The organism is Delftia sp. JD2 (assembly GCF_001682645.1).
GTDB lineage: Bacteria > Pseudomonadota > Gammaproteobacteria > Burkholderiales > Burkholderiaceae_C > Comamonas > Comamonas acidovorans.
In genome coordinates this window covers 1-56,049 of record NZ_LFJT01000019.1, presented here as the reverse complement: position 1 = coordinate 56,049, position 56,049 = coordinate 1, and the positions used below count along the sequence as shown (strand labels likewise).

50 protein-coding genes, 1 tRNA gene and 1 pseudogene (1 of these 52 only partly in view) are annotated in these 56,049 nt (G+C 67.4%); 21 read left to right on the top strand and 31 right to left on the bottom strand.

Features of this window, described 5'->3' with window-relative positions; all coding sequences use genetic code 11:
- The 3 genes from ACM14_RS12670 to ACM14_RS32055 all read left to right on the top strand — a co-directional run.
- On the top strand, window positions 1–326 hold the 3' portion of the coding sequence (locus tag ACM14_RS12670) for a translocation/assembly module TamB domain-containing protein (protein ID WP_065346317.1). The gene continues 4,033 nt to the left of window position 1, outside the view; only the last 326 of its 4,359 coding nucleotides appear in the window; its start codon lies beyond the left edge, outside the window; its stop codon occupies window positions 324–326.
- 78 nt (window positions 327–404) lie between these two features.
- Window positions 405–479: transfer RNA gene (locus tag ACM14_RS12665), tRNA-Arg, on the top strand.
- Between the two features lie 598 nt (window positions 480–1,077).
- Window positions 1,078–3,150 (top strand): IPTL-CTERM sorting domain-containing protein, encoded by a 2,073-nt coding sequence (locus ACM14_RS32055; RefSeq protein WP_254662045.1) that lies wholly within the window; start codon window positions 1,078–1,080, stop codon window positions 3,148–3,150.
- Between the two features lie 235 nt (window positions 3,151–3,385).
- Here ACM14_RS32055 and ACM14_RS31520 read toward each other — a convergent pair whose 3' ends face one another.
- Window positions 3,386–3,655 (bottom strand): hypothetical protein, encoded by a 270-nt coding sequence (locus ACM14_RS31520; protein WP_139093415.1) that lies wholly within the window; start codon window positions 3,653–3,655, stop codon window positions 3,386–3,388.
- A 209-nt stretch (window positions 3,656–3,864) separates the two neighbouring features.
- Between ACM14_RS31520 and ACM14_RS12655 the strand changes: the two genes are divergently transcribed.
- On the top strand, window positions 3,865–4,179 hold the full coding sequence (locus tag ACM14_RS12655) for a hypothetical protein (protein WP_254662044.1): 315 nt from the start codon (window positions 3,865–3,867) through the stop codon (window positions 4,177–4,179).
- Between the two features lie 12 nt (window positions 4,180–4,191).
- Here ACM14_RS12655 and ACM14_RS12650 read toward each other — a convergent pair whose 3' ends face one another.
- A complete protein-coding gene (locus ACM14_RS12650) occupies window positions 4,192–5,529 on the bottom strand; it encodes a methyl-accepting chemotaxis protein (protein ID WP_065346316.1) in 1,338 nt (445 codons plus the stop codon).
- A 789-nt stretch (window positions 5,530–6,318) separates the two neighbouring features.
- Between ACM14_RS12650 and ACM14_RS32415 the strand changes: the two genes are divergently transcribed.
- The 3 genes from ACM14_RS32415 to ACM14_RS12635 all read left to right on the top strand — a co-directional run bounded on the left by ACM14_RS32415 (window position 6,319) and on the right by ACM14_RS12635 (window position 7,660).
- On the top strand, window positions 6,319–6,681 hold the full coding sequence (locus ACM14_RS32415; RefSeq protein WP_026062393.1) for a hypothetical protein: 363 nt from the start codon (window positions 6,319–6,321) through the stop codon (window positions 6,679–6,681).
- Window positions 6,682–6,790: 109 nt separating this feature from the next.
- Window positions 6,791–7,414, top strand: coding sequence for a glutathione transferase (yfcF, locus tag ACM14_RS12640; RefSeq protein ID WP_065346342.1), 624 nt, complete (start codon window positions 6,791–6,793; stop codon window positions 7,412–7,414).
- Between the two features lie 21 nt (window positions 7,415–7,435).
- A complete protein-coding gene (locus ACM14_RS12635; RefSeq protein ID WP_012203534.1) occupies window positions 7,436–7,660 on the top strand; it encodes a hypothetical protein in 225 nt (74 codons plus the stop codon).
- Between the two features lie 32 nt (window positions 7,661–7,692).
- Here the strand turns inward: ACM14_RS12635 and ACM14_RS12630 are convergent, their stop codons facing one another.
- Window positions 7,693–8,226 carry a DUF2939 domain-containing protein gene (locus tag ACM14_RS12630; protein WP_065346315.1) on the bottom strand — a complete coding sequence of 178 codons (534 nt, stop codon included), beginning with the start codon at window positions 8,224–8,226 and terminating at the stop codon, window positions 7,693–7,695.
- Between the two features lie 486 nt (window positions 8,227–8,712).
- Between ACM14_RS12630 and ACM14_RS12625 the strand changes: the two genes are divergently transcribed.
- Complete coding sequence (locus ACM14_RS12625) at window positions 8,713–10,320, top strand: methyl-accepting chemotaxis protein (RefSeq protein WP_065346314.1); 1,608 nt, start codon at window positions 8,713–8,715, stop codon at window positions 10,318–10,320.
- A gap of 95 nt (window positions 10,321–10,415) precedes the next feature.
- Here ACM14_RS12625 and ACM14_RS12620 read toward each other — a convergent pair whose 3' ends face one another.
- From ACM14_RS12620 to ACM14_RS12590, 7 genes are all read right to left on the bottom strand, one after another.
- Window positions 10,416–11,447 (bottom strand): diguanylate cyclase, encoded by a 1,032-nt coding sequence (locus tag ACM14_RS12620; protein WP_065346313.1) that lies wholly within the window; start codon window positions 11,445–11,447, stop codon window positions 10,416–10,418.
- Between the two features lie 170 nt (window positions 11,448–11,617).
- Window positions 11,618–13,090, bottom strand: coding sequence for an ATP-binding protein (locus tag ACM14_RS12615; RefSeq protein ID WP_065346312.1), 1,473 nt, complete (start codon window positions 13,088–13,090; stop codon window positions 11,618–11,620).
- Entirely contained in the window at window positions 13,087–13,761 is a 675-nt protein-coding gene (locus tag ACM14_RS12610) for a response regulator transcription factor (RefSeq protein WP_065346311.1), read from the bottom strand. Before ACM14_RS12610 ends, ACM14_RS12615 begins: the two co-directional genes overlap by 4 nt.
- A 182-nt stretch (window positions 13,762–13,943) precedes the next feature.
- A complete protein-coding gene (locus tag ACM14_RS12605; RefSeq protein WP_012203525.1) occupies window positions 13,944–14,348 on the bottom strand; it encodes a hypothetical protein in 405 nt (134 codons plus the stop codon).
- 36 nt (window positions 14,349–14,384) lie between these two features.
- Window positions 14,385–15,908 carry an ATP-binding cassette domain-containing protein gene (locus ACM14_RS12600; protein ID WP_065346310.1) on the bottom strand — a complete coding sequence of 508 codons (1,524 nt, stop codon included), beginning with the start codon at window positions 15,906–15,908 and terminating at the stop codon, window positions 14,385–14,387.
- A 308-nt stretch (window positions 15,909–16,216) separates the two neighbouring features.
- Window positions 16,217–17,770, bottom strand: a complete 1,554-nt coding sequence (locus tag ACM14_RS12595) for a Do family serine endopeptidase (RefSeq protein ID WP_065346309.1) — start codon at window positions 17,768–17,770, stop codon at window positions 16,217–16,219.
- Window positions 17,771–17,844: 74 nt separating this feature from the next.
- Window positions 17,845–18,768: a LysR family transcriptional regulator gene (locus ACM14_RS12590; protein ID WP_065346308.1), complete on the bottom strand. Its 924-nt coding sequence runs from the start codon at window positions 18,766–18,768 to the stop codon at window positions 17,845–17,847.
- 202 nt (window positions 18,769–18,970) lie between these two features.
- Between ACM14_RS12590 and ACM14_RS12585 the strand changes: the two genes are divergently transcribed.
- From ACM14_RS12585 to iaaH, 6 genes and pseudogenes are all read left to right on the top strand, one after another.
- A complete protein-coding gene (locus ACM14_RS12585; RefSeq protein WP_065346307.1) occupies window positions 18,971–20,287 on the top strand; it encodes an NAD(P)/FAD-dependent oxidoreductase in 1,317 nt (438 codons plus the stop codon).
- Window positions 20,287–20,736, top strand: coding sequence for a RidA family protein (locus tag ACM14_RS12580; RefSeq protein WP_063328004.1), 450 nt, complete (start codon window positions 20,287–20,289; stop codon window positions 20,734–20,736). The genes ACM14_RS12585 and ACM14_RS12580 overlap by 1 nt, the downstream gene beginning before the upstream one ends.
- 25 nt (window positions 20,737–20,761) lie before the next feature.
- Window positions 20,762–20,858, top strand: a pseudogene (locus ACM14_RS31515) (DUF1028 domain-containing protein); the annotation flags it as partial.
- Window positions 20,851–22,068, top strand: a complete 1,218-nt coding sequence (gene argE, locus ACM14_RS12575; RefSeq protein ID WP_065346341.1) for an acetylornithine deacetylase — start codon at window positions 20,851–20,853, stop codon at window positions 22,066–22,068. The pseudogene ACM14_RS31515 and the gene argE, both read left to right, overlap by 8 nt.
- Before the next feature lie 118 nt (window positions 22,069–22,186).
- On the top strand, window positions 22,187–23,578 hold the full coding sequence (locus tag ACM14_RS12570) for a cytosine permease (protein ID WP_065346306.1): 1,392 nt from the start codon (window positions 22,187–22,189) through the stop codon (window positions 23,576–23,578).
- A gap of 8 nt (window positions 23,579–23,586) precedes the next feature.
- Complete coding sequence (iaaH, locus tag ACM14_RS12565; RefSeq protein ID WP_065346340.1) at window positions 23,587–25,071, top strand: indoleacetamide hydrolase; 1,485 nt, start codon at window positions 23,587–23,589, stop codon at window positions 25,069–25,071.
- Between the two features lie 29 nt (window positions 25,072–25,100).
- Here the strand turns inward: iaaH and arsC are convergent, their stop codons facing one another.
- From arsC to ACM14_RS12540, 5 genes are all read right to left on the bottom strand, one after another.
- Window positions 25,101–25,469 (bottom strand): arsenate reductase (glutaredoxin), encoded by a 369-nt coding sequence (arsC, locus tag ACM14_RS12560; protein WP_065346305.1) that lies wholly within the window; start codon window positions 25,467–25,469, stop codon window positions 25,101–25,103.
- 31 nt (window positions 25,470–25,500) lie between these two features.
- Window positions 25,501–26,817: a nucleobase:cation symporter-2 family protein gene (locus tag ACM14_RS12555; protein ID WP_012203521.1), complete on the bottom strand. Its 1,317-nt coding sequence runs from the start codon at window positions 26,815–26,817 to the stop codon at window positions 25,501–25,503.
- A gap of 205 nt (window positions 26,818–27,022) precedes the next feature.
- Window positions 27,023–28,408: an 8-oxoguanine deaminase gene (locus ACM14_RS12550; protein WP_016447920.1), complete on the bottom strand. Its 1,386-nt coding sequence runs from the start codon at window positions 28,406–28,408 to the stop codon at window positions 27,023–27,025.
- Window positions 28,409–28,519: 111 nt separating this feature from the next.
- Window positions 28,520–29,428: a LysR family transcriptional regulator gene (locus tag ACM14_RS12545; protein ID WP_012203519.1), complete on the bottom strand. Its 909-nt coding sequence runs from the start codon at window positions 29,426–29,428 to the stop codon at window positions 28,520–28,522.
- A 57-nt stretch (window positions 29,429–29,485) separates the two neighbouring features.
- Window positions 29,486–31,132, bottom strand: coding sequence for an iron ABC transporter permease (locus ACM14_RS12540; RefSeq protein ID WP_065346304.1), 1,647 nt, complete (start codon window positions 31,130–31,132; stop codon window positions 29,486–29,488).
- 212 nt (window positions 31,133–31,344) lie between these two features.
- Here ACM14_RS12540 and ACM14_RS12535 point away from each other — a divergent pair, with 212 nt between their 5' ends.
- From ACM14_RS12535 to ACM14_RS12520, 4 genes are all read left to right on the top strand, one after another.
- Window positions 31,345–32,442, top strand: a complete 1,098-nt coding sequence (locus ACM14_RS12535) for an ABC transporter ATP-binding protein (protein WP_013804019.1) — start codon at window positions 31,345–31,347, stop codon at window positions 32,440–32,442.
- Window positions 32,443–32,538: 96 nt separating this feature from the next.
- A complete protein-coding gene (locus ACM14_RS12530; protein ID WP_065346303.1) occupies window positions 32,539–33,930 on the top strand; it encodes a SpoIIE family protein phosphatase in 1,392 nt (463 codons plus the stop codon).
- On the top strand, window positions 33,927–34,559 hold the full coding sequence (locus tag ACM14_RS12525; protein ID WP_034390625.1) for a DUF6272 family protein: 633 nt from the start codon (window positions 33,927–33,929) through the stop codon (window positions 34,557–34,559). The genes ACM14_RS12530 and ACM14_RS12525 overlap by 4 nt, the downstream gene beginning before the upstream one ends.
- 37 nt (window positions 34,560–34,596) lie before the next feature.
- On the top strand, window positions 34,597–34,983 hold the full coding sequence (locus ACM14_RS12520; RefSeq protein WP_012203514.1) for a DUF1987 domain-containing protein: 387 nt from the start codon (window positions 34,597–34,599) through the stop codon (window positions 34,981–34,983).
- Between the two features lie 12 nt (window positions 34,984–34,995).
- Here ACM14_RS12520 and ACM14_RS12515 read toward each other — a convergent pair whose 3' ends face one another.
- The 7 genes from ACM14_RS12515 to ACM14_RS12485 form a co-directional block, all read right to left on the bottom strand.
- Entirely contained in the window at window positions 34,996–35,472 is a 477-nt protein-coding gene (locus tag ACM14_RS12515) for a GNAT family N-acetyltransferase (protein WP_013804023.1), read from the bottom strand.
- 14 nt (window positions 35,473–35,486) lie between these two features.
- Window positions 35,487–36,236 (bottom strand): 1-acyl-sn-glycerol-3-phosphate acyltransferase, encoded by a 750-nt coding sequence (locus ACM14_RS12510; RefSeq protein ID WP_012203512.1) that lies wholly within the window; start codon window positions 36,234–36,236, stop codon window positions 35,487–35,489.
- Between the two features lie 2 nt (window positions 36,237–36,238).
- Entirely contained in the window at window positions 36,239–37,534 is a 1,296-nt protein-coding gene (locus ACM14_RS12505; RefSeq protein ID WP_034390617.1) for a dihydroorotase, read from the bottom strand.
- A 244-nt stretch (window positions 37,535–37,778) separates the two neighbouring features.
- Complete coding sequence (locus tag ACM14_RS12500) at window positions 37,779–38,741, bottom strand: aspartate carbamoyltransferase catalytic subunit (protein WP_012203510.1); 963 nt, start codon at window positions 38,739–38,741, stop codon at window positions 37,779–37,781.
- Window positions 38,742–38,743: 2 nt separating this feature from the next.
- Complete coding sequence (pyrR, locus tag ACM14_RS12495) at window positions 38,744–39,262, bottom strand: bifunctional pyr operon transcriptional regulator/uracil phosphoribosyltransferase PyrR (RefSeq protein WP_012203509.1); 519 nt, start codon at window positions 39,260–39,262, stop codon at window positions 38,744–38,746.
- The gene (gene ruvX / locus ACM14_RS12490; protein ID WP_012203508.1) at window positions 39,259–39,717 is read right to left on the bottom strand and encodes a Holliday junction resolvase RuvX; all 459 of its coding nucleotides are present in this window, start codon (window positions 39,715–39,717) and stop codon (window positions 39,259–39,261) included. Before ruvX ends, pyrR begins: the two co-directional genes overlap by 4 nt.
- The gene (locus ACM14_RS12485) at window positions 39,714–40,313 is read right to left on the bottom strand and encodes a YqgE/AlgH family protein (RefSeq protein ID WP_012203507.1); all 600 of its coding nucleotides are present in this window, start codon (window positions 40,311–40,313) and stop codon (window positions 39,714–39,716) included. Before ACM14_RS12485 ends, ruvX begins: the two co-directional genes overlap by 4 nt.
- Before the next feature lie 24 nt (window positions 40,314–40,337).
- Here ACM14_RS12485 and ACM14_RS12480 point away from each other — a divergent pair, with 24 nt between their 5' ends.
- Complete coding sequence (locus ACM14_RS12480; RefSeq protein WP_065346302.1) at window positions 40,338–41,831, top strand: deoxyribodipyrimidine photo-lyase; 1,494 nt, start codon at window positions 40,338–40,340, stop codon at window positions 41,829–41,831.
- 15 nt (window positions 41,832–41,846) lie between these two features.
- Here ACM14_RS12480 and ACM14_RS12475 read toward each other — a convergent pair whose 3' ends face one another.
- From ACM14_RS12475 to ACM14_RS30610, 8 genes are all read right to left on the bottom strand, one after another.
- Window positions 41,847–42,239 carry a type II toxin-antitoxin system RelE/ParE family toxin gene (locus ACM14_RS12475; protein WP_065346301.1) on the bottom strand — a complete coding sequence of 131 codons (393 nt, stop codon included), beginning with the start codon at window positions 42,237–42,239 and terminating at the stop codon, window positions 41,847–41,849.
- Window positions 42,240–42,271: 32 nt separating this feature from the next.
- A complete protein-coding gene (locus ACM14_RS12470) occupies window positions 42,272–42,574 on the bottom strand; it encodes a type II toxin-antitoxin system Phd/YefM family antitoxin (RefSeq protein ID WP_043824197.1) in 303 nt (100 codons plus the stop codon).
- A 129-nt stretch (window positions 42,575–42,703) separates the two neighbouring features.
- Entirely contained in the window at window positions 42,704–49,081 is a 6,378-nt protein-coding gene (locus ACM14_RS12465) for an Hpt domain-containing protein (protein ID WP_065346300.1), read from the bottom strand.
- A gap of 50 nt (window positions 49,082–49,131) precedes the next feature.
- Entirely contained in the window at window positions 49,132–51,381 is a 2,250-nt protein-coding gene (locus tag ACM14_RS12460) for a methyl-accepting chemotaxis protein (protein WP_012203504.1), read from the bottom strand.
- Between the two features lie 18 nt (window positions 51,382–51,399).
- A complete protein-coding gene (locus ACM14_RS12455) occupies window positions 51,400–51,927 on the bottom strand; it encodes a chemotaxis protein CheW (RefSeq protein WP_012203503.1) in 528 nt (175 codons plus the stop codon).
- A 15-nt stretch (window positions 51,928–51,942) separates the two neighbouring features.
- The gene (locus tag ACM14_RS12450) at window positions 51,943–52,308 is read right to left on the bottom strand and encodes a PleD family two-component system response regulator (protein WP_013804030.1); all 366 of its coding nucleotides are present in this window, start codon (window positions 52,306–52,308) and stop codon (window positions 51,943–51,945) included.
- A complete protein-coding gene (locus tag ACM14_RS12445; RefSeq protein ID WP_012203501.1) occupies window positions 52,308–52,706 on the bottom strand; it encodes a PleD family two-component system response regulator in 399 nt (132 codons plus the stop codon). Before ACM14_RS12445 ends, ACM14_RS12450 begins: the two co-directional genes overlap by 1 nt.
- A gap of 47 nt (window positions 52,707–52,753) precedes the next feature.
- A complete protein-coding gene (locus tag ACM14_RS30610; protein ID WP_084027357.1) occupies window positions 52,754–52,906 on the bottom strand; it encodes a rubredoxin in 153 nt (50 codons plus the stop codon).
- Between the two features lie 115 nt (window positions 52,907–53,021).
- Between ACM14_RS30610 and ACM14_RS12440 the strand changes: the two genes are divergently transcribed.
- Entirely contained in the window at window positions 53,022–53,978 is a 957-nt protein-coding gene (locus ACM14_RS12440; protein ID WP_012203499.1) for a bifunctional hydroxymethylpyrimidine kinase/phosphomethylpyrimidine kinase, read from the top strand.
- 78 nt (window positions 53,979–54,056) lie between these two features.
- A complete protein-coding gene (hemL, locus tag ACM14_RS12435) occupies window positions 54,057–55,355 on the top strand; it encodes a glutamate-1-semialdehyde 2,1-aminomutase (protein WP_013804032.1) in 1,299 nt (432 codons plus the stop codon).
- 71 nt (window positions 55,356–55,426) lie between these two features.
- On the opposite strand, the gene ACM14_RS12430 is transcribed toward hemL, so the two are convergent.
- Window positions 55,427–55,825 (bottom strand): hypothetical protein, encoded by a 399-nt coding sequence (locus ACM14_RS12430; protein ID WP_043824200.1) that lies wholly within the window; start codon window positions 55,823–55,825, stop codon window positions 55,427–55,429.
- Window positions 55,826–56,049: the final 224 nt, after the last annotated feature.

Genomic DNA, 56,049 nt, shown 5'->3' with positions numbered 1-56,049 from the left:
CCACGGGCGGCGCCGAAAGCGCCCTGCTCCAGCAGGCCGCGCTGTCCCTGCTCAGCGGCGGGCGCAACAACAGCGGCAAGATCGCCAGCAACCTGGGCCTGGACGAAATCGGCTTCAAGGGACCGGGCGGCGAAGGCTCCACCGGCGCCGCCCTCACCCTGGGCAAGCGCCTGTCCAGCGACCTCTATGTCACCTACGAGCAAAGCCTCTCGGGGGCCATGGGCACGCTGTACATCTTCTACGACCTCTCGCGCCGCCTCACCCTGCGCGGCCAGACCGGGGAAACCAGCGCGCTGGACCTGATCTACACCGTGCGCAAGGACTGACGCCCCAGCGCACCGCATGCCGCCCTCCCGGCGGTGCGCGGGGCGGGTCCGGCGTGGGTTTACAATCGCCGTTTGCTCCTCTCCGTAGTTCAATGGATAGAACGGGCGCCTCCTAAGCGCCAGATACAGGTTCGATTCCTGTCGGAGGGACCATCAGATGGTTTTTGCATCAATCATTTGCGCGCACTGTAAATCGTCCGGTGACATACCGGGGACATGAATCGTGCAGAAACGACAAGAGCCCCTCGACACCGGATAGGGTGTTGAGGGGCTTTTTGCATTGCGCACCGTCATAGATCGCGATTCGCCCCGCTCCCGTTCGGGGCGATCGTCCAGAGCCAGTCCTATGTACGGAACCGATAGCGCAGGCTGACGAGCTGCTGCAGCCTCGGCGCACCCATCAAGCACGCGGGCTGAGTCGCTTGCGGTTTGGCATGAATTGGATGGAGCCTTTGCCCGACTGCCGCAGCATGAAGACTCAATGGCCGCAGGACCCTGCACCTGTAGCACAAACACAACAACTGGGGGGACTCTCTCCTACCCCAGCACCCCCTGAAGACGCGCCTGGCAACGCGATCTGCTCAGATTTGCTCAGATTCAAAATGTTTCTGCTTGTTCTAATTTGTAGCAAAAGTCTCACTATGAGACCAGGGGCCAAACCTCCGGTCTAAGCAGGTCTTCTTTCCAGCCTCCCCAATCCTCAAGGCGTGCATTGCAAGCTCTCAGGGGTTTTCCTCAAAGGTGTCCACACATGATTCAGCGTCGTTCTTTGCAGCACGTCCTCGCCGCCGCTTCGCTCTCACTCATTGCCTGTGCCGTAAGCGCCGCCGATTACGCCTATATTCCCAATTCAAACAGCAGAACAATTTCGGTCATCAATACCGCGACTGGAGAACTCGCCACCACATTAAGTCCAGCAAGCATGGACGCAACGTTAAATGATAACATCTACACTCTTGCATTGCGACCAGGCGCCAACAATGAGTCATGGTTCGGGCAATACAGATCCAACAACAAACTGGGAGTTATTGACACAACAAACAACTCCCTAAAAGCAGTTATCGACAACACTGGAGCATCTGTCTCCATCACCTTTTCTGCAGATGGTGCCATCGCCTACGTCAGTGATTACGTCAATAGTAAGCTGCATATTATAGACGCCAACTCCAAACAAATAACTGCCAGCTTAAATACGGGATGCTGGGCAATCTCCTCTGCACTAAGCCAAGACGGTGCCTCACTTTATGTGCGGTGTGGAGACACTGGTGAGATCAAAAAACTGGATACTGCCACCAACACGTTATCCACACTGGAAAACGTCTCAAATTCGGGATTTGGCTTGGCTTATGACCCGACAGGAGCCGGAAAACTATATACGTCGAGCAATGCTGGCAACACGGTTGGCCTCATCGATTTGGCAGACAACACGGTTACTCAGATCACAATAAGCGGCATTGATGGCACCGCCAGGGCAGTAGCAGTTCGAAAGAATGGCAGCAAACTATATGTTGGCGGAAACAACAATGTACTGCACGTCGTTGACACTGCCAACACCTCAACACAGAAAACGCTCACACTGAGCGGTGCGGTCTCAGGTATCACGGGCCTTGGTATCTCGGCAAACGATGCGGCGCTGTATGCTGTAACAGCGAATGGCACAGTCCATGTCATTGATGTCGCCACCGATACGGAAACCAAGACGATATCTGCCGCAGCCGGCGCCTCTTCTTTCTGGATCTGGGGTGACTTCCTCGGCAACGTCGTCGCCAGTGCCACGCCGGGCGGACCCTCGGTGGCATCGATTGCCCCGCAGGGCACACCATCGGCCAGCGCCACAAGCATCGATTTCACAGTGACCTTCAGCGAAGAGGTCAACGGAGTTGACGCCACCGATTTCGCGCTGACCGCTACAGGCACCGCCAGCGGCACGCTGGGCACGCCATACAGCGCTGACGGCGGCATCACATGGACTGTGCCCGTCACCGCCATCAGCGGCACGGGCAGCGTGCGCCTGGACCTCAACAGCAGCGGCACCGGCATCGAGAGCACCGCAGCAGCCAAGCCCATTGCAGGGGGCTTCGCGACAGGAACCGTGCACAACGTTGATGTACAGGTGCCAGTCGCTGGCGCTTGTGGCACGGCGGCGGGCCAAGCCACGGCACTTGCCCCTGCAGCGGGCCTGTGCAGCGCGGGCACGGCTACGGCGATCTCCAGCGCCAGTGGCAAATACACCTGGCAGTGCCAGGGCTTGAACGGCGGCAACGCCAACAGCTGCGAAGCCCCCTGGTCCACCGCTGGAGGCAGCAAGGCAATGGTCGCACTGCAGCCAGCCAACGGCTGGCAGGTGAGCAACGCCAGCTTCAGCACCACGCCACCCGCGACCGCTCCGCAAGGCGTGACTTTCCCCTCCGGACTGCTCTCGCTGAATCTCAGCAGCGGCAACCTGGGCAGCGATGCAACCGTCACCCTGAACTTCAGCACACCGGTGCCTGCAGGCGCGGTATACATGAAGTACGGCCCCAGCCCTGATGGTTTCAACTGCCAAGGCACAGCATGTGCTCAACCACACTGGTACCAACTGCCTGCCAACCGTGCTGTGCTGGCATCGGACCGGCTGAGCGCCACGTTGACGCTGACCGACGGCGGGCTCGGCGACAACGACGGCATAGCCAACCAATCCATCCAGGATCCGGGTGGCTTTGCACTGCTGGCAGCACCCGCCAGCACTGCGGCGATTCCCACCCTGTCTGAATGGGGCATCATCGCGCTGTCGTCCCTTCTGGCCATGTTCGGCATCGCAAGAATGCGCCGCCGCCAGGGCTGAAAACACAAGCCACCTGTGAACTGCACCCCAAAAGTTGGACACCAGTCCAACCTTTGGGGTGTTTTTCATGGCGAAGTACGACGAGCGTTTGAAGCTAGAAGTTATTCAGAAGCATTTATTGGGGTCGGCCGGTCAGAGGGCGCCGGCGGGCCAGACGCAGGCAACGCTGATTGTCCTTGAGTGGCTTGCAGGTAGTTCGGCCTGAGCGGGCCAGGCAATGGTTCTCGAAAAGCCATCAATCAGCCTTCGGCGGCTTCCAGAAAGAACCACCCAGCACATAGCTGATTCCCATGAAGGTCACCGCCGTTGCCAATGACCAGATGGCACCCACGCCGTATCCCCAAAAAACCCAGGGCTCTTCGTGGTTCACCAGAACCTCGACAGCACCAAGGGCCATCCCAGTCAAGGCACCGCCGACTCCAACGACCACACCAAACCACCAAATAGCGATTGCCAGTCTTGCCACCACAGCCTGCCCCCAATGAAGTTGGGCGAGATGGTACACAAATGCATGTGGACTGAAGGTTGCGAGCGTTGTGAGAGGGAGCCACGCGCACACGCTTTCGAAAATATTCTTGAAATATAAAACCGGCCGCCTGCATCAATTCGGCGCGGCTGGTGCCCGGCGATGCGGAGTCCGGCCCACGCACTCGCCTGCTGGCAGAAGCGGCCCAGGCGCTGGTGCAGATATCAGAGAGCCCGGTGGACGGGATCGTGTTTCCACGCACCACGCTGTACGAATTGCAAGCGAGGCTGGACACCGGCGCAACACCATCGCAGTGGCGCGAACTGGCCCGCGAGGCCAACTACGAGGTCCAGCAGTTGGCGCAGGTGCTGATGCAAATGGGCGACCACCAGAACACGGAGAGCCAAATCGTGGCGCACGGCATGGCGGCACGCATCTCGCAGTTGTCGGAGATCGTTTACGTGGCAGCCGCCCTGCATGGCGAGCACCGTGATGGCTGGGGCTCGCCGGTCCTGCGCGACGTGCGCCATATCTTTGAAGGCGGCATGGGCCACCTGGGATGAACGGGGCGCGGCTCAGCTCTGGACGACGACGTTCTCCAGCCTCAGCACCGCTTCGCGCACCTCGCCCAGGCGCGTGTCCTGCGCCTGCGAGGCCTGGATGATGGTGTCCATGATGTCGCTGGCGTTCACGGCCGCTGCGCGCATCTGCTTCATCATGTCGCCCGATTCATTCACACGCTCGAAGCCCAGTTGCACACTGGCCGCAGACGCACCGATGACGGATTTGACCTCCCTGGCGGCCTCGGCGCAGCGCTGGGCCAGGCTGCGCACTTCGCCGGCCACGACACCGAACCCGCGCCCCTGCTCGCCCGCACGCGCGGCTTCGACGGCGGCGTTGAGCGCCAGCAGATTGGTCTGGAAGGCAATGCCATCGATCAGGCCCACCATCTCGCCAATGCGCCGGGAGTTGCTGGAGATGCTGGACATGGCGTCGACCGCGCTGTCCAGGGCCACGTCGCCGCGCTGGGCAATGCGCGTCACGTCCCGCGCCTGTGCATGCGCGTCATGCGCCTGGGCAGCGCTGTCGCGCACCAATTGCTGCAGTTGCTCGAAAGCCGATTGCACCAGGCGCGTGGCCTCGTAGCGCTGCGTGATGTCGGTGGCGTACTTCACCACCTTGAAGGGCTGGCCGGACTGGTTGAGCACGGGGCTGTAGTTGGCCTCGATCCAGACATCGTTGCCCAGGCGCCCTATGCGCCGGAACTGGCCCCGGTAGTGCTTGCCCTGCGACAGGTGCGCCCAGAAGGCCGCGTACTCGGCCGAACTGCGCTCCTGCGGGGCCACGAACATGCTGTGGTGCCGGCCGACCAGCTCGTCTTCGGACGCATAGCCCATGGCCTCCAGAAAATTGCGGTTGCAGCGCAGGATGCTGCCGTCCAGGCCGAACTCGATCACGGCCTGGGCCCTGCCTACCGCCGCCAGCTGGCTGCTGGCTTCGGCGTCGCGCAGCACTTCGGCCGAGATATCCATGGCGTACTTGACGACCCGCAGCACCTGCCCACGGCTGTCGAGCACAGGGCTGTAGTTGGCCTGCAGCCAGACCTCCCGCCCCTGGCGGTCGATTCGCCGGCACCGGCCCACAAAGGCCTGCCCACGCGCAAGCCGTGCCCAGAAGTCCCGATAGTCCCGAGCCTGCGCATCCGCCGGGTCCAGGAAGATGCGGTGGTGCTGCCCGCGCAGCTCGTCCAGCTCATAGCCCATGAGGTCCAGAAACTGCGCGTTGGCGAAGAGGATGTGGCCCTGGGGATCGAGCTCTATGACGGCCTGGGTGCTGTACAAGGCCTTCAGTTGGGAGCTTGGGGAATCGGAACGCAGGCCGAGCCTGGACAGGATGGAGCGGATGCCGCGCATGGGAGCCCTTGTTATTCAGCGCTGAATGGGTGATTGGCGCCCGACAATGGGCTGGTCTGGCAACGATTGTATCTGTTTGCTATTTTCCGCGTCCTTCGCATTGACGTGCACTTCCTGTCAGAAGACGCCTACAGAAATAAAAAAACTCCTCTTCAATTCACAATTGTTTGCATTTTCTCAAGGCATCCAATTCCCTTTTCTGACCCAAGTCTTTCAAGCAGTAAGAAACACATGTAACTAATTGATATAGAGTTCGCATCATTCCGTCGCCTGGCGGCGTCCTCTGTCTTGTGTGCTTGAAAAATGTCTTGTGGCGTTCGGGTGATCGATTTGACTTCCAGCCTGGGCGGCCGCGCCCTGGCCAAGCTGGGCGTGGCCTACGCCCCCGGCAAACCGCGGGTTGCCGTGAGGCTGGCGGACTCGGAAAGCGCCCCTGTCATCGACTGGGGCGGACCGCCGGGGCGGGATGAGCCGCTGTGCGAGCCCTCGGCGCCGAGCGCCCTGGTGCTGCTGATCGGCCCCGGCGCCGTGCATCAGGCCAGGGAGTTGTTTCAAAGAGCATTGAATGAGGCCGTGCGTTGCGTACGCATTTTTCTGATGCCAAGCGCCATCATGGAAGAAATAGCGCTCAAGCAAATGCTGATGCCGCACCATGAATCCATTCAGCTTTACCGATTACCGGACAGCAGTTCAGAAACACTTTGGTTTGTTTTGATCGAAGAGCTGCAGAAGCTCTCAGCCCGATTTTCATCCGGTGGCAACACCGATTTCAGAAAAAGAGAAGTTTCAATGTCAAGCAATCTATCCCAATCCATGCAATCCATTATTTCCATCGAAGGCGCCATGGCGGCGGCCCTGGTGGACCATCAAAGCGGGATGTGCCTGGCCCAGGCGGGCAGCGGCGTGGATCTGGAGCTTGCTGCGGCAGGCAATACCCAGGTGGTGCGGGCCAAGCTCAAGACCATGGAGTCGCTGGGACTGCGCAAGGGCATCGAAGATATTCTGATCACCCTGGGCGACCAATACCATTTGATCCGCCTCATCCCCAACAGCCCCGGGCTGTTTCTCTACCTGGTGCTGGACAAGGCCCGTGGCAACCTCGCCCTGGCCCGCTACAAGCTGACGGATATCGAGCGGTCGCTGAAGGTGTGATCCTGGGACTGCGGGGCTTGGGCCGAGGCATGGCCGGCCCGGTCATCCGGTTGCCCACTCGGCTACCATCGGTGCCCCAATCCCCATGCAGTTTCCCCGAAAGGCCCTCATGCTGCTGTACGCCGATTCGCAATTCGCCTCTCCCTATGCCATGTCCGTGTTCGTTGCGCTGAAGGTCAAGGGGATTGACTTCGAGTTGCGCACGCTGGACCTTTCGGCGGGACAGAACACCGGGGCGGACTATGTGGCGGCGTCACTGACGGCACGGGTGCCCACGCTGGTGGATGGCGATTTCAGTCTGTCGGAGTCTTCAGCGATTTGCGAGTACCTGCAGGACCTCTTTGGCGGCGCCCCGCTCTACCCCCAGGATGCGCAGGCGCGTGCCCGCGTGCGTCAGGTCCAGGCCTGGCTGCGCAGCGATCTGATGGCACTGCGCTCGGAGCGCAGCACCGAAGTGGTGTTCTACCGCCCCACGCCCACGCCGCTGTCGGATGCGGGCCAGGCTGCGGCGCGCAAGCTGTTTTCGATGGCAGGAGCCTTCATCCGCTCGGAAGATGACCACATCGCCGGCCCATGGTCGATTGCCGATGTGGATCTGGCGCTGATGCTCAATCGCCTGGTGCTCAACGGCGATGCCGTGCCTGCGCCGCTGGCCGCCTATGCGCGCCGGCAGTGGCAGCACCCCGCCGTCCAGCAGTGGCTGGCACTGCCCCGCCCGCCCCTGGCAGGCTGATCCGAACGGATACGGCAGGCCATGGACAGCCTTCTCTACATGGGCGTGCGGATCACGCCCGCGTCACTTCCCAGCGATGCCTCGCCAGGCGCCTGGCTGCCGCGCGCCACCTTGCTGGAGGTGGCCAGCGGCAAGGCCCTGGAGGCCGTCACCGATGACCAGCCCTGCGACACGCAGCCAGAGGCCGATGCCCGCGCGCTGCGGCTGGGCAAGCGCCATGTGATGAAGGTGCTGCACCAAGGCTGAGAAGCCAGGGTGCTGGCGCCTGCCCGCGCCCCTCAATCCATCTTCACGGCCACCAGCTTCCACCCCATCAGGCCTTCTCGCCTGAAGATGAAGCCGCCCGGCTCGCCGCGCGGGTGCACGAAGACCTTGGACCAGCCCTGGTACTCCACGGAGTAGTCCTTGCGCGGCGGCCCGCCCTGGGTGTCCACGCCCACGCCTGCGGCGGCCACGTCCGTGGGTTTGCCGGGCTTGCCTTTTTCCAGCATGAGCATGACGCCGTCGGGCGAGACCAGCGCCTCGGTGAACTGGCTGACCAGGCCCTGGGCCAGTTGCTGGCCAAAGCCGGCCAGGGGGTTGGAGGCGCTGTCGCCCGAGCCGCCCATCTGGGACTGCAGCCTGGCCATCATCTGGCCCTTGATGCTTTCGCGCAGCGCGGGGAAGTCCACGTAGCCGGACAGGGCCTGGGCGTCGCGGCGCTCCACGGCCTTGCCGATCTGGTGCAGGGCGATGTAGGGCGATGCGTAGAGCAGTCCGGCCGCAGCCACGCAGAGGGCGGCCAGCGCGCGGGCAAGGGTTTTGGGTTTCATGGATCTCTTTCGTGAAGGCAGGCCAGGGGCCTCGCGCAAGCGCGGATGAACGCGCATAAACCGCGCATGCACAGCGCATAGAGGCGGATTCTAGGCGGGCCGTTCGGCGCCGCAGCCATTGCCAGGGCCGTTGCCGCCTGTATTTTTCATAGCGAAACAATAGCGAAGCAATACGCAGAGAGCCCCTATCAGGCCAAGGCCAATACCTGAAAAACTGGTATTGCCTGGAGCATTCGATTCATACTATAGTTTGTAACAAATAGTTTACAAACCAATACAACATGGATCGCCATTGGCCACGCAGGCCACGGCAAGCCAGCATCGCCGTTTCCGGATGCCTGTGAGCATTTGTGCAGACCGGGCATTTCCCGTTAGTGAAATCTCATTTTCATTACCGAGTCCGTTGTGAGAGATGCTAGTCATCACGGGGCGGCCTGACAACGCAAGTACCCACCAACCATCCGCAATGCATGCAAAGGACGCAGTATGAATAATTTCAAGTTATCGACTCGCCTGACCGCCTTGATTGGTTTTCTCTCACTGCTCATGATCGTGATCGGCGCTTTCGGGCTATATGGAATCAGCGAGTCCAACCGCCGATTCAAGGTGGTCTATGAGGAGCGCCTGGTCGCACTGGGCGATCTGCTGGAAGTGCAGCGCCTGCTGCTGCGCAACCGCCATGCGGTCTCGGGCGCCATTGCCGTGCACCTGCCCGAGTACACGCAGCAAAAGCAGCAAGAGATACAGACCAACATCAACGACGTGAACAAGTTCTGGACCTCGTTCCGCCAGACCCGGCTGACCGAGGAAGAGGCGCAGCTGGCCGACCGCTTCGAGGCCGTGCGCGCGCTGTTCCTGCAGGGCTTTCTGAAGCCGGCCCAGCAGGCGCTGCAGTCCGGGGACCTGGCGCTGGCCCGGCAGCTGCTGATCGACAAGGACGAGGCGCTGTACGCGCCGCTGCGTGATGTGATCGTGCAGCTGACCGCCCTGCAGACCCGCGTCGCCAAGGAGGAATACGACGCCGCGCAGTCGCTCTACCAGGTGATTTTTGCGGTGGCCGTGGGCTCCATCATCGCGGGTGTGCTGCTGGGGGTGTTGCTGGGCTGGTCCATCATCCGCAACATGGCGCGGTCGCTGCGCCTGGCCATCCATACGGCCGATGCCGTGGCGGCGGGCGACCTGACACGGCACATCGATGTGCGCGGCAAGGACGAGGTGTCCATGCTGCTGCGCGCGCTGCAGACCATGCAGGAGGGGCTGCGCGGCGTGGTGCGCCAGGTGCACCAGGGATCGGTCAGCGTGGCAGCTGCCAGCGGGCAGATCGCGCAGGCCAACCAGGACCTGTCCTCGCGCACCGAAAGCCAGGCCAGCGCGCTGCAGCAGACGGCCGCCTCCATGGAGCAGCTCAGCTCCACCGTGCGCCAGAACGCCGACAACGCGCAGATGGCCAACCAGCTGGCGCTGGGTGCCTCCACCGTGGCCGAGCAGGGCGGCGAGGTCGTGCGGCAGGTGGTGGACACCATGCGCGGCATCAGTGATTCCAGCCGGCAGATCGCCGACATCATCAATGTGATCGACGGCATTGCCTTCCAGACCAATATCCTCGCGCTGAACGCGGCCGTGGAAGCCGCGCGTGCGGGCGAGCAGGGCCGGGGCTTTGCCGTGGTGGCCACCGAGGTGCGCGGCCTGGCCAGCCGCAGTGCCGAGGCCGCCAAGCAGATCAAGCAACTGATCACCGACAGCGCCAGCCGCGTGCACAACGGCAGCGCGCTGGCCGACCAGGCCGGCACGACCATGGCCGAGGTGGTGGACGCCATACGCCGCGTGACGGATCTGATGGGCGAGATCAGCGCCGCCAGTTCCGAGCAAAGCTCGGGCGTGGCGCAGATCGGCCAGGCGGTCACGCAGATGGACCAGGCCACCCAGCAGAACTCGGCGCTGGTGGAGGAGATGGCCGCCGCCGCCTCCAGCCTGCGTGGCCAGGCCGGCGACCTGGTGCGCACGGTGGGCGCCTTCAAGCTGGAGGCGGCAAGCGGCCATCAGCATGCCGCCGTGGAGCTGCAGCGCAGGCAGCCCATGCTGGCAGCAGGCTGAGGCGGAAAGAAAAAAGAGCGCGCGCGAGAAGCAGCGAGACAGGCCGGAGCAAGGCAGCAACAGGTCTTGGCCGCCGGGCCAGGCCTGCGGCTGGCTCAATGCAGCGCGGTGCCCCTGGCTTCGCGGCTGCGCGCCATCTTGACGCGGTACATGGCCGCATCGGCCTTTTGCAGCGCGTCGTCGGCGTCAATGGAGTCCGGCCGCAGGCAGACCACGCCCACGCTGGCGCCGCCGTAGTCCAGCGTCTTGCCATCGGACAGATCGACCTGGAAGGCCGAGGCATCCGACAGGCGCTGCTGCAGTTCACGCGCCACGGCATCGGCCTCACTGCCGAACAAGGGACCCACGCCGATGAAGACGAACTCGTCCCCGCCAAAGCGCGCCAGCATGTCGGCGCTGCGCAGGTGGGCGGACAGGCGTTCGCCCATGGCACGCAGCAGCGCGTCGCCGGCCTCGTGGCCGTGCTCGTCGTTGACGTTCTTGAAGCGGTCCAGGTCGATGAAGCCCACCACCACACATTCCTGACTGCGTGCGCAGCGCGCAATGAGCCGGCCCAGCTCATCGGTGAGGCAGCGCCGGTTGGGCAGGCCGGTCAGCGGGTCCAGCAAGGCCAGTGCCGCCAGCTCCCGGTTGGTCCGGTTCAGGCTGGCGATGAGCTGCTCGCGCTCCACGCGCTCGGCAATCAGGTTGGCGAACAGGCGCAGCATGCCTTCGGCCTCGCTGCTCAGGGCCTGCGAGGACTTGCTGGCCGCGCACAGCGTGCCGTAGAGCTGGCCATCCGAAAAACGCACGGGCGCGCTGGCGTAGGTGCGTATGCCCAGTTCACGCGCGGCCTCGGAGTCTCCCCAGCAGGCGCCCACATCGGGCGTGTACATGCGGCCTTCGTCCAGGGCGCGCTTGCACAGCGTGTCGCCCCAGGGAACGACCAGGCCCTCGGGAATCTGCATCTCGCTGGCGTTGCGCGCGTACAGCACGCGCTGCTGGCCCTGTTCTTCGTTGATGGTGGTGAGATAGGTGGACTCCAGCTGCGTGCTCTCTTCGAGCATTTGCAGCAGGGGCCGCGTCAACTCTTCCAACGAATGCGCCTGGGTCACGGACTGGGACAGGCGCTGGACAAGGGACTCCATGAAATACCTCTCGAAATAACTACGGATGCAGACTGCCCGCGCGCCTGATGAGGGAATGGCAAGGCAGGCGGGCCGGCACCAATTTGGGGATTGTGACCCGGCCGGACGCAGGCGGGAAGCATTCCCGCCGCGCGCTACACGCCGATAGGCCTGCGCGCCACGCGCCGCTGTCAGCGGCCCGACACAGGCGGCCATATCACCTGCACGCGCAGGCCGCCCAGCGTGGGCGAGCGGTCGAGCAGCAGGCGTGCGCCATGCCGCTCGGCAATGGTCTGCACGATGGCCAGGCCCAGGCCGCTGCCCTGCGCCTGCTGGCCCGCAGAAGCCGCTGAAGCCGCAGAGGGCCCACGCACAAAGCGCCGCAGCACCAGTTCGCGCTCGCTTTCGGCAATGCCGGGGCCCGAGTCCTCGACCACCAGCGCGCGGCCCTGGGCATCGCTGCGCCAGCCGACATCGACGCGGCCGCCTTGCGGAACGTACTTGACGGCGTTGTCCAGCAGGTTGCGCACCAGCATCTGCAAGGACTGTGCGTCGCCCGCCACGGCAAAGGACTGCCGCAGTTGCGGGGGCTCGCTCAGGCCCATGTCCAGGCCGTGCTGCTGGGCGGCCACGGCCTGGTCTGCCAGGGCCTGCTCCACCACCTCGCGCAGGTCCACTTCGGCAGGTGCGGCCGCGGAAGCGCCGTGCTGCCCCTGCACGCCTTGCACGCCTGGTGCCGTGCCTTGTACCGTGCCTTGGGCTTCCTGCCGCGCCAATGTCAACAATTGTTCGACGAGCCGTGTGGCCCGGTCTATGCCGGCCGAAAGACGCTGCACGGCCTCGTCATGCGCGGCCACATCGGGCGCGCGCTGCAAGGCCACCAGTTGCAGCTTGAGCGCGGCCAGCGGAGAGCGCAGCTCGTGCGCGGCGTCGGCCACGAAGTGCTGCTGCGCCTCAAAGGCCTGGCCCACGCGCTGCAGCAGCGCATTGAGCTCGGCCACCAGGGGCCGCACCTCGTCGGGCAGGCCCTCGGCAGGCACGGGCGCCAGGTCCTGCGGGCGGCGCGTGGCCAGTTCGCGGCGCACGCGCTGCACGGGCGCCAGCGAACTGCGCACCACCCACCACACGGCCAGCGCCAGCACGGGCGCCAGCAGGGCAATGGGCAGCAGGCTTTGCCAGGCGGCGTCGCGCGCCAGCGTGCGGCGCACGCGCATGTCCTGCGCCACCTGGATCACCTGCGAGCGCGTCTGCAGCGAGAACACGCGGTAGACGGTGCCGCGCGCAGGTACGTCGGCAAAGCCCAGCACGGCCATCTGCGGCAGCGCGGCGCCCAGGGCGGATTCAAAAATGCGCAGGCCTTCGTTGGTCCAGACCTGGACGATGAATTCGTGGTTCTCATCCTCGGGCGGCGTGCCCTGGGGCCTGCCGCGCGCATCCACCGGCAGGCCGGCACGCAGCGCAAAGGCGGTCTGCTGCATCTGGTAGTCGAACAGGGTGTCGGTCTGCAGCAGCGCATTGCGGTAGGCCAGCAGGCCCTGCAGCAGCGCCGTGAGCACGATGGCCGCGCCCAGGAACAGGAGCAGCCGCGTGCCCAGTGCACCGGGCAGGCGGCTGCGCGCCCGGGCGACAAGGGAGGAAACAAGGGAGGAAGCCGGCGCCGTCATGGCTTGGGCACCATGTAGCCCACGCCGCGCACATTGAGGATCAGCCCCGCGCCCAGCTTCTTGCGCAGGCCGTGGATGTAGACCTCGATGGCGTTGCTGCTGACCTCGTCGCCCCAGCCGTAGAGCTTGTCCTCGATCTGCTGGCGCGACAGCGTGCTGCCCGGGCGCGCCAGCAGCGTCTCCAGCACCGCCCATTCGCGGCCCGAGAGCACCACGTCGCGGCCATCGACGCTGGCCTCGCGCGTGGCGGGGTTCAGCCGCACGCCTTCGCGCTCGTACAGCGGGTCGGACCCGCCAGAGGCACGCCGCGCCAGCGCGCGCAGGCGCGCGAGCAGCTCGTCCAGGTCATAGGGTTTGACCACGTAGTCATCGGCCCCCGCATCCAGCCCGGCAATGCGGTCGCGCACGGCATCGCGCGCCGTGGCCACCAGCACCGGCGTGCGGTCGCGGCGCCCGCGCAGGCGGCGCAGCACCTGCAGGCCATCCTGCCCCGGCAGGCCCAGGTCCAGCAGCACCATGTCATAGCCATGGCCGCCACCCGGGCCGGGGCACAGGGCCGCATCGGCCTGCAGGCCGTCAAGGACCCAGTCCACCGCATGGCCCTCGCCGCGCAGCAGGGTCTGCACGGCCTCGCCGATCATGGCGTCATCTTCGACAAGCAGTAAGCGCATGGTTGAAGAATAGCTCCCTGGAAGGCTGGCTCAGTTCTGAGGCACATGCCGCCCGAAACTGGCGCGCCCAAACATCAGGGACAGCGAGCAAGGGCCGCCCCGCCGCGAGGCTGTCGTCCCCCTCCTTCGCGAAGCGATTAGAGAGGGGGAAGGCGCGCAGCGACTCAGGGGGTGAGCGGCGGCTACACCGCCGCTTCAATCTTCGGCATGGCCATGCGGGCCTTGGTCAGCGCCATGCCCAGGTTGGCCGTGCGGCGGCAGACGAAGACGGCCACGTAGTCGGGCATGAGCTTGCCGCGCAGGAAGACGTGGATGAGGTTGTCGCTGTTGACGATGAGCTCCTGGAAGTAGTGGTGGCCGTCGTCCTTGAGGCCGCGCGACTTCTTGAACAGGCTCTCGATCATCGAGACATTGGGGCCGTTGAACAGGTCGGCCGTGGCGGCGGCCACCAGGTCGATGACTTCGCGCGGATGCGAGTCCACCGTGCGGATGGCCAGCAGCATGCCGGAGGCGGCATCCACGTAGCCGATGGCCAGGCACTCGGGCACGGACCCGGCCACCTCGCTCAAAACGTTATCCAGGCTCATTGCAGCTTTCCTTTTTTTGTGAATGGATGTGATCGGTCAGCCCATCTTCAGCAGCAGTGCCACTTCGTACGCGTAGAGCAGGTCCTCCTGGGCCTGGGACTGCACGTACTGGGCGTCGATGAGGCGCACGCGGCGCAGCGCCTCGTCGGCGGTGAGGCCCTCGCGCACCAGCCATGCGGCCAGCACCGTGCCCGTGCGGCCCAGGCCGGCCAGGCAGTGCACGGCCAGCACCTCGCCCGCGCGCAGCATGGCCGACATGCGCGCCAGCAGCATCTGGATCTGGGCCACCGTGGGTGATTCGTGGTCGCGCACCGGCAGGTGCAGGTTGCGCAGGCCGTGCTGCTGCAGCGGCTCTTGCGGCAGGTCGTTTTCGGTCAGCGTGATCAGCACGGTGACGCCGCAGCCGCGCAGGGCCTTCAGGTCAAAGTCCATGGACTGCACCACGCCGGGCTGCGGCGCACCGGCCAGCCGGCCCGGCACCAGCCAGGCAAAACCGTTGGGGCCGCGGCTGGCGGGCACGGCCTGCGGGTCGGCGGCCAACGGCTGCCAGTCCACCAGCACGGCGGGATTGACGGCGCGCGGCCGGGCAGCGGCAGCGGCAGCGGGTGTCGGTGCGGGTGCGGGTGCGGGTACCGGCGCAGGCATGGATGCAGGCACGGGTGCAGGCGCAGGCTCAGGTGCAGGCATGGGCTCGGATGCAGGCTCGGCGGCCACTGCATCCGACAGAAACTCGGAGATCGCGGCCACGGCCGCTGCAGGCAGCGGAGGAGGCAGGGGCACGCCCTCCTCCAGGTCTTCGGCCCGCGCATCGGGAGAGGCCACGGCACAGCTGCCGGTGCGCAAGAACTGCTGGCCCGCCAGCGACAGCGGTGCACGCAGAAAGGCTTCCATGGATTGCGCCTCGGCGATGCGGCCGCCGGCCAGCAGCAGCATGTCCTGCGCCACGGCCTGTGCGTGCTGCTGCTGGTGCGTGCTCATCAGCACGGCGGTGCGCTGACCCACCTGGCGCAGCAGTTCCAGCAGCACGAAGGCCTCGTAGCCCTCCAGCTCGGCCGTGGGCTCGTCCACCATCAGCAGCGCCGGCTCGGCCAGCGCCTCGCGCAGGATGGCCACGGCCCGCTGCTGCACCGGGGACAGCTGCAGCGCCGGCTGGTCGAACATCAGCGCAAGCTCGGGGAAGCCGAAGGCCTGCACCTGGGCGCGGCACCAGTCGCGCAGCTCATGCGGCACCAGCTTGAGACGGGGGCGCGCCAGCTCCACGATGGCATCGAAGGTGCTGGCCATCATCAGCCTGGCCTGCTGCTGCACCAGGCGCGGCGCCTGCATGCCGCTGCGCCATGGCTGGCCAGCGTAGCGCGTGCTGCCCCAGCGGCGAAAACGCGGGTTGGCGGCATTGAGATCGGCCAGCGTGCGCAGCAGGGTGGATTTGCCCGATCCCGAAGGCCCCAGCAGAACGGTGACGCCCCGGGCGGGCAGTGCGAAGTCCACCTCAGCCAGGATGACGCGCGCACCGAACGATGCGCCCAAACCCGCCACCTGCAAGCTGTAGTCCTGATTCAAAGCCGTGCCCCTCCTGTGATGCGTTGCGCCCCCAGGGGCCGTATTCCGTGAATCAAGACGGTCAGCGCACGCCTCGATGGGCCGGCAGTCTAAGCGGTTTCCCTTACATCAATCCGTCACAAAAAGAAACATTACTAACGCAAACGGGCGTCATTTCACACGATACAACCATCACATTGGCGTACCGATCCTTGGACCGCTGGCATTTTTCTCTGGGTTTTCCCAAAGCGATAGCCCCGGCGCATTCACGCCGGGGCCGTGCGATCAATCAAGTGTGTGGATGCTTCTGGTCCCTTACCTCCTTTCACTTACCCGAGACGTACGGGGACAAAGATCCTGTTGCCATCGCGCCAGATCAGCACGGCCACGGTCTTGCCGGCCTTGGCCATGGCGGCGCGCACGGCCTCGATATCACCGGCAGGCGAGCCGTTGATGGACAGCAGCACATCGCCCTGCGTGATGCCGGCCTCGGCGGCCGGGCCTGCGGCGTCGGCCACGACCAGACCGTCCTTCACGCCAATCTGCTGCTTTTCCTCGGGCTGCAGCGGGCGCAGGGCCAGGCCCAGCTTGCCCTTGCCTGCGTCGGGCTTGTCCTTGGCCACCTTGGCGGCCTTGTCGCTGGCATCGCCCAGCACGGCGCTGCGCGTGCGGGCCTCGCCGTTGCGCCATATCTCCAGCGTGACCTTCTGGCCCGGCAGCGCCTGGCCCACAAAGGCCGGCAGATCGCCCGATCCCACGATGGGCTGGCCATCGATCTTGCGCACCACGTCGCCGGGCTCCAGGCCCGCCTTGGCGGCGGGGCCGCTCTTGTCCACGCTGGACACCAGGGCGCCTTCGGGACGGTCGAGCTTGAAGGAGTCGGCAAAGGCCTGGTTCACCTCCTGCACGGCCACGCCCAGCCGCGCATGCTGCACCTTGCCCGTGGCCACGATCTGCTGCTGCACGCGCGTGGCCACCTCGATGGGAATGGCGAAGGACACGCCCTGGTAGCCGCCCGAGCGCGAGTAAATCTGGCTGTTGATGCCCACCACCTCGCCGCGTGCGTTGAACAGCGGGCCGCCCGAGTTGCCGGGGTTGATGGCCACGTCGGTCTGCAGGAAGGGCACGAAGGAGTCGTCAGGCAGGGTGCGGCCCTTGGCGCTGACCACGCCGGCCGTCACGCTGCTCTCGAAGCCGAAGGGCGAGCCGATGGCCAGCACCCAGTCGCCCACGCGCAGATCGGCCGTTTTGCCCAGCGATACGGTGGGCAGGTTCTTCGCCTCGATGCGCAGCACGGCCACGTCGGTCTTGGGATCGGCGCCCAGCACCTTGGCGCTGAACTCGCGCCGGTCGGTGAGCTTGACGGTCACTTCCTTGGCGCCACGCACCACGTGGGCGTTGGTCAGGATCAGGCCGTCGCTGGAGACGATGAAGCCCGAGCCTTCGCCGCGCGTGGGCACATCGCGCTGGGGCTGGCCCTGGCCCATGCCCGGCATGCCGGGCACGCCGAAGCGGCGGAAGAATTCAAAGAACGGATCGTTGGGGTCCATGCCCTGCAGGCCCTGACCTTGGCCCTGGCCCTGCCGTGCAGCGGCCTCGTCGCCATCGTCGCCCATGGCACGCGAGCTGCCGACCACGCTGATGTTGACCACGGCCGCGCCGTTGCGCGCCGTGATGTCGGCAAAGTTGGGCGCCGCCACGGCGGCGGCGGGGGAAGCTGGAGAAGCAGGCTGTGCTGCAGGCGCAAACAGCGACGTGGCGGCACGCGCATCGCCATGCACCACACCAACCAGACCGGCGCCCGTGGCGCCCAGGGCGCCGATGGCACCTGCGGCCACCAGGGCCAGCACCAGACGGCGGGGAGTGGACAGAATCTTGTTCATCGCAGACCTTTCCTCAAAAGCAGCGTTCCTTGCTGCGTTGAGGAGAAGTCTGAAGGGGCAGACTTAGGCGAGGCTTAGAGGCGCTGGCCCTCACCCATCCACTCTGCGCAAAACCCAGCAAAGCGCTGCACGACCTGCCTGGGCTTGAGGCTGCGGGACTGAGCAATGCCCAGGGTGACAACCGCCACCTCGTCCTTGAAGGGTCGGATGATGAAGTCCACTCCATCCACCGTGCGCGTGGACTGCAGGGGAAAGTTCAGGATGCTGAATCCCAGTCCATTGGCCACCATGCCGCGCACGACCTCGGGCTGGGCGGAGCGAAAGGCAGGCACGGGCCGCTCGCCCACGGCGTCGAACAGCCGCGCGAAATACTCCCGGCTGTGGGGCAGGTCGAGCATGACATAGGGCTCTGCAAGCAGGCTCTTGAGCGTGACGGCGCGCTGGCGGGCCAGTCGGTGCCGCGCCGGCAGGATGGCGTAGGGAGGCAGCGTGCGCAGCGGCTGGAAGGCGATGTCGTCGGTGAGGTCTATGTCATAGGTGAGGGCCAGGTCCAGCGTGCCGTCGCGCAGGCTGGTGAACAGGTCCTCCTGGTGGGCTTCGGCCGTGCGGAAGGTGATGCCCGCATGCTCCGCCACGAAACGGCTGATGAGCCCGGCCAGCAGCGGCGGGGCCAGCGAAGTGAGGCAGCCCAGCGCAATGCTGCCCGACATACCCGAATCCAGGCTGCGCGCAACACCTTGCAATTCTTCCGCGTTCTTGAGCAGGCTTCGGGCCATGCCCAGTATTTCGCGCCCGGCCTGGGTCAGGGACAGCCCGGCCGCATGGTGGCGAATGAACAGTTGCACGCCAAAGGATTCTTCCAGCTCGGCGATCGCCGTGGAGATCGACGGCTGCGAGACATGCAGCAGCCGCGATGCGGCAGTGAAAGACAGCGCCTGGGCCGTGGCGACGAAGTAGCGCAGCTGGCGAAGCGAGTACCGCAACGATAGGTTCTCCACGGGCTTGGCTCCAGCGGCAACGAAGGCTCTGCATAAAACAAAACTATGCAATGCATCTTATTAATATTCTTTATAAATAGCCACTTTCTCCCTAAATTTCCTCCCCAGACAGACCCATCTGACCCACGGAGGACGACATGCAGACAGCAGACCAGGGGCACTTTGCCCAGGCCCCGAACAAGGCACGGGGAGACAGCGCCCCATGACAGCCAATCCCATTTCCATCGACACGCTGGTGGTCGGCGCGGGCCAAGCCGGCGTGGCCATGAGCGAGCATCTGGGCCGCATCGGCGTGCCCCACCTGGTCCTGGAGCGCGAGCGCATTGCCGAACGCTGGCGCACGGGCCGCTGGGATTCGCTGGTGGCCAACGGCCCCGCCTGGCATGACCGCTTTCCCGGCTTGGAGTTCGACGATCTGGACGCGGATGCCTTCGCACCCAAGGACCGGGTGGCCGAGTATTTCGAGGCCTATGCCAGAAAGTTCGGCGCACCCATACGCACTGGCGTGGAAGTGACCCGGGTGGTACGCAATACGGGCGTCGAAGGTTTTACCGCAGAGACCTCCGAGGGCTTGGTCCACGCTCGCCGCGTGGTAGTGGCAACCGGACCGTTCCAGCGCCCGGTGATCCCCGCGATAGCCCCTGGAGACAAGCGGTTCACACAAATCCATTCCGCGCACTATCGCCACCCCGGGCAATTGCCCGAAGGCGCCGTGCTGGTGGTGGGAGCTGGTTCATCGGGCGTGCAGATCGCCGATGAATTGCGGCGCGCCGGCCGAAAGGTCTATCTGTCGGTGGGCCCGCATGACCGGCCACCGCGCTCTTACCGCAACCGCGATTTCTGCTGGTGGCTGGGCGTGCTCGGCGAATGGGACAAGGAGACGGCCGCACCGGGCAAGGAGCATGTGACCATTGCCGTCAGCGGGGCGCGCGGCGGCCAGACCATCGATTTTCGCCGTCTCGCCCATGAAGGGATCACGCTGGTGGGCGTGACCCGGGTCTTCGATGATGGTGTCGTGTCCTTCGCGCCAGACCTGATCACCCATCTGACGCGCGGTGACGAGAACTACCTGTCGCTGCTGGACGCAGCGGACGCCTATGTGGCACGCAACGGCCTGGACCTTCCCGAGGAGCCCGAGGCGCGGCGCATGCTGCCCGATCCGCCTTGCGTCACGCAGCCGCTGGCGTCGCTGGACCTGGTGCAGGCCGGCGTGTCCTCCATCGTCTGGGCGACCGGCTACGCGGTGGACTACCGCTGGCTGCAGGTCGATGCCTTCGATGCCAGTGGCAAGCCGCGACACCAGCGCGGGGTTTCGTCCGAGCCCGGCATCTATTTCCTGGGCCTGCCCTGGCTGTCGCGGCGCGGCTCCAGCTTCATCTGGGGCGTCTGGCACGACGCCCGGCATATCGCAGACCACATCGCCATACAGCGCCAGTACCTCGCCTACCGCGATGCAGCCCACCGCACGCCCTCGCACGGGGCGCCCACCCAGGCCGCCCATCCCACAGGAGCGCAATGATGCCCGCCCACACACAGCCCCCTACCCACACGCGCATCCGGATGTTCAACACCAAGGACACCTATCCCAACCAGTCGCTGGACAACGACCTGTGCCAGGCCGTGCGCGCCGGCAACACCGTCTATGTGCGCGGCCAGATCGGCACCGATTTCGAGGGCAATCTGGTCGGCCTGGGCGATCCGCAAAAGCAGGCCGAGCAGGCGATGAAGAACGTCAAGCAGCTGCTGGAGGAAGCGGGCAGCGACCTGTCGCACATCGTCAAGACCACCACCTACATCGTCGACCCGCGCTACCGCGAGCCCGTCTACCGGGAAGTGGGCAAGTGGCTCAAGGGCGTGTTTCCCATCTCCACGGGGCTTTGCATATCGGCTCTGGGGCAGCCGCAGTGGCTGATGGAGATCGACGTGATCGCGGTCATCCCCGAGGGCTGGCAGCCCGGCGCGCAGTGAGGAGCAGGACATGACCTTCTCCATCCTCTGGCAGGCGTATCGGCCGCAGATGAAGGACTACCTGACGCGCGCCCCTGGACCCCACGGCCGCACCCAGCTATGGAGTGCCTGGCGATGAATAAGCCGACAAGTCGCGATCTGCTCAGGTCGCTGGTGGGATTTCCGACCGTCAGCCGGGACTCCAATCTGGCACTGATCGGCTTCATCCAGCGCTACCTGGCCGACCTGGGGGTGCAAAGCGAACTGCTGCACAACGCCGAGGGCACCAAGGCCAATCTGTTCGCCACCATCGGCCCACGCGACCGTGGCGGCATCATCCTGTCCGGGCATACGGACGTGGTTCCCGTGGACGGGCAGGCCTGGACCATGGAGCCTTTCCGCCTCACCGAGGCGCATGGCCGCCTGTATGGCCGGGGCACGGCCGACATGAAGGGATTCATCGCATCAGTGCTGGCCGCAGTGCCGCTTTTCCTGCGCCAGCCCCTTTCCATGCCCGTGCACCTGGCTTTTTCCTACGACGAGGAGGTGGGCTGCCTGGGCGTGCGGTCCCTGCTGTCGGAACTGCAAAACCGCCCCCACAGGCCACGCCTGTGCCTGATCGGCGAGCCTACGGAACTGCAGCCGGTGCTGGGACACAAGGGCAAGCTGGCGATGCGATGCCGCATCCAGGGCGCGGCCTGCCATTCGGCCCATGCGCCGCGCGGCGTCAATGCCATCGGATACGCGGCGCGCGTGATCCGCAAGCTGGACGAGATCGGCGCAAGGCTGTCGCGGCCCGAGCACCACGACCCGCGCTTCGATCCGCCGTTCTCGACGGTGCAGGTCGGCGTCATCCAGGGCGGCCGCGCGCTGAACATCGTGCCTGCCGAGTGCGAGTTCGATTTCGAGGTTCGCGCCCTGCCGGGCTTCGACGCGCATGACGTGGCGTACGAACTGCAGGACTATGCCGAGACCGATCTGCAACCACTCATGCAAGCGGTGCAGCCCGGCACTGGCATCCGCTTGCAGCCGCTGAGCGCCTACCCGGGACTGGCCACACCGCCCGAGAGCGAGGCTGCGCAACTGCTGACCCTGCTGAGCGGGCGCAGGGATTTCGGCACGGTGGCCTTCGGTACGGAAGGCGGACTGTTCGACCAGGCGGGCATCCCCACGGTGGTGTGCGGGCCGGCCAGCATGGACCAGGGGCACAAGCCCGATGAGTTCATCACCGTGGAACAACTGCAGGCCTGTGACGCCATGCTGGCCCGCCTGGCGGCCCACCTGACGCAAGTTGACGGTGCCACCCAGGACCCGGCCCGGCCACAAGCGGAGGACAGCCGCCACCCACAGTGACCGCAGCGGCGGATGCCGCGATTTTCCACCGACATAAAACAACGGACGCACCCAACGTGCCAATGCACAGGCACACGGACGTCACGCAACCGCAACTCCACTATCTGGAGGAGACACCATGGATCACAACGACAACACCCTGCGGCTGGAAGACAGCACCATCCAACCCATTCCCGCCCATGAACGGCATGGCAAGGCCAGCGACCTGTTCACCATCTGGTTCGGCACCAACGTCATGCTGCTGACCGTGGTCACCGGGGCGCTGGTCGTCACGGTGTTCAAGCAGCCGTTCTGGTGGGGCACGCTGGCCATCGTCGTCGGCAATCTGGTCGGCGCGGTATTCATGGCGCTGCATGCGGCGCAGGGCCCTCAGCTGGGGGTGCCCCAGATGGTGCAGACGCGCGGGCAGTTCGGCTCGCTGGGCTCTTTGCTGGTGGTGGGCCTGGTGGTGGTCATGTATGTGGGCTTCTTCGCCTCCAACCTCGTGCTGGGCGGGCAGTCGCTGCACAGTCTGAGCAGTGCCGTGACGGTCAACCAGGGCGTGGTCGCGGTGGGCCTGCTGAGCCTGGTGGCCACCATCTTTGGCTACCGGCTGATCCACATCTACACGCGGCTGCTGACCTGGTGCGCAGGCGCGGTGCTGGTGCTGGCCTTCGCCTGGATCATCTTCGTGCACGGGCTGCCGGCCGATCTGCTGTCGAAGAACGCACCCAGCCTGACGGGATTTCTGGGCAGCATGTCCATCGCCGCGCTCTGGCAGATCGCCTATGCGCCCTATGTGTCCGACTACTCGCGCTACCTGCCGGCGGACACCGGCCCGCGCGTGGCCTTCTGGGCCAGCTATGGCGGCTGCACCCTGGGCTCCATCTTTCCGATGGTGCTGGGCGCGCTCGTGGGCCTGACGGTGGAGGGCGATGACATCGTAAAAAGCCTGAGCACGCTGACGCAGGGCATCAGTCCGCTGGTGATCATCGTGCTGACGCTGGGCATCGCGGCCACCAACGCCATGAACCTGTACTGCGGCGCGCTGTCCACGATCACCATCGTGCAGACGCTGCGGCCTTCCTGGTCGGCCAAGGCGGCGGCGCGCGCGGCCTGTGCCTGCCTGCTGTTCGGCATCGCCTTGACGATTGCGCTGGCCGGCCAGGACAACTTCCTGGCCACCTATACCCACTTCATTTTGTTGCTGTTGTGCGTAATGGTGCCCTGGACTGCGGTGAATCTGGTGGACTACTACCTCGTCCGCCACGGCCAGTACGACGTGGATTCCTTCTTCCGCCAGGACGGCGGCATCTATGGGCGCTTCAACGGCGTGGCCATCTTTTCGTACGCCTTTGGCATTGCCGTGCAACTGCCTTTCGTCGCCACCGATCTGTACACCGGCCCCGTTGCGAAGATGCTGGACGGCGCAGACATTTCCTGGATCGTCGGGCTGATACTGACATCGGTGGTGTACTACGTGTGCCAGAAGCGCTTTGCGCCGATCCCCGCCCCCATGGCTCTGCCATGACATCCGCCATGACCAGGACAACCCTGCAGCAGCCGTACCTGCCCCCGAGCGCCCAGACACAGCGGGCCCTCACGTCCATCGAAGCCATTGCGGCCATACAGCAGGGCCGGCTTGCGGCGGGCGACTATTTGGCCACCCTGCTCTCGCATGCGCAGGCCATGTCGGGGCTCAATGCGCTGACGGCGCTGGACGTGCAGGGCGCGCTGGCGGCTGCGCGGCGCATCGACGCACTGCCCGCCGACGCCCGGGCGCAATTGCCGCTGGCCGGCCTTCCCATCGTTGTGAAGGACAACATCAACACGCGAGGCCTGCCGAACACGGCAGGAACACCGGCGCTGGAACACTTCATCCCCCGGGACAACGCGCCCTCTGTGCAGCGCCTGCTGGATGCGGGGGCCATTGTCCTGGGCAAGGCCAATATGCATGAGCTGGCCTTCGGCATCACCAGCACGAATCTGGCGCCGCATGCGGGGCCTGTGCGCAACCCCTACGACCCCAGCCGCATCCCGGGCGGCTCGTCGGGCGGCACGGCCGCCGCCATTGCCGCGCGCATCGTGCCTGCAGGGCTGGGCACGGATACCGGAGGCTCTACGCGCATTCCTGCGGCGCTGACCGGCATTGCGGGCTTTCGCCCCTCGGTGGGCAACGGCGGCGCCAGCCGGCGCTACCACGACCCGAATGCGGTCGTCCCCATCAGCCACACGCGCGATACCGTGGGTCCCATGGCGCGCAGCGTGGCCGACATCGCCCTGCTGGACCAGGTCATCACGGACAGCGGTCCCCTGCCTGCGATCGACCTGCGGGGCCTGCGCATCGGCCTGCCCGCTCCGTTGTGGGAAGGCCTGGAGCCCGAGGTCGAGGCCGTGGCGCGCGCCGCGCTGAGGCGGCTCGAAGCCGCTGGCGTGATTCAAGTGGACATGGCCATGGCCGAGCTGCTGGACATCAACAGGCATATCGGCGCACCGCTGGCGCTGCATGAGTCGGCCGAAGACCTGCCGGCATGGCTTGCTGCCAACGAAGCGCCGGTCCGTACCGTGGCCGACATCGCCGCGCGCATTGCCAGTCCCGATGTGCGTGACATGTACCAGGCCGTGCTCGCGGACGAGGCCGCAGACCAGTACGAAGAGGCCATGACGGTCTGGCGGCCGCGGCTGCAGCAGTACTACGCCACGGCCTTTGCCACGCACCGGGTCGATGCGTTGCTGTTCCCCACCACCCGGCTCGCGGCCGTGCCGCTGGATGAGGTGAATGGCTCCTCGACAGTGTCGATACAAGGAGCGGAGGCGGTCAGCACCTTCGAGGCCTTTCTGCGCAATACCGATCCGGCCAGCAATGCCGGTCTACCTGGCCTTTCACTGCCGGCCGGCCTGACGCCACAGGGGCTGCCGGTGGGCATCGAACTGGACGGCCCCGAAGGCAGCGACCGCCGCCTGCTGGCGATAGGGGTGGCCTTCGAGCAGGTGCTGGGACTGCTGGCCGCGCCGCGGCCCTGAGTCACAGGCACAGCCTGCGGCGCCGCCGCTCAGATCAGCGCCAGCACCTTCTCCGGCGGGCGGCACAGCGCCGCGCCCTTGGGCGTGACGACGATGGGGCGGTTGAGCAGCACGGGGTGCTTGGCCACGGCGGCGATGAGCTGCGCATCGCTGACGGATGCATCGCCCAGGTCCAGCTCGGTGTAGACGGCTTCCTTGCTGCGCAGCAGCTCGCGCACGGGCACGCCCAGCCGCCGGACCAGGGCCTGCAGTTGCGCAGCGTCCAGGGGCTGGGCGATGTAGTCGACGATGGTCGGCTCCACGCCGTTGTCGCGCAGCAGGGCCAGCGCGCCGCGCGAGTTGCTGCAGCGGTTGTTGTGGTAGATGGTGATGTCGGTGCGGGGTGCGGTGGTGTTCATGGGCCGCAGTGTAGGCCCATGAAAATGCGCATCAGGCCACGGCTTCCTCGGGATGGGCATCGACCTCGCGGCCGGGCAGCAGCAGGTTCAGCCCCACCGCGACCAGGGCGCCGACGGTGATGCCCGAGCCGAAGACTTCGCGCACGAAGGCAGGCATGCGGGACAGCAGGTCCGGGCGCACCGTGACCGCCAGGCCGCAGCCCAGCGAGACCGCGATGATCAGGCTGGCGCGCCGCGAGTGCTCGGCGCCGCTGAGCATGCGGATGCCGGCCGAAATGATCATGGCAAACATCATCAGCCCCGCGCCGCCGAGCACGGGCTGCGGAATCGTCACCACCAGTGCGCCCAGCACGGGAAAGAGTCCGGCCAGCAGCAGCATGACGCCCGTCAGCATGACCACGTGGCGGCTGGCCACGCCGGTCAGCGAGACTACGCCCACGTTCTGGGCGAAGGTGGACAGCGGAGGGCTGGACATCACGGCGGCGAAGGCCGAGCCCACGCCATCGCACAGCATGCCGCTGGACAGGCGCTTGCCGTCGATGCGCGTCTGCGTGGCCGCGCCCAGGGCCATGAAGGTGCCCGTGGTCTCGACGATGGTCACCAGAAAGGCGATGGACATGGCGACGATGCCGGCCACCGGGAACGTCATGCCGAAGGTCAGCGGCTGCGGGATGGCGAAGACCGCGGCCTCGCTCACCTGGGTGAAGTCGATCAGGCCCAGCGCCAGGCACAGCACATAGCCGCAGGCGATGCCCAGCACCACGGCCGAGGCAGAGACGATGCCCCTGCCCCACTGCACGAAGCCGATCACCAGCACCAGCACGAAGCCGGCGATGGCCAAGTGGCCGATCGCGCCGTAGTCGCTGCGGCCCACGCCGCCCGCAGCCCAGTCCACGGCGACGGGGGTCAGCGACAGGCCGATCATGGTCACGACCACGCTGGTCACGGTGTGCGGAAAGAAGCGGCGGATCACGGGCATGAAATAGCTGCCCACGATCATCACCAGCGACCCTACCAGCGAGGAGCCCAGGATACCGGCCACGCCATGCTCCAGCCCCACGCTGATGCCCGCGCCCACGAAGGCGAAGCTTGTGCCCATGACGCAGGGCAGCCGTATGCCCACGGGCCCCACCCCCCTGCACTGGACAATGGTGACCACGCCCGAGCCCAGCAGCGCTGCATTCACCAGGGCCACGATCTGGTCGGCCGGCAGCTTGAGCGCCCCGCCGAAGACCAGGGGCACGGCGATGATGCCGCCCAGCGCCGCCAGCAGGTGCTGCAGCGACAGAAGGACCGTGGTGATGAGCATTGGCGGTCGGTCTTCCACCTTGTAAAGCAGTTGTTCCATTGTCTTGTCTCCTTGTGTCCTGGCCGTTGGCCTCTTCAGAGGCGCTTGTATGTATGTCGGGGCAGTGGTGCCGGAAAAGGGTGGGGTCCTGAAAGTGCTGTCCGGGTCTTCGAGCCTCCTGGAGATGCTTCGGGGAAATGGCGCAGGGCGGCAGATCGGCACCCGCGATGGCCTGGGTGCCGGCCTGCCGCGCTGCAGGGAGATGTCAGTGGCCCGCTGCGCGCTCGAACAGCGTGCGGGCCAGCTCGCGGTGGCGGGTCAGCACGCGCGGCAGGTCGGCGGTGAGCAGCAGCCCGTCGCGGACCACGACACGGCCATTGATGACGCTGGTGGACACGTCGGTGGGCGTGCAGAACACCAGCGCGGCCACGGGGTCATGGCCTGCGCCCGCGTAGCCCACGCCCGACATGTCGAAGGCCACGAAGTCGGCCGACATGCCCGGCGCCAGCGCGCCGATGTCGTCGCGCCCCAGCACGCGCGCGCCGCCCAGCGTGGCGATCTCCAGCGCCTCGCGCGCGCCCATGGCGGCAGGGCCGTGGCCCACGCGCTGCAGCAACAGGGCCTGGCGCGCCTCGCCCAGCATGTGGGCGCCGTCGTTGGAGGCGCTGCCGTCCACGCCCAGGCCCACGGGCACGCCCGCATCGCGCATGGTGCGCACGGGCGCAATGCCCGAGGCCAGGCGCATGTTGGAGCACGGGCAATGCGCCACGCCCGTGCCCGTGCGCGCGAACAGCGCAATGCCCTCGGCATCGAGCTTGACGCAGTGGGCATGCCAGACATCGGGGCCGACCCAGCCCAGGCTTTCGGCGTACTGCGCGGGGGTGAGGCCGAATTTCTCGCGCGAGAAGGCGACGTCGTTGTCGTTCTCGGCCAGGTGGGTGTGCAGCGACACGCCGTGCGCACGCGCCAGCACGGCGGACTCGCGCATCAGCTCGCGCGTCACCGAGAACGGCGAGCACGGCGCCAGCACCACGCGCAGCATGGAGTGGCGTGCGCTGTCGTGGTACTGCTGGATCAGGCGCAGGCTGTCGCGCAGGATGGCTTCCTCTTCCTCCACCACCGCGTCAGGCGGCAGGCCGCCCTTGCTGCGGCCCAGGCTCATGGAGCCGCGCGCCGCATGAAAGCGCATGCCCATCTGCTGCGCCGCGGCGATGGAGTCATCCAGCCGAGCGCCATTCGGATACAGGTACAGGTGGTCGCTGGTAGTGGTGCAGCCCGACAGCATCAGCTCGGCCATGGCGGTCTGGGTGGAGACGTGGATCATCTCCGGCGTGAGGTGCGACCACAGCATGTACAGGTTGGTGAGCCACGAGAACAGCTCCGCATCCTGCGCGGCCGGCACGGCGCGCGTGAGGCTCTGGTACATGTGGTGGTGCGTGTTGACCAGGCCCGGCATGACCACGCGGCCGCGCATGTCCAGCACCTGGGCCGTGCCGTCGTCCACCATGCGGCGGTACTGCGGCGGCAGATCGGCCGTGGCGCCCACCCATTGCACGGCCGGGCCGTCGGCCACCAGGGCGCCGTCGCGGATCTCGCGGCGCTGCGCATCCATGGTGACGAGTACATCGGCGTTCAGTGCGATCAAGGTCATGGCGTTCTCTTCTTCGAAATGGAAAAGCCGCCAGTCTAGGAAGGACAAGCCATTGCCGATAGCGCTGAATTCCGCCCGATGTGTCCACAAAAAGTGGACAGTGCCAAAGACTCACCGCCCCCCGGCAAACAGCCTTGCCAGCGCCTGGCCGATGGACTGGGCCATCAGCTCCCCCGCCGCGCTCAACTGCCCCCTGGCCCGGCCGGTCAGCACCAGCGTCTGCCGCCGCAGATGCGCATCGCGCAAAGGCACGAAGACCAGGGCATTGCGGCTGCGCTCCTCCATCACGTCCAGCGGGTTGAGCAGGGCAATGCCCTCGCCCAGCATGACCAGGCGCTGGATCAGCGCCATGGAGGTGGATTCGGCCACGGGCGTGACCTCGATGGCGTTGCGCGCAAAGGCTTCGTCCAGCAGGCTGCGGATGGACAGCGGCGGCGCGGGCAGGATGAGCGGATGGCCTATGCACTCGCTGAGCAGCACGGACGATTGGCGCGCCAGCGCATGCCTGGGCGGCACGATGGCGCCGATCTGCCATTCGCTGGTGGCCAGCGCGCGCAGCGCGGGGCGTTCGGACAGGTCGTAGGCCAGGCCCAGGTCGGCGTCGCCGCCTTCCACGGCGGCCGCGATGTCGCTCAGGGGCAGGTCGATGATGCGCACCACGATGCCCGGGTGGCGCTGGCGGAATTCATGCACCAGCGAGGGCAGCAGCGAACCGGCCAGCCCCGTGGTCGCGGCCACGGTGATCTCGCCGCTGCGCGCGCCCTGCAGTTCGGCAATGCGCTCGCGCAGCGCTGCATGCTCGCGCAGCGTGGCGCGCACATGGGCCAGCACCATCTCGCCCGTCGGGGTGAGGCGCAGGCGCTTGTGGATGCGCTCGAACAGGGGCGTGCCCAGCTCGGCCTCCAGGTCGAGGATCTGGCGGTTGACGGCCGTGGGGGCCACGTGCAGATGTTCGGCCGCCTTGCGGATGGAACCGCGGCGGACCACTTCGTCGAGATAGCGCAGGACTCTGGCGTGCATGGCGCGAGCGTAGCGGGGTTTGCCGCGCCGCGCTTTGCAGCACCCGGCAGCGCAGGCTCAGCGGGCCGTGCCCGGGCGCTCGGCGCGCAGCGTGCGGCTGAGCATGATCACGGGGATCAGGCCCACCAGCACCAGGGCCAGCGACGGCAGGGCGGCCTCGCCCAGGCGTTCGTCGCGCGCGAGCTGGTAGGCCACGACGGCCAGGGTGTCGCTGTTGAAGGGGCGCAGCACCATGGTGGCGGGCAGCTCCTTCATCACATCGACGAAGACCAGCAGCGCCGCCGCCGCCGTGGAGCGCCTGAGCAGTGGCCAGTGCACGCGCGACAGCATGCCCCAGGCGCCCGTGCCCAGCATGCGGGCCGAGTCGTCCAGGCTGGGCGCGATGCGCGCATAGCCGCTTTGCATGGACTGCAGTGCCACGGCGCAAAAGCGCACCAGGTAGGCCCAGACAATGCCCACGGCGGTGGCCGTGACCAGGCCGGCAAAGCCCCATTCGGGCCGCACCTGCTGCACCCAGCCCACGGGCAGCAGCAGGCCGACGACGACGACGGCGCCCGGCACCGCATAGCCCAGGCTGGCCAGTTGCACCACGCCGCGCGTGACGGCCGACTCCTTGTGGCGGCGCACGGCAAACGCCAGGGCCACGGCGATGATCACGGCCAGCACCGAGGTGATGGTGCCCAGGCGCACGCTGTTGAGCGCCCAGTCGAGGAAGCGGTCCCAGGGCAGCACCGACCAGTCGGCCGCCAGCGGGCGCAGCATGAAGAACACGGGCGCCACAAAGCCCATGAGCACGGGCAGCAGGCACGCCAGCCAGGCCAGCGCGCAGCGCCAGCCGCGCAGGCGCAGCGGCTGCGCCTCGGCCGAGCTGGCGCGGCCCGTGCTGCCGGTGACGAAGCGCATGCGCCGCTGGGCGCGCAGCTCCAGCTGCAGCAGCACCACCACCAGCACCAGCAGGAAGGTCGCCAGCTGCGCGGCGGCAATGCGGTTGTCCATGGACAGCCAGGCCTTGTAGATGCCCGTGGTGAAGGTCTGTATGCCGAAGTAGCTGACCACGCCGAAGTCGGCCAGCGTCTCCATCACCACCAGGGCCACGCCAGCGGCCACGGCCGGGCGCGCCAGCGGCAGCGCCACCGACCAGATGCGCCGCGACAGCGGCGCGCCCATCAGGCGCGCGGCCTCCATCAGGTGCGCGGCGCGCTCGCCCAGCGCGGTGCGCGCCAGCAGGTAGACATAGGGGTAGAGCGAGAAGATGAAGACCCAGACCGCGCCGCCGAGGCTGCGCACCTCGGGCAGGAGCCGGCCTTCCAGGCCATAGGTATCGCGCAGCCAGGTCTGCAGCGGGCCGCTGAACTGCAGGAAGTCGGTATAGGCATAGGCCGTGACATAGGCCGGCATGGCCAGCGGCAGCAGCAGCAGCCATTCGAGCTGGCGCCGGCCACGGAAGTCGAACAGCGTCACGGCCGCCGCCGTGCCCGTGCCCACGATGGCCGCGCCCAGCGCCACCAGCAGGCCCAGCCAGACCGTGGTCCACAGATAGCCGGGCAGCACGGTGGCCGCCATCTCGCGCAGGATGGAGCCGGCCAGGGCATCGCCCTGCCCCACGGGCAGCCAGGAGCCGAGCACGGCCAGCACGGGCAGCATCAGCACCAGGGCCAGCAATAGCAGGGGAAGGGAGCGGAGTACGGACGACAGACGGCGCAAAGCGGGGGTCTCGGCTAGAGGATGAGGGGGAGGATCTGGCTGCCGGGCTATGGAACGGACCGGGATCCGCGGCTGCCGCCGGCCTGTGGGCCGATGCGCCGCCGAGACCGGGCGTGCCTGCAGGCTGCTGGAGTCGGCGGGCCAAGGGCATGCCCTTGGCCCGCCAATGCAAATGCGAATTCTATTCATTTGCGCGGTTCTACAATCGCCGCATGTTTTTGACCGTCTCCCAACTCGAGGTGCGCTACCCGGGCCGCGACAGGCCTGCCGTGCAGGGCGTCACGCTGAATCTGGCCGCTGGCGACATCGGCGTGCTCATCGGCCCCTCGGGCTGCGGCAAGACCACGCTGCTGCGTGCCGTGGCGGGCCTGGAGCCCGTGAGCGGCGGCGAGATCCGCATCGACGGCCAGCTCGTGGGCAGCGCGGATTTCTCGCTCCCTCCCGAGCAGCGGCGCATCGGCATGGTGTTCCAGGACTATGCGCTGTTCCCCCATCTGAACGTGGGCCGCAACGTGGCCTTTGGCATCCACCATCTGCCCAAGGCGCGCCAGGCCGAGCGCGTGGCCGAGGTGCTGGAGCTGGTGGGCCTGGCCGGCAGTGCAGGGAGGTTTCCGCATGAGCTGTCGGGCGGCCAGCAGCAGCGCGTGGCACTGGCCCGCGCACTGGCGCCCAGCCCGCAGCTGATGCTGCTGGACGAGCCCTTCTCCAACCTCGACGTGGACCTGCGCGAGCGCCTGGCGCATGAGGTGCGCGGCATCCTCAAGGCTGCAGGCGCCACGGCCCTGTTCGTCACGCACGACCAGCTGGAGGCCTTTGCCATCGGCGACATGATCGGCGTGGTCCACCAGGGGCAGCTGCAGCAGTGGGACGATGCCTATTCGCTGTACCACCGCCCTGCCACGCGCTTCGTGGCGGACTTCATCGGCCACGGCGTCTTCGTGCCGGCCACGCTGGCGCCTTCCGGGGCCGGCGGCGTGGTGGCGCGCACGGCGCTGGGCGATCTGGTCGATCCGGCCACCTGCCCGCTGCCTGCGCAGTTTCCGGGCGGCGAATGCGATGTGCTGCTGCGCGCCGACGATGTGGTGCACGACGATGCCTCGCCCGTGCAGGCACGCATCCTGCGCAAGGCGTTTCGCGGCTCGGAGTTCCTCTACACGCTGGAGCTGGCCAGCGGCCACAGCGTGATGGCCCATGTGCCCAGCCACCACGACCATGCGGTGGGCGAGTGGGTGGGAATCCGGCTCGACATGAATCACGTGGTCGCCTTCCCGCGAGAAACACAGGGCGCCCCGCAGTCCGCTGCAGCCTGAACCAGCGGCGTCCGCCGCGCCGTCCGGGCTTTGTCATTCGACGGTCACGGGTGGCACCCAGAATCAGTCACATCTTGTGACAATTCAAGGCCACCCATGTTTGCTCTGGACCCCTCCTCCACGCAGCACCCTGCAGCGGATCAGCTACCTGACCCTGCACCCATTCCCGCGCTGGCCCCGGCGCCCGCCGCGCCGCGCCTTGTGGCCCGTGCAGGCCAGCTCAGCCAGCCCACGGCACCGATTCCCCCCGAGACCAGCAACGAGGATGTGCACCGGCTGTTCAGCGAGCAGCCCCTGCTCGAAACCCTGGCCGTGGTGGCCGATGACCGGCCGCAGGGCCTGATCAACCGCCAGCGCTTCATGGAGCAGTACGCGCGGCCCTTTGCGCGCGACGTGTTCGGCCGCCGCAGCTGCCTGGTATTCACCGACACCGCGCCCATGGTGGTGGCGGCCGGCCTGCCCATCGACCAGCTGGTGCAGCAGGCGCTGGCCAGCGGCAGCCGCGTGCTCAAGGACGGCTTCATCACCGTGGAGGAAGGCCGCTACGCAGGCATAGGCACGGGCCACGCGCTGATGGCCGCCATGTCCGACATCGAGGCCGACAAGACGCGCCAGCTCATGGCCAGCATCGACTACGCCAGCCTGATCCAGCGCTCGCACCTGGTCGAATCCGACCGCGTGCTCGCCAGCCAGCTGGCCGACCACGGCCTGCTGTGGGAGCCGCGCGACGTGGTGGGCGGCGATGCGTATTTCTTCCGCGCCACTCCGCAGGGCCTGCTGGGCTGCATGTTCGACTGCACGGGCCACGGCGTGCCGGGCGCCTTCATGACGCTGATTGCACTGTCCTTTCTCGAACAGGCCGTGGCGCCTGCAGGTATCGGCACTGGCACCGGCACCGGCACCGGCGCCGCCATCGACCCCGGCGCCCTGCTGGGCCAGATGAACCGCTACATCAAGCGCGTGCTGCAGCAGCGCAGCCGCGACGTCCAGCCCGCCTGGGGCGCACCGGCAGCGCCCGCCGATGGCCTGCCCGCCGAAAAAGCCTCCAGCGACGGCCTGGACGCCGCGCTGTTCCTTCAGTCGCCCTGCGGCACGCAACTGCGCTTTGCCTCGGCCCGGCTGGACCTGCTGGTGGCGCCGCCCGGCGTGCAGGAGGCGGCCCAGGTGCAGATCCATGCCGGCGACAAGCTGGGCATAGGCTATGCGACCACGCCCGACGTCGCGGCCTGGAGCACGCAGGAGCTGGAGGTCGCGCCCGGCTCGCTGCTGATGGTGGCCACCGATGGCGTCATCGACCAATTGGGCGGCCCGCGCCAGATCGCTCACGGCAGAAAGCGCCTGGCGCGCTTCCTGCACGAGCAGCACGACCGCCCCGCCGCCCAGGCCTGCGCCGAATTCCGGCAGGCCTTTGCCCAGTGGCAGGGCACGCAGCGCCGCCGCGACGATGTCTCGCTGCTGGTGTGGCGCAACCAGGCCCTGCAGTCATGAGCCCGTCCGAATTCGCGCACCTGCGCGCCCAGGCCGAGCACAACGGCCTGCTGCTGTACTACGCGGGCACCTTCAACCCCAACGTGATCCAGGCGGCAGCCGACACGCTCAAGTGCCGGCTGGCCAGCGAGGATGGATCGAGCAGCGCCAAGCGCAAGCTGTTTTCCACCTTCATCGAGATGGCGCAGAACGTGCTGCACTACGCGGCGCCGCTGCCTGCCTCTGACGCCGGAGCCAGCCAGGCACTCGGCGAACCCGTGGCACAGGGCGCCATCGGCGTGGGCCGCATCGATGCACCGGCCGGTGCCCCGGACGCGGGGGCCGATCAGGCACAGGCGCGCTTCTGGATTGCCTGCAGCAACGCCGTGCGCCGCGAACATGTGCCGCGCCTGGCCGCCAAGCTGGACGCCGTGCGCGCCATGAGCCACCCCGAAATCAAGGCCGCCTACAAGGCCCAGCTGCACAACACCGACCACAGCGCCAGCGATGACATCAGCCGCGGCGCGGGCCTGGGCTGGCTGACCATTGCGCGCGACGCCTCGGCACCGCTGCAGTACCACATCGCCACGGGAGAGGACGCCGCAGATACCGCGCCCCATGCCGTGTTCCACGTCAAGGCGCTGATCTGAGCGCCGGGACCCCTTCCCGAATCCGAATGACGCCGCCATGCAAGCACTGAAATCCGAACGCACTTCCGTCACGCCCGAAGTGGTCTTCTCGCCGGCCGAGCAGCTTTTGCGCATCGAAGGCGAGTGCTATCCCGAAAACCCGCTGCCCTTCTTCAACCCCCTGCTGGCCATGCTGGGCCAGTACTTCGAGGCCAGCCAGCCCGCACGCTTCGTGGCCGAGGTGAAGCTGCAGTACATCAACAGCGCATCGACCATGGGGCTGCGCTCGCTGTTCGAGCTGCTGGACCATGCAGGCAGCAAGGGCACGGACATCCGCGTGCTCTGGGCCTTCGACGAGGAAGACGACGCCATCGAGGAACTGGGCGCCGACCTGGTGGAGGACTTCGCCAACCTGGTGCTGGAGCGACAGCCCTACAGCAACTGAGGGGGCGGCCTTTCAGGCCAGCGGCTTGCCCATGAGCACCGTGGTCAGGCCGCAGTCCCATTCCTCGTCGGGATAGGTGTCCAGCGTGGCATAGCCCTGCGCCGTGTAAAAGCCCAGGGCCTGGGTGTTGAAGCTGTCGGTCTCCAGGCGCACCTGGGCGTGTCCGGCGGCGCGCAGGGCCTGCTCGGCATGGGCCAGCAGCGCACGGCCCACGCCGCGCCCCTGCCAGGCCGGCAGCACATGCAGGGCGCCGATGAAGTCATCCACCCAGTCCACGAAGCCGGCGACTACGCCGCCGCACTCGGCCACCCAGAACAGTTGGCCGCGCGACTGCACGTACTGCCCGGTCTTGCCGGAGGCGCAGAACTGCGCATGCTTGTCCGCCGTCAGCTGGGGCTTCCAGGTGCTCTCGTAGGTGGCCCAGAGAACGGCGTTCAGGGCCGGAAGGTCATCAGGCCGCGAGGGCCGGAGCGTGAGAGTGTCAGTCATGTCGCTGGCAGCGTTCAGGCCTGGCGCAGCCGGTCCACCTCGGCATGCAGGTCCTGGGCCCAGACGCGGCGGTCGCGGCCTTCGGCCGTCTGAGGCTGGCCATAGTGGACGACGGCCACCAGGTCGTCGGCGCACAGCGTGCGCCAGATGGAGCCCAGCAGGGTTTCATCGCCCTCGTAGCTGGGCGCGTGGCTGATCTGGCCGGTGGCGCCGTCGATGAAGCGCAGGCCCACGGGCAGCACGGGCGCATCAATCTGCACGGCCGCCTGCAGCAGGTTGGCATGAAAGGGCAGCAGCTTGCGGCCGTCGCCCGTCGTGCCTTCCGGGAAGATGGCCAGGATCTCGCGGCGCTGCAGGGATTCCTCCATGCTCTGCACCATGCGCCGGGCATCGCGGCGCGAGGTGCGCTCGATGTACAGCGTGCCCGCCGCCGTGGCCAGCGTGCCGATCAGCGGCCAGCCCTTGACGTCGGACTTGGAGATGAAGCGGCAGTGCCGCGCCGCATGCAGCACGGGAATGTCGAGCCAGGAAATATGGTTGCTGACCATGAGCATGGGGCCCTGGCGCGGCGGCTCGCCCTGGATCTCCAGTCGCACGCCCGCATGGGCCAGCAACTGCAGGGCCCAGGCCTGCACATGGGCGTGCTGGCGCGCCTCGGGCAGCTGCGGAAAGCGCAGGGCCACGATCCACAGCCCCTTGCACACATGGCCGAACAGGCGCGCTGCGCGCAGCGTGGCGCGCCCTCCCCTGCGCAGACGGCTCATGTTCAGCGGCGTTCGAATGCCACGCGGCCGTCGACCAGCGTGCAGCGCACGCGGGCCGGCAGCTCGTAGCCGCCGAAGGGCGTGCTCTTGCCCTGGCTGGCCAGTTCCTGGGGCTTCACGGTCCAGGCCGCCTGCGGATCGACGATGCACAGGTCGGCCACGCCGCCCTCGGCCAGACGGCCCAGTTGCTCCTGCAGCTCGCCCAGCGCCGATCCCAGCACCTGCACGGGCGATGCCGTGATGGCGGCCAGTGCGCGGTTCAGGGGCACACCGCTTTCCTGCGACCACTTGACGGCCAGCGACAGCAGCAGTTCCACGCCCGTGGCGCCGGGCTCGGCCTCGGCAAAGGGCAGGACCTTGGCGTCTTCATCGACGGGCGTGTGGTCGGAGACCAGGGCGTCGATGGTGCCATCGGCCAGCGCGGCAGACAGCGCATCGCGGTCGCGCTGCTGGCGCAGCGGGGGCGTGACGCGCGCGCTGCTGTCGAAGTAGCCGATATCGGTATCGGTCAGGTGCAGCGAATTGATGGACACGTCGGCCGTGACCTGCAGGCCTTCGGCCTTGGCACGGCGCACCAGTTCCACGCCTGCGGCGCTGGACAGGCGGCACAGGTGCACGCGCGCCTGGGTGCCGCGCATCAGCTCGAAGATGGTGTGCAGGGCAATCGTCTCGGCCGCCACGGGCACGCCGGACAGGCCCATGCGCGTGGCCAGCGGGCCGCTGGCGGCCACGCCCTTGCCCAGGTACAGCTCCTGCGGGCGCAGCCACACGGTGTAGCCGTAGGTGGCCGCATACGCCAGCGCGCGCTGCAGGGTCTGGGTGCTGGTCATGGGCACTTCGGCCTGGCTGAAGCCGATGCAGCCGGACTCGGTCAGCTCGGCCATCTCGGTCAGCACTTCGCCCTTGAGGCCCAGCGTCAGCGCGCCCAGCGGGAACAGGCGCGACTGGTGCAGCTTCTCGGCGCGGAACTTGAGCATCTCCACCAGGCCCTGCTCGTCGAGCACGGGGTCGGTGTCGGGCGGGCAGACCAGGCTGGTCACGCCACCGGCCACCGATGCAGCCATCTCGGACTGCAGCATGCCTTCGTGCTCGTGGCCGGGCTCGCGCAGGCGCACGGCCAGATCGACCAGGCCCGGCAGCACCCAGCAGCCGGCGGCATCGATCTCGCGTTCTGCGGCAAATCCCTCGGGCGCCTTGCCGATGGCCAGCACCTTGCCGCCATCGATGGCCACGTCGGCCTGCTGGTCCAGGCCCCGTGCCGGGTCCATCACTCGGCCGTTGCGGATGAGTATCTTCATGGTTTGCTACCCCGTAGACCGCAGGCGGCGCATGGGCTGCGGCCTGCGGCGATCAAAAACATTTGCATTCACAAAAAGCGCCTGGACTCAGTCCAGGACACCGGGCATGGAAAAAGCATGGCCCATCTCAGGGACGCCGAGCAAAGGCCGCCCTGCAGCGAGGGCGTCGCCGGCTGCCCGTACGCCCCCCTCCCGCGTAGCGAGAGAGGGGGAAGCGACGCAGTCGCTCAGGGGGTGCTTCATTTCAAGCCTCGTTGCCGGCGACGATGGACATGACGGCCATGCGGACCGCGATGCCGAAGGACACCTGCGACAGGATCACGGCCTGCGGGCCATCGACGACTTCGGAGTCGATCTCCACGCCGCGGTTGATGGGTCCCGGGTGCATGACGATGGCGTCCGGCTTGGCCAGGCGCAGCTTCTCGGCCGTGAGGCCGAAGCTCTTGAAGTATTCCTGGCTGGACGGCAGCAGGGCGCCGCTCATGCGCTCGTTCTGCAGGCGCAGCATGATGATCACGTCGCAGTCCCGGATGCCCTCTTCCAGCGTGTGGAAGACGCGCACGCCCATCTGCGCCAGGTCCGGCGGCACCAGGGTGCGCGGGCCGACGACGCGCACTTCGGCCGCGCCCAGCGTGGTCAGCGCATGGATGTCGGAGCGCGCCACGCGCGAATGCAGCACATCGCCCACGATGGCCACGCGCAGGTTGGCGAAGTCCTTCTTGTAGTGGCGGATGGTGTACATGTCCAGCAGCCCCTGCGTGGGGTGGGCGTGGCGGCCGTCGCCGGCATTGACCACGTGGACATGGGGCGCCACATGCTGGGCGATGAGGTAGGGCGCGCCCGACTCGCTGTGGCGCACGACGAAGATGTCGGCGGCCATGGCCGAGAGGTTGGCGATGGTGTCCAGCAGCGACTCGCCCTTGCTGGCCGAGCTGCGCGCGATGTCCAGGTTGAACACGTCGGCCGACAGGCGCTTGGCCGCGATCTCGAACGTGGTGCGCGTGCGCGTGCTGTTCTCGAAGAACAGGTTGAACACGCTCTTGCCGCGCAGCAGCGGCACCTTCTTGACCTCGCGGTCATTGACGCTGACGAAGTTGGCCGCCGTGTCCAGGATGTGGGTGAGGATGTCCTTGGACAGTCCTTCGGTGGACAGCAGGTGGATCAGTTCGCCGTTCTTGTTGAGCTGGGGATTGCGCTTGTACAGCACGGTCAGGCCTCTTGGATGCGGAATTGGAAGACGCCGGCGTCATCGCGCGCCAGCGACAGCAGGCGGTCGGCCGGCAGCGCGATGCGCGCCGCGGCAAAGTCGGCCTGGAAGGGCAACTCGCGCCCGCCCCGGTCCACCAGCACCGCCAGGCGCACGCAGGCCGGGCGGCCGTAGTCATAGAGTTCGTTGAGCACGGCGCGCACGGTGCGGCCGGTGTAGAGCACGTCGTCCAGCACCAGGATGTCGGCGCCGTTGACGTCAAAGTCGATCTGCGTCTGGGCGCTGGTGGCCATGCCGCGCTGCGCGAAGTCGTCGCGGTGCAGGGCCGAGGACAGCACGCTGGGGTTGCCGGGCAGGTTCAGGTCCTTGTGCAGCCGCTCCACCAGCCAGGCGCCGCCCGAGGTGATGCCGGCCAGGCGGGTTTCAGGCCCCATGAGGCTGCGCACGCCGCGCAGCAGTTCGCGGTACAGGGCCTCGGCGTCCAGCACCAGGCTGCCGGCTCCCGCAATGGTTTCACTCATGGAAGACTCCTCAAAAACTGTTCAAGAATGATGCAGGCCGAGGCCGCATCGGCATCCCTTGCGCCACCGGCCAGGGCCTCGGTGGTGCTGTAGCGCTCGTCCACCTCGTAGACAGGCAGGCCGAAGCGGCTCTTGAGCTGGCGGCCGAACTTCTTCGCCCGCGCCGTGTTCTCGTGCGCATTGCCGTCGGGGTGGTAGGGCACGCCGATGACCAGCGCATCGGGCTGCCACTCCTTGATGCGCTCGCCGGCCTGGGCCAGGCGGGCCTCGCCGGCCTCGGCGCGGATGGTGGGCAGCGGGTTGGCCGAGCGCAGCATGCGCGTGCCCACGGCGCAGCCCGTGCGCTTGGCCCCGAAGTCGAAGGCCACGAAACTCTGGAAATGGGAGGGAACGGTGGGCGGCACGGCCGTGCCGGCTGCCGCTGCTGCCTGGGACTCGGGAGCGGGAAGGCTCATGCGCGCCCCGCTTCGGGCGAGATCATCCAGCGCTGCAGGCCCAGCAGGCCCAGGGCGCGGTCATAGCGGTCGTCGACCGGGGTATCGAAGATGACGTTGGCGTCGGCGCCCACCGTGAGCCAGGCGTTTTCGGCCAGCTCCGACTCCAGCTGTCCCTCGCCCCAGGACGCATAGCCCAGGGTGACCAGCAGGCGCTTGGGGCCTGCGCCGTCGGACAAGGCTTCGAGCACGTCCTTGGAGGTGGTCATCTCCAGGCCACCGGGAATGGTCATGGTCGAGGCGTAGGCGGACTCGTCGTCGGGCGCGCCTTCGATGACCATGGGGTCGTGCAGCACGAAGCCGCGATCGGTCTGCACGGGCCCGCCGTTGAAGACACGGTTGCCGCGAAGGTCCTCGCGGCCCAGGGCCAGATCCACCTTTTCCAGCAAGCCTTCCAGCGTAAGCTGCGAGGGCTTGTTGATAATCAGACCGAGCGCACCGCGCTCGCTGTGTTCGCACAGGTAGATCACACTGCGCGAGAACGCTTCGTCTTCCAGGCCAGGCATGGCAATCAGGAAGTGGTGCGTCAGATTGATAGGCGCAGTTTCAGCAGACATAACCACGGATTTTACCGGCGATCCATGCCACCTTCTTACCCTGTGGGCTTGGTCTGGCTGCGGCGCGACCTGCGCCTGGCCGACCATGCTGCCCTCTACCACGCGCTGCGCCAGTGCAGGCAGGTGCATTGCGTGTTCATCTTCGACGACGACATCCTCGCCCCCCTGCCCCGTGCAGACCGGCGCGTGGAGTTCATCTGCCAGAGCCTGAGCGGGCTGGACGATGCGCTGCGCGAGGCCTCGGGCCGCGCCGACACCGGCCTCATCGTGCGCCGTGGCCAGCCCGCAGAGCAGATCCCGGACCTGGCCCGGCAGCTCGGCGCCCGGGCCGTGTTCTGCAACTGGGACGATGAGCCCGACGCCCTGGCCCGCGACGCCCGCGTGCGCCAGGCCCTGGCCGCCGAGGGCGTGGCCCTGCACAGCTTCAAGGACCACATGGTCTTTGCGCGCGACGAGGTGCTGACCCAGGCCGGCGCGCCGTTCTCGGTGTTCACCCCGTACAAGAACGCCTGGCTGCGCCAGATCACGCCCTTCTTCCTGTCCGCCTATCCCAGCGAGCGCGACCTGCCCGAGCGCCTGGCCACGCGCCCCGAAGGCGAGCGCCGCCCCGTGCCCACCGCAGCCGACCTGGGCTTTGAGGCCGGCACGCTGGACGGCCTGCGCCTGCCCACGGGCTGCGCTGGCGCCGAGGAGCTGCTGGCCGACTTCCTGCCGCGCCTGCCGCGCTACAAGCAGGCGCGCGACTTTCCCGCCGTCAAGGGCCCCAGCTACCTGAGCGTGCACCTGCGCTTTGGCACGGTCTCCATCCGCCGCCTGGCAAGGCTGGCCTGGGAGCAGACGCAGAGCCAGCCCCATGATGCCGAGGGCGCCGCCACCTGGCTGTCCGAGCTGATCTGGCGCGACTTCTATTTCCAGATCCTGGCCCACCATCCGCACGTGGTGCACGCCAGCTTCAAGCCCGCCTACGACGCCATCGTGTGGGATACCGGCCCCGAGGCCGATGCGCTGTACGCCGCCTGGTGCGAGGGCCGCACCGGCTATCCGCTGGTCGATGCCGCCATGCGCCAGCTCAACACCACGGGCTACATGCACAACCGGCTGCGCATGGTGGCGGCCAGCTTTCTGGTCAAGGATCTGGGCATAGACTGGCGCCGGGGCGAGGCCTGGTTTGCGCGCCAGCTCAACGACTTCGACCTGGCGGCCAACAACGGCGGCTGGCAGTGGGCGGCCTCCACGGGCTGCGACGCCCAGCCCTGGTTCCGCATCTTCAACCCCATCACGCAAAGCCAGAAGTTCGATGCCGACGCGCGCTTCATCGAGCGCTACGTGCCCGAGCTGGCCCGCCTGCCCGCCGCGCTGCGCCACGCGCCCTGGCAGGCCCGGCCGCTGGAGCTGGCCGAGGCCGGCGTGGTGCTGGGCACGGACTACCCCCATCCCGTGGTGGACCACGCAGCCGCGCGCGAGCGCACGCTGGCCCGCTACGGCGTGGTCAAGCAGGCGGCCGACGACTCCAAATGATTCCCACTGCCCACCTCATCGCTGCAGGGTCCAGTGATTCGGAAAATCGAAGGAAAGCTGCCTTTGGTGGCGGATCGAAAGCAGGTAAACCGTGCCCCCGATCCGCGCATACAGCAGCAGATAGTGGGCCATCACGTACTCACGCAGCTCGCCGTCCTTGTCGAGTGAGCCCAGTTGTTTCTTCAGACGTGCCAAACCCCTGGCGCCCTCGACCGAGCGAGCCGGCAGCTCAAGAAACGAGCGACCCATGCCAGGGAAGCTTTCCAGATTGGGGATGACGGTCTCCGTCAGTTCGTCCAGCAGCGCGTCGAAGGCGTGCGGGGCCTGGGCCTCGATCAGGAAGTCCTCAAGCACTTGCAGGTTCCGCTCGAAGTTGCCCGTGAGCTTGACGGTGCTCCTGACTGCCATGCTGCGAGGCCGCGTTCAGGGCGTGCTATGCATTACCCGGCCGCCCTGGCAGCACGTCGGCGCTTGATGGCGCCCAGCGTGCTGCGCGCATCCTTGACCTCGCCCGCCGCCACATCCGCGAGGCCTTGGCTGGCATCGTCGATCAGCAGCAAATGGATTCGCTCGCGCTCCAGCTGATGGTAGTAGCCCAGCCGTTGGGCGTCGATGATGGCCACGTAGCTCTCACCGTTCTTGGTGATGATCTTCTCGGCCCCTGCCTTCACCTGGTCGGCCAGTTCAGACAGGTGTGCCCTGGCTTGCGACAGCGGAATCACGTCACCGGCAGAAATGGCCATGTTCGGCTCCCCCAGGAGTTGTACAGAATCCTGCACATCATAAGCACTTCGAAATGGGCCTCACGCACGGGCCGTTGAAACAAAAAAGAGCAGCGGATGCTGCTCTTTTTTTGTTCAGGCCACCAGCCTTCAGGCCCCTTCGCCCAGGGGCTCGCTGTCCACCTGCAGCGACTGCGGCGCCAGCGGGCCGCCGCTGATGCTGCCGCCCTGCAGGGAGTAGTGCTGGATCAGGCCCAGCAGTTCCTCGTCCGAGTAGGGCTTGCCCAGGTAGTGGTTGGCGCCCAGCTGGCGCGCCATCTCGCGGTGCTTCTGGGCGATGCGCGAGGTGATCATGACCACGGGCAGGTCGCGCAGGGCCTCGTCGGCGCGGATGTTGCGCAGCAGGTCGAAGCCGTCCATGCGCGGCATCTCGATGTCGGACAGCACCAGGGTCGGCCGCTCCTCGGCCAGGCGCTCCATGGCCTGCAGGCCGTCGGCCGCCAGGGCCACACGGTAGCCTTCGCGCTGCAGCAGGCGCTGGGTGACGCGGCGCACGGTGATGGAGTCGTCCACCACCAGCACCAGCGGCACCGAGGCCGGCCCTGCGCTGGCCAGCACGGCTTCGCCGTCGCCCTGGCCTGCGGCGCGCTCGGCCTCTTCGGTACGGGCGCGCACCTCGTCGCCATAGACGTTGGCCAGCGCCACGGGGTTGTAGATCTGCACCACGGCGCCCGAGGCCAGCACCGACATGCCGGTCAGGCCGGGCAGGCGGGCCAGCTGGGGGCCGAGGTTCTTGATCACCACTTCCTGGTTGCCCAGCACTTCGTCCACGTGCAGCGCAATGCGCTGCGCCGCGCTGCGCAGGATGACCACGGGCCGGGTGCGGCCCACGGTTTCCTCGCTGCGCAGCGAGGACTGCCACAGCGCGCCGGCCCAGTAGAACGGCAGGGTCTCGCTGCCGTCTTCGAAGCTGTGGCTGGCATAGGCCTGCTGCAGCAGCTCCAGCGGCGCGCGGCGCACGATTTCCACCAGGCTGGCGGGCACGCCGACCAGCAACTGGCCCGCGCGCAGCATGACCACCTGGGTGACGGCGGTCGTCAGCGGCAGCACGAGGCGGAAGGCACTGCCCCGGCCCGCCTCGCTGTGGGTTTCGATGCGGCCGCCCAGCGCGTTGACTTCGGAGCGCACCACGTCCATGCCGATGCCGCGCCCGGCCACGCCGGTCACCTCGGTGGCCGTGGTGAAGCCGGGCTCGAAGATCAGGCGGCCGGCGTCCTGCTCCGTCAGCGTCTGGTCCTCGGGCCACAGGCCCTGGGCCACGGCCTTGTCGCGGATGCGCTGCAGGTTCAGGCCGGCGCCATCGTCCTCCACCGACAGCGCCACGTCGTTGCGCTCCTGGCTCAGGATGATTTCAATGGTGCCCATGGCGGGCTTGCCTGCGGCGGCACGCTGCTCGGGCGACTCGATGCCGTGGGCCACGCAGTTGCGCAGCAAGTGCTCGAAGGCCGGCATCATGCGGTCCAGCATGCCCCGGTCCATTTCAATGGTGCCGCCCAGGATGTTCAGCCGCACCTGCTTGCCCATCTCCTTGGAGGTCTGGCGGACCACGGCGTACAGGCGCTCGGCCAGGGAGTCAAACTCCACCATGCGCGTGCGCAGCAGGTCGCGCTGCAACTCGCGGGCCTGGCGGCCCTGGGCGACCAGGTCGTCCTCGGCGCCGGCCATGTCGCGCTGCAGGTTGCGCTGCACGGTGGCCACGTCGTTGACCGACTCGGCCATCATGCGGGTGAGTTCCTGCACGCGCGTGAAGCGGTCGAACTCCAGCGGGTCGAAGCCCACGGCCGAGTCCTTGGACAGGGCCAGGCGCGACTGCATCTGGCTCTCGGCCTGGACCTCGATGTCGCGCAGCTGCATGCGCAGGCGCTCCAGGTTGCCGGCCAGCTCGTCCAGCGATCCACGGGCCTGGGCCAGGCGCGCATCGACACGCGAGCGCGCAATCAGCACCTCGCCGGCCTGGCTGATCAGGCGGTCCAGCAGCTGGGCGCGCACGCGCACCGTCTGCTGGGCACCGGCGCGCAGCGGCGCAGTGACAGGCGCTGGCACAGGGGCCGCGGCCGCCGGTGATCCAGCCGTTGCCGATGCGTCGGAGGCCGCAGCCGCTGCAGGCTCGTCGAGGGAGATTTCATCGCCCAGGTCCAGCGGCGCTTCCTGCGCCTGCTCACCGGCCACGCGCAACACGTCGAAGCCGGCCTGCAGCGCGTCGAAGCTGCCCAGCAAAGGCTCGATCTGCTCGGCGGTCGGAGATTCGCCATCGACCCGCTCCACGGCAGATTCAAGGCGGTGGGCCATCTCGCCCAGGCGCATGGCGCCCGCCAGCCGGGCACTGCCCTTGAGCGTGTGCAGGGCGCGCAGGGTTTCGTGGCGCGCCTCGTCCAGCGAGGGCCGGCCATGCCAGCGGCGCAGCGCGGCGCCCAGGCGGGGCAGCAGCTCGATGGCCTCTTCCTCGAAGATGGGGAACAGGTCGGGATCGACCTCGTCCAGCGCATCGATGTCATCGTCCAGGTCGCTGCCCACGGCCACGGCATGGGCGATGGCCTCGTCGATGCGGCGCTGCAGCTCGGCCTCGTGGCGCGCATCGTTGACCAGGGGGCGCATGGAGTAGGCCAGGGGCGCCACCGACGGTGTCTGCGCCTGGGCACCGGCGTCGAGCACGGCGTCCGTGCCATCGCTGGCGTCCTGAGGCTCCAGCTGGTCCAGCTGGTCCAGCTGGTCCAGTTGGTCCAGCTGCTCCAGCGCGTCCAGGCGGCTGTCCGGCGCGTCTGCGGCCTCGATGTCCAGCGCCAGCAGCGCCTGCAGGGCCTCTTCCACGCCCGGCTGGGGCGTCTTGAGGAAACCGGCGGCGAACTGGTGCAGCAGGCGCTGCACTTCGTCGGAGGCCGCCACGCAGGCGGCAACCTGGTCGGGCGTGCCACAGCGCTGCGGCTGCAGATGGGTCAGCGTATGTTCCAGCAGGCGCGCCAGGTCCGACAAGGCCTTGAAGCCCACGGTGGCCGAGCTTCCGGCCAGCGAATGCGCAAAGGCGACGGCGTCGTCGGGCACGGGCTCGCCGGGCTCGGTCGCCCATTGCTGCAGCGTCAGGTCCAGGCGGCGCGACCATTCGTCGGCCTCGTTGAGGTAGACGTTGTACAGCGGCGCGCTGATGCGCAGGCCATCCACGACCTTGAAGCCATCGGCGTCGATGCCGGACAGATCCTCGTCGCCGGACTTTTCGGCCTGCGGGGTTTCTGCCTCGGGCACCTCGGGCGCCTTGACCGACTCGACTGCGTCGGATGCTTCAACCGCTTCTGGCGCTTCGACCGCTTCGACCGCTTCTGGCACCGCGATCATCTCGATCGCTTCGGCGGGTGCCGCTGCCGGGGTCAGGCCCAGATCCAGGTCCAGCCCCTCGAAGGGCGCCAGGGGCACGGCGGCTTGCGGTGCTTCAGTTTCAGTTTCGGCCGCGATGGCTTCGGCTTCGATGGCGGCGGCCTCGGGCAGCGCGGGCGGGTCGCCCGCGACGACGGCCAGGGCCTCCTGCTCGCTGTCGCGCATGGCTGCTTCGAAGGCCGCAAAGTCCAGTTCCTCGACGGCGTCGGTGGCCAGTTCGGCAGGCGCCTCGGCGGCTTGCGGCGTCAGTGTCTCCAGCGACTCCTGCGGCGCGGCGGCCGAAGGCTGGGGGTCCGGCTCCAGCAGGTCGAAGTCCAGCGCAAAGTCCAGCTCGCCAGAGGTCTGGGCGGGCTGGGCGGGCGTGGCCTGCTCGGGCGCATCCAGGTGTTCTGCCTGCGGCTCCTGGGCCACGGGCGCGAATTCCTCGATTGCGGCGGGTGCGGGTGCGGGCTCGAGTTCGGGTTCGGGCTGTGCGAGGGGCTCGGCACGCGGAGTGCGCGGCACCAGGGCCACGTCGGCGCGCAGGCCTTCCAGGCGCATGGCATCGGCCGCAGCGCGGAAAGGCGTGGCCTGCCAGGCGTCGGCCTGGTGGCGCTCTATGGCCGAGGCCCAGGCGCCAAAGGCGCGCAGCGCATCGCTGGCCAGCTCCTGCATGGGCTGGGGCATGGCCTTTTGCTCGGCCAGCCAGGCGTTGAGCATCTGCTCCATGGCCCAGCCGGCTTCGCCGAATTCATCCAGGCCCACCATGCGCGAACTGCCCTTGAGCGTATGGAAGGCGCGGCGCAGCGTGGTCTGCTCGCTGAGGTTGCCCGGCTCGTCGGCCAGGGCGCGCAGGGCCTGCAGGCCGTTGTCCACCACCTCGCGGGCCTCTTCCAGGAAGATGCCCAGCAGTTCGTCGTCCGAGTCTTCTTCCGAGACCGACAGGCCGGCCGGCGGGGGCACGGGCTCGGACACGGATGCAGAGACGGATTCAGAAACGGTTTCAGGCGCGGATTCGGCTGCGGGCTCTGGCTCGGCCAGGGACTGGTCCAGCTGGAAGAGCGGCTCGGCCGGCGCTTCGAGGGCCTTGGCGAATTGCGCCAGTTCCGCGGCATCGGCCAGCGCGTCCTGCTCGGCGGCCGTGGGCTGGGCCAGCGGCTCGGTCGCGATGTCCACGGGAGCCGGGGGCGGCGGGGGCGGCGTGGAGGGCGCGGCAGATTGCGGCTCGGCGATGGCGTCCTGCGGCACGGGCAGCGGCTGCGCCACGGCAACGGCTTCGCGCTGCGGCGGCACGGCGGCGGTATCCAGGGCGGGCAGTTGCTCGGGCGCCTTGCCCGCATCATCGGCCCGGTGGCCGCGACGGCCCATGAGGATGCGCAGGCCGCCTTCGGCCTCGTCATAGACGAAGAGCTTGCGCGCCATGCTGCGCTGGTAGCTCAGCATGTCGATCAGAAAGCCCATGGCGCCCAGGCTGTTGCCCAGTTTCTCGAACACCTGGGGACGTTCTGCGTCGTCGATCTCACCCAGCACCAGCCGTTCCACGGTCTCGCGCATGCGCTGCATGGCCTGCGTGGCCTGGTCCAGGCCCAGCACGGACAGCACGCCGCGCATCTGCGCCATCTGGCCCGAGACGGGTGCCAGCACGGTGGCATCGGCAGGATTGCGGAAATACTGGTCCAGGTGCCGCTCGGCCTCGGCCAGCGTGGCACGCAGCTCGCCCACGACCGAGCCCATGGTCTGGTGGTCGCTGGCCTGGCGGTACAGCTCCTCCATCCAGGGCTCCAGCGGACGCGCGGGCGCGCCCTGCAGGGATTCCTCCAGGCGCTGGACCAGGTTGGAGGACTGCTCGGCCAGTTCCTCGTCGCCCATGTCCATGGTGGCAAAGGCCGCCTGCAGGTAGAGCACGGAGGTGGCCACTTCCATGGCCAGTTCGGCCGGTGGCGGCTCGCCGATGCGGGCCACGGTTTCGGCCACCTTGATCAGCATGCGCGCCAGGCCATGGCTGGCCGGGTGCAGCTTGACCAGGGATTCGGCCACCTGGGCGAACTGGTCCACCACGGTCTTGGTGCGGGCACGGTCGCCGCCGGCAAGGGCGGACCAGGTATCGGCTGCCGTGGTGATGCGCTTGCGCGCCTGCACCAGCACCGCCGGGTCGTAGCGGCCAAAGCGTGTCTGCTGGTAGTCCACCTGGGGCTGGGCCTGCATGCCGTAGGCCTGGCGCACCGCCTGCAGGGCGGCGCCAGCCTGCTCGGCAGGGCGGGCCTGGGCGCAGAAGAACAGCAGGTCCTGCAGCAGCCGCGCAGGCGGCGTGCGGTCGCCCTTGGCCATGGCCGCGTACTGCATGAGCACGCGCGAGGCCATGCGCTTGACGTACAGGTCAACAACGATCATCCCGCGCGACTGCGCGTCGAAGAAGCCGGCCGCCACCTTCCAGAAGCTGCGCGCGGTGACATCCTCGGTCTGGCCCACGGCAAAGCGCAGGCACAGGTCGCGCATCTGGGCGGCGGCCTCGCGGTCGTCGCTCTTGACCATGCGCAGCACCACGCCGTCGAGCAGGGCCCGGGCATCGGGGCCGTAGGCCAGCGGCTCGGGCTGGCGCGCCCACTCGGGCTCGCGCGCGCGGCGCTCGGCAGGCCACAGGTCGGCCGGGTGCACCTTGTCGTTGCCGGCCAGCGCCTGGGTGTCGCGGTATTGGGGAAACAGGGCCACGGCCGAGACGGTCTTGCCGGCCAGCACGGTTTCCAGGTATTCGATGAGCGCGAAGCTGGCGCGCTCCAGCGTGGCGGCGGCCTGGTCGGTGCACAGCTCGGGGCGCTGCACAAAGCGCTGCACGGCGCTTTCCATGCCGCGCAGCACCAGGGCCGGAGAGCCCAGGCCCACCATTTCGAGGGCGCCGCAGGCCTGGTGCAGTTGCTGGCGGGCGATGCGCAGGGCCGAGGTGTCAAGCTCCTCAAGGTCCGAGGCGCGTGCCGCATCGGCATCGCGCACGAAACGGGCCACCGCCTTGCTCGCCCCTTCCAGCGACTTGCGCAGCTCATCGAGCACCCAGGCCAGCGGGCCCAGGTCCTGTTCGGTGTGCGCGGCCTGCGCCGCGCCCGTTTGCGATTCGTCAACCACTGACATGGACAGTTCCCCAAGCCCCTAGGGCCTGTGCATAGCTATGTTGGACCGGGTCAGGCAATCTTGAAACGCGCCACCGACTGGCGCAGTTCCTCGGCCATGTGCGAGAGTTCGCGCACCTGCTGTGCCGTGGTGCGCGTACCTTCGCCCGTCTGCTCGGTCACCGCGAAAATGTGCTGGATGTTCTCGGCCACGTCGTTGGCCAGAACGGCTTCGCGCGAGGTGGACGAGGAGATCAGCTCGATCAGCTCGGCCAGATGGCGCGACACGGAGTCGATCTCGGTCAGCGCGGTGCCGGCGGAGTCGGACAGGCGGGCCCCCTCGACCACACCCTGGGTGGAGCGCTCCATGGCGGCCACGGCATCCTGGGTGTCGGTCTGAATCGCCTTCACCAGCGCCGCGATCTGGCGCGTCGCGTCAGCCGAGCGTTCGGCCAGGCGCTGCACTTCTTCGGCCACCACCGAGAAGCCGCGACCGGCTTCACCGGCCGATGCGGCCTGGATGGCGGCGTTCAGCGCCAGCACGTTGGTCTGCTCGGTAATGTCGGAAATCAGCTCGGTGATTTCGCCGATCTCCTGCGAGGATTCGCCCAGCCGCTTGATGCGCTTGGAGGTTTCTTGGATCTGGTCGCGGATGGAGTTCATGCCGCCGATGGCGTTCTGCACGGCCTTCAGGCCCAGGTCCGCAGCTTCCAGCGACTGGCGCGCCACCTGGGCAGATTCCTGCGCCTGGGTGGAGACCTCGTTGATGCGGCCGGCCATGTCCAGCACGGAGCGGCCGGTTTCGCGGATCTCGCGCAGCTGTTCGGTCGATGCGGCCAGCAGCTCGGTGGAGTTGGCATCCACCTCGGCCGTGGTCTGCGCCACGCGCGTTGCCGTGTTCTGCACGCTACCCACCAGGGCGCGCAACTCTTCCACCGTGTAGTTCACCGAGTCGGCGATGGCGCCGGTGATGTCCTCGGTCACGGTCGCTTCCTGCGTCAGATCGCCCTCGGCCACCGACTGCAGCTCGTTCATCAAACGCAAAATGGCGGCCTGGTTGGCGTCGTTGATGCGCTTGGCTTCATGCTCCTGCACGCGCGACTCTTCCTGGCGGCGTTCGGCAGCTTCCTGGCGCAGGCGGCTGTCGAGCAGCTGCACGCGGGACAGGCCCACGCCGCACAGCAGCACCAGCACGGTGGCCAGGGCCAGCAGGCCCATGGGCAGCGAGCCGATGCCGGCGCCGCTTTGCAGCTTGGTCTGCAGGTCTTCCAGCTGGCGGCGCAGCGGTTCGCTGTCGGCATTGATGGCGGTCTGTGCCTCGCGGGCGGAGACCAGGCCCTGCAGGTTGCCCAGAATGGCGCTGGCCTCGGTGCGGGTCTCTTCGTAGAGCTTGATCAGTGCCTCGATCTGCTCGCGGGTCTGGGCGTCGCGCGTGGGGGGCAGGCGCAGTTCGCTGCTGCCGCCCAGCAGGCTTTCGGAGATTTCCTTGAACGAGTTCAAGTCCTTGCCCAGCAGGAACACGGCCTCGGGGCTCACGCCTTCGGCGGTCTGGAATTCGTTGGCCGACTTGCCGATACGCTGGGTCAACATCACCAGCTGGCCTGCGGCCGAGATCTCGGCGGGGCTGGCGCCCTGCTGCAGCTTGAGCGAGGAGATGGTTTCGGCGATCTCCAGCAGATCCGAGGACTGCCGGTTGATGGTGCGCAGCGCGTCGCCGACCTGGGTCAGGATCTGCTTTTGCTCCATCACCACCTTGGCGCTTTGCTCGGCGCGCTCCATCAGCGGCATGATCTGGCCCAGCTCGTCGGCGTAGGCGCCGCCCAGCGGGCGCACGCCCATGGAGTCATCGCCCGAGGTGAGGGCGCGCACGTTGCGTGCCAGCACGCCCGCACTGTCTTGCACGTCCGCAAACGAAGGTGCCGCGCCAGTCAGCGCCTGCGACACCGACTTGGCAAGGCGCTGCGACTGCATCAGGGCCTGGCCGGTGGCGGCCAGCTGCTGTGCCGAGCCGTCCGCCTGGCGCAGAGCCCATGCCGCCGCCAGCACCAGGGCCAGCACGGAAACGCCCAGCAGCGTGGACAGCGTGCGCTGGTGGCGCGCGGCAGGCGCGCGGCCCAGCAGCGGCAGGACCACCGTTTCCTGGTCCAGGACTGCGCCGGCGTCGCCCGGCATGGCGTCGGGCGCGCCCTGCACGGTCATGGACGCATCGAGTGCGTACATATCCTGGGAGACGGTGTCTCCGAGCATGCTGTTGTCCGCGCCCGAGCCGGAGTCGGCCGGCTTGCGTTGGAAGCGATTTGCAAGACGTTGCAAGAATGACATGGGACGACCTTCAGAAACTCAGGCGCGAATGCTCAGAAACTCGGAGGTTTGGGACAGGCGCTGCAATTGCAGCTCCTGCCAGCGGTGGCCCGCTTCATCGATATGCACGGGGCCGAAAAAGGCGGGGGATTGCTCGGGCGCGGGCTCGGTGCGCACAAAGGCGTCGGCGCTGCGCAGGCCCTGCAGGCGGTCCACCAGCAGGGAGGCGTTCACCTCCAGCGCGGCATTGAAGGCCAGCAGGCTGGACTCGGCCAGCGCCGGTTCGCTGCGCGCCACGCCATGGCCCAGCAGGCTGGCCAGGTCGATCACCCCGGCCAGGGTGCCGCGCAGGTTGGCAATGCCCAGGAACCAGGGCTTTGTATAGGGCACGGGCTGTACGCCGGCCCAGGGAAAGATCTCGCCGGACTGGCCCAGCGGCATCAGGTAGTTGCGCCCGCCGGCCTGGACGGCCAGCCAGGCCGCCACCTTGACGCCTTCGCTGCGTGCGGCCTGGAGACGGCCGGCCAGACGGGATTGCAGATCGCGCAGTGCTTCACGGTTCGCCATGGCCAGCGCACCGCGTCAGTTCAGCGCCGCGATCTTGGCCTGCAGCTCGCCTGCATCCACCGGCTTGGTGATGTAGTCACGCGCGCCCTGGCGCATGCCCCAGACCCGGTCGGTTTCCTGGTTCTTGCTGGTGCACATGATGATGGGCAGGTCCGCGTACAGCGGGTCGCGCGTGATGGCGCGCGTGAGCTGAAAGCCGTTCTGGCCGGGCATGACCACGTCCATCAGGATCAGGTCGGGCCGGTCTTCGGCCAGGCTGCGCAGGGCCTCTTCGCCGTTCTCGGCCGTACGTACCTGCAGTCCCTGCTTTTGCAGCATGTCGGACAGAAACATCAGTTCGGTCTTGGAATCGTCCACGACCAGGACTTTGCGGATGGGCATCAAAGTGCTCCTATGGTTTGCTTGCCGAACTGCTCCACGGCCTGCAGCAGCTGGTCTTTGGTGAAGGGTTTCGTGAGGTAGTCCTGGCAGCCCACCATGCGCCCGCGCGCCTTGTCGAATACGCCGTCCTTGGACGAGAGCATGACCACGGGCGTATCGGAGAAGCGCGCGTTGCGCTTGATGATGGCGCAGGTCTGGTAGCCGTCCAGCTTGGGCATGAGGATGTCGCAGAAGATCAGCTGGGGCTGATAGTCGTTGACTTTGGACAGTGCGTCGAAGCCGTCGTCGGCCAGGAGCACTTCGTGCCCGCCCTGTTTGAGGAAGATTTCTGCGCTGCGGCGGATGGTATTGCTGTCATCCACCACGAGTACGCGCAAGGGTGCGCCCGATGTCGTCACTGAGAAACCTCCCGGAAATGTATGAGTCGGCGCGGGTGGTCCCGCGCTCAGATTTCGACCATCTCAAAGTCTTCTTTACGTGCACCGCATTCGGGACAGGTCCAATTCATGGGCACGTCATCCCAACGCGTCTGGGGTGCGATGCCACGCTCGGGGCAGCCTTGCGCCTCGTCATAGATCCACCCGCAGATCAAGCACATCCAAGTTTTAGGGTCGGTCACAGCTTAAAGGGCCTTCACATAGAATGCAACGATTGTATCTAGTCATAACCACCCGCCACGGCCTTCGCTGGCGGGGCGCAAACTGGGCTGAGCCATGGCATTGAACCCCTCCAACTCCCCCAGTCCCGACACCGAATTGGTGGACGAAACCGCTCCCGTATGCGTGCTGGTCTTCAACGCCAGCGACCCCAGCGGAGCAGGTGGCCTGTCGGCCGACATCGCCACCATCGCCTCGGTCGGCGGTCATCCGCTGCCCGTGGTCACGGGTGCCTACGCACGCGATTCGGCCAAGATCTTCGAGCATTTTCCCTTTGACGACGAGGCCGTGGCCGAGCAGGCGCGCGCCGTGCTGGAGGACATACCCGTGTCCGCCATCAAAGTCGGCTTCGTGGGCAGCCCGGGCAACCTGGCGGCGATCGCCGAGATAGCTTCCGACTATCCCGACATCCCCATCGTCTGCTACATGCCGGACCTGTCGTGGTGGGAGGAAGACCCGCTCGACCAGTACATGGACGCGCTCAAGGAGCTTGTGCTGCCGCAAACCTCGGTGTTGGTTGGAAGCCACAGTACGCTGTGCCGCTGGCTGTTGCCCGACTGGAGCAACAGCCGCAGCCCCACGGCGCGCGACATCGCCATGGCGGCCGAGGCCCTGGAAGTGCCCTACGTGCTGGTCACCGGCATCCCCCTGCCCGACCAGTTCGTGGACAACGTGCTGGCCACGGCGCAGTCCGTGCTGGGCAACAGCAAGTACGAGATGTTCGACGCCACGTTCACCGGCTCGGGCGACACCCTGTCGGCCGCGCTGGCGGCTCTGGTGGCCAGCGGCAACGACCTGGGGCTGGCCACGCAGGAGGCGCTGGAGTACCTGGACCGCAGCCTGGACAGCGGCTTTCGCCCCGGCATGGGCCACTTCATCCCGGACCGCATGTTCTGGGCCCAGCCCGAACCCGAGGACGAAGACGCCGAGGCCGCCGAGCCGCTCACCGAGCTTGACGCCGACACCCAGGCCATCGAAGGCTTCGTGATGCCTCCCCATGACACCAAGCATTGAGGCAGGCCGCCCCTGAGCGGCTGCGCCCTTGGCTTGGCGCCTCTGGCTTGTACCCCGCACATGGCAGACTCCTGCACTATGACCACTGACCTGAATATTCCCCTGTTCGAACGCGCCAAGGCCGTGATCCCCGGCGGCGTGAATTCACCCGTGCGCGCCTTCAACGCCGTGGGCGGCACGCCGCGCTTCGTGCGCCGTGCGCAGGGCGCGCATTTCTGGGACGAGAACGCCCAGCAGTTCACCGACTACATCGGCTCCTGGGGTCCGATGATCCTGGGCCACGGCCACCCCGAGGTGATGGCCGCCGTGCAGGCCGCCGCGCTGGAAGGCTTCTCCTTCGGCGCCCCCACGGAGCGCGAGGTCGTGCTGGCCGAGAAGATCCTCTCGCTCATGCCCTCCATGGACATGGTGCGCATGGTCAGCTCGGGCACCGAGGCCGGCATGAGCGCGCTGCGCCTGGCGCGCGGCTTCACGGGCCGCAACAAGATCATCAAGTTCAACGGCTGCTACCACGGCCATGCCGACGCCCTGCTGGTCAAGGCCGGCTCGGGCCTGGCGACCTTTGGCGCCTCCTCCTCGGCCGGCGTGCCGCAGGACGTGGTCAAGGACACCGTGGTGCTGGAATACAACGACGTGGGCCAGCTCGAGGAGGCCTTCGCCCAGTTCGGCGACCAGATCGCCTGCGTGATCATGGAGCCCATTGCCGGCAACATGAACTTCGTGCGCGCCAGCGTGCCCTTCACGCGCCGCATCCGCGAACTCACGCGCGAGCATGGCGCGCTGATGGTCTACGACGAGGTGATGACCGGCTTTCGCGTGGCCCTGGGCAGCGCCCAGAGCCTGTACGCCCAGCAGATCGAAGGCTTTGCGCCCGACATCACCGTGCTGGGCAAGGTCATCGGCGGCGGCATGCCCATGGCGGCCTTCGGCGCGCGCCGCGAGATCATGGAAAAGCTCTCGCCCCTGGGCCCGGTCTACCAGGCCGGCACCCTGTCGGGCAACCCCATTGCCACGGCCTGCGGCCTCAAGACGCTGGAGCTGATCAGCGAGCCGGGCTTCCACGACGCCCTGCACGCGAAGACCGGCCGCCTGATGGCCGGCTTCAAGGCCGAGGCCGACGCCGCCGGCGTGCCCTTCAGCGTGGACCACCAGGGCGGCCTGTTCGGCTTCTACCTGCTGCCCGAGCTGCCCAGCACCTGGACCGAGGTCATGAAGACCGATGGCGCACGCTTCAACCGCTTCTTCCACGGCATGCTGGAGCGCGGCCACTACTTCGCGCCCGCCCTGTACGAGGCCGGCTTCGTGAGCGCCGCGCACACGGACGCGGACATCGACAAAACCATCGAAGCCGCGCGCGAAGTGTTCAAGACGCTCTGATATCCGCAGATATCTTCCCTTGCACGCCAACGCCACCAACGCCGTACCCCGGCGCTGGCGTGCAGGTCACATCACTCGTCGTCGCCCTGGTCCACGAACTCCACCAGCTCCGGCAGCATCTCCAGCTGCTGGATGGCGTCCTTGAGCCGCAAGCCGAAGCGTGATTCCGGCCGCCCGAAGGCGCCCTGCGCCAGCCGCAGCGCCGCCGTTGCCTTGACCCATTCCACCTCGAAGGCATAGCGGTCCGCGTGCTGCTGGACACTCATGCGCTTGATGTGTTCCAGCGCCAGCTCCACGACGCAGTCCACATCGATTTCACTGTCGTCCCTGTCGGGATCGTCGGTCATCAGCTCGATCAACTGCTGCAGCGTGCTGTGCACCAGGCCCAGCGAAGCATGCATGGCCTGCTGCCAGGTGGGAAGAAGGGGTGGTTGGGGAGAGTTCGCCTGTACGGCGGTGAGAGGGTGCATGTCTTGGCTCCTACTTGCGCGCACGAACGCGCCAGCCCCAGAAATCTGGGTACAACAGAACCCCACTTTTCGCTGGGGGTCACAAACGCTGTTGAAAAGATGCTTCGACACACCGGGCCTTTCGGCCTCCCGCAAGTGTAGTAGCTGGATGTTTTCAAAACCAGGCCGAGCGCAGCGACGGCCCGCCTCCACCCCCCGTATGTCAGCGCCTGCGTCGGGCCGCC

What these genes read in the sequence shown, in the direction of transcription:
- ACM14_RS32055 (WP_254662045.1), top strand. Translation starts at nt 1,078, where the DNA reads ATGATTCAGCGTCGTTCTTTGCAGCACGTCCTCGCCGCCGCTTCGCTC.
- ACM14_RS12650 (WP_065346316.1), bottom strand. Translation starts at nt 5,529, where the DNA reads ATGCGCGGCATCCGCTCCATCCTGTCCAGGCTCGGCCTGCGTTCCGAT.
- ACM14_RS32415 (WP_026062393.1), top strand. Translation starts at nt 6,319, where the DNA reads ATGTCAAGCAATCTATCCCAATCCATGCAATCCATTATTTCCATCGAA.
- yfcF (WP_065346342.1), top strand. Translation starts at nt 6,791, where the DNA reads ATGCTGCTGTACGCCGATTCGCAATTCGCCTCTCCCTATGCCATGTCC.
- ACM14_RS12635 (WP_012203534.1), top strand. Translation starts at nt 7,436, where the DNA reads ATGGACAGCCTTCTCTACATGGGCGTGCGGATCACGCCCGCGTCACTT.
- ACM14_RS12630 (WP_065346315.1), bottom strand. Translation starts at nt 8,226, where the DNA reads ATGAAACCCAAAACCCTTGCCCGCGCGCTGGCCGCCCTCTGCGTGGCT.
- ACM14_RS12625 (WP_065346314.1), top strand. Translation starts at nt 8,713, where the DNA reads ATGAATAATTTCAAGTTATCGACTCGCCTGACCGCCTTGATTGGTTTT.
- ACM14_RS12620 (WP_065346313.1), bottom strand. Translation starts at nt 11,447, where the DNA reads ATGGAGTCCCTTGTCCAGCGCCTGTCCCAGTCCGTGACCCAGGCGCAT.
- ACM14_RS12615 (WP_065346312.1), bottom strand. Translation starts at nt 13,090, where the DNA reads ATGACGGCGCCGGCTTCCTCCCTTGTTTCCTCCCTTGTCGCCCGGGCG.
- ACM14_RS12610 (WP_065346311.1), bottom strand. Translation starts at nt 13,761, where the DNA reads ATGCGCTTACTGCTTGTCGAAGATGACGCCATGATCGGCGAGGCCGTG.
- ACM14_RS12605 (WP_012203525.1), bottom strand. Translation starts at nt 14,348, where the DNA reads ATGAGCCTGGATAACGTTTTGAGCGAGGTGGCCGGGTCCGTGCCCGAG.
- ACM14_RS12595 (WP_065346309.1), bottom strand. Translation starts at nt 17,770, where the DNA reads ATGAACAAGATTCTGTCCACTCCCCGCCGTCTGGTGCTGGCCCTGGTG.
- ACM14_RS12585 (WP_065346307.1), top strand. Translation starts at nt 18,971, where the DNA reads ATGACAGCCAATCCCATTTCCATCGACACGCTGGTGGTCGGCGCGGGC.
- ACM14_RS12580 (WP_063328004.1), top strand. Translation starts at nt 20,287, where the DNA reads ATGCCCGCCCACACACAGCCCCCTACCCACACGCGCATCCGGATGTTC.
- argE (WP_065346341.1), top strand. Translation starts at nt 20,851, where the DNA reads ATGAATAAGCCGACAAGTCGCGATCTGCTCAGGTCGCTGGTGGGATTT.
- ACM14_RS12570 (WP_065346306.1), top strand. Translation starts at nt 22,187, where the DNA reads ATGGATCACAACGACAACACCCTGCGGCTGGAAGACAGCACCATCCAA.
- iaaH (WP_065346340.1), top strand. Translation starts at nt 23,587, where the DNA reads ATGACCAGGACAACCCTGCAGCAGCCGTACCTGCCCCCGAGCGCCCAG.
- arsC (WP_065346305.1), bottom strand. Translation starts at nt 25,469, where the DNA reads ATGAACACCACCGCACCCCGCACCGACATCACCATCTACCACAACAAC.
- ACM14_RS12555 (WP_012203521.1), bottom strand. Translation starts at nt 26,817, where the DNA reads ATGGAACAACTGCTTTACAAGGTGGAAGACCGACCGCCAATGCTCATC.
- ACM14_RS12550 (WP_016447920.1), bottom strand. Translation starts at nt 28,408, where the DNA reads ATGACCTTGATCGCACTGAACGCCGATGTACTCGTCACCATGGATGCG.
- ACM14_RS12545 (WP_012203519.1), bottom strand. Translation starts at nt 29,428, where the DNA reads ATGCACGCCAGAGTCCTGCGCTATCTCGACGAAGTGGTCCGCCGCGGT.
- ACM14_RS12535 (WP_013804019.1), top strand. Translation starts at nt 31,345, where the DNA reads ATGTTTTTGACCGTCTCCCAACTCGAGGTGCGCTACCCGGGCCGCGAC.
- ACM14_RS12530 (WP_065346303.1), top strand. Translation starts at nt 32,539, where the DNA reads ATGTTTGCTCTGGACCCCTCCTCCACGCAGCACCCTGCAGCGGATCAG.
- ACM14_RS12525 (WP_034390625.1), top strand. Translation starts at nt 33,927, where the DNA reads ATGAGCCCGTCCGAATTCGCGCACCTGCGCGCCCAGGCCGAGCACAAC.
- ACM14_RS12520 (WP_012203514.1), top strand. Translation starts at nt 34,597, where the DNA reads ATGCAAGCACTGAAATCCGAACGCACTTCCGTCACGCCCGAAGTGGTC.
- ACM14_RS12515 (WP_013804023.1), bottom strand. Translation starts at nt 35,472, where the DNA reads ATGACTGACACTCTCACGCTCCGGCCCTCGCGGCCTGATGACCTTCCG.
- ACM14_RS12510 (WP_012203512.1), bottom strand. Translation starts at nt 36,236, where the DNA reads ATGAGCCGTCTGCGCAGGGGAGGGCGCGCCACGCTGCGCGCAGCGCGC.
- ACM14_RS12505 (WP_034390617.1), bottom strand. Translation starts at nt 37,534, where the DNA reads ATGAAGATACTCATCCGCAACGGCCGAGTGATGGACCCGGCACGGGGC.
- pyrR (WP_012203509.1), bottom strand. Translation starts at nt 39,262, where the DNA reads ATGAGTGAAACCATTGCGGGAGCCGGCAGCCTGGTGCTGGACGCCGAG.
- ruvX (WP_012203508.1), bottom strand. Translation starts at nt 39,717, where the DNA reads ATGAGCCTTCCCGCTCCCGAGTCCCAGGCAGCAGCGGCAGCCGGCACG.
- ACM14_RS12485 (WP_012203507.1), bottom strand. Translation starts at nt 40,313, where the DNA reads ATGTCTGCTGAAACTGCGCCTATCAATCTGACGCACCACTTCCTGATT.
- ACM14_RS12480 (WP_065346302.1), top strand. Translation starts at nt 40,338, where the DNA reads ATGCCACCTTCTTACCCTGTGGGCTTGGTCTGGCTGCGGCGCGACCTG.
- ACM14_RS12475 (WP_065346301.1), bottom strand. Translation starts at nt 42,239, where the DNA reads ATGGCAGTCAGGAGCACCGTCAAGCTCACGGGCAACTTCGAGCGGAAC.
- ACM14_RS12470 (WP_043824197.1), bottom strand. Translation starts at nt 42,574, where the DNA reads ATGGCCATTTCTGCCGGTGACGTGATTCCGCTGTCGCAAGCCAGGGCA.
- ACM14_RS12465 (WP_065346300.1), bottom strand. Translation starts at nt 49,081, where the DNA reads ATGTCAGTGGTTGACGAATCGCAAACGGGCGCGGCGCAGGCCGCGCAC.
- ACM14_RS12460 (WP_012203504.1), bottom strand. Translation starts at nt 51,381, where the DNA reads ATGTCATTCTTGCAACGTCTTGCAAATCGCTTCCAACGCAAGCCGGCC.
- ACM14_RS12455 (WP_012203503.1), bottom strand. Translation starts at nt 51,927, where the DNA reads ATGGCGAACCGTGAAGCACTGCGCGATCTGCAATCCCGTCTGGCCGGC.
- ACM14_RS12450 (WP_013804030.1), bottom strand. Translation starts at nt 52,308, where the DNA reads ATGCCCATCCGCAAAGTCCTGGTCGTGGACGATTCCAAGACCGAACTG.
- ACM14_RS30610 (WP_084027357.1), bottom strand. Translation starts at nt 52,906, where the DNA reads ATGTGCTTGATCTGCGGGTGGATCTATGACGAGGCGCAAGGCTGCCCC.
- ACM14_RS12440 (WP_012203499.1), top strand. Translation starts at nt 53,022, where the DNA reads ATGGCATTGAACCCCTCCAACTCCCCCAGTCCCGACACCGAATTGGTG.
- hemL (WP_013804032.1), top strand. Translation starts at nt 54,057, where the DNA reads ATGACCACTGACCTGAATATTCCCCTGTTCGAACGCGCCAAGGCCGTG.
- ACM14_RS12430 (WP_043824200.1), bottom strand. Translation starts at nt 55,825, where the DNA reads ATGCACCCTCTCACCGCCGTACAGGCGAACTCTCCCCAACCACCCCTT.